Consider the following 54996-nt stretch of genomic DNA (forward strand, 5'->3'; position numbering starts at 1 on the left):
CTTCGAGCCATTCGGTCGTCTTTTCGCTGTCGATGACGACGCGTGTGCCCTCGTCGAGAACGGGGAAACCGGGATTGCAATGATATACGAACATCAGGGGTGAACGATCGACGGACTGGTTGTGTATACGGTCGTGGATATGAAGCGATTTTTCGCCCAGTACAGTCGAGATCTCCCGGGTGAGTTCCAAGTTGGTTCCGAAAACGACGGCTTCCCGGACCCTTCCGCGCACCTTGACGATGTAGTCGTCGCCGTCCCACAGGCCATCTGTGTGGACCTGCCGTGCCGGCAGGAACGAAAGGCGGCCGTGGAGACCGAGTTCTTCGTTTTCTTCTTCCGGATCGGTCTCCGGATGCCCAGTGAAGGTCATGCCGCAGCTCAGGACCAGCCCGCCGTAGAAACCGCGCATCCAGCCGTAGCCCTGCGGTTCGTAGAACGCCGGCCCTACGTCGCCCGTGTTGCCGCGGAAGCAGAGCGACATGCCCTTGTAGTGGGCCGAGGCCACGTCCAGCGCCCGCCCGGGCAGCAGGGAGAAGCACAGGCCCGAGGCGTTGAACACCTCGATGAGATCGGCGCCCCGGTCGCTGCCTTCGCGCAGTTCGCCGTACCGTGCGTGGGCCACCTGGCTCATGTCGCCGACGAGATCGAGCAGTTCCCTGCGTGTATACTCTTTACCGAATAGACGTGCCATAGTCACCTTCCTGGATGGAATCGTCTCTGTCAGTCGCGTAGACTCATTTTTTACTTCTGTTCTACTTCTGCTGGATCTTCGCCCAGGTATCGCGCAGGGTGATCGTCCGGTTGAACACCGGTCCGTTGGGCTGCGTTTCGACGGCATCAACACAGAAGTAGCCCAGCCGCTCGAACTGGTAGTTTACGCCGGGTTCGGCTTCCGCAAGACCGGGTTCGACCTTGCAGTCCGTGACGGTCTTGAGCGAATCAGGATTCAACAGCGACTTCTCTTCGTCGACCTCGCCCGGACGGGGATCCGGTTCGCTGAAGAGCCGGTCGTAGAGGCGCACGGTGGCGTCCAGGGCGTGCGCGGCCGATACCCAGTGAATGGTGCCGCGTACCTTTCTTCCGTCCGGCGTAGTCCCGCCCCTCGATTCGGGATCGTAGGTGCAGTGCAATTCGACCACTTGCCCGTCATCATCCTTGATCAAGTCCGTGCAGGTGATGTAGTAGCCGTAGCGCAGGCGGACTTCCCGGCCCGGCGCCAGCCGGAAGAACTTCCGCGGCGGATCCTCCATGAAGTCATTCCGCTCGATATAGATTTCACGGGTAAAAGGCACCTGCCGCGTCCCCATGCTCTCGTCTTCCGGGTTGTTCACGGCTTCCATCTGCTCGGTGCGGTCGGTGGGGTAATTGGTGATCACGACCTTCAGCGGGTCCAGCACGCCCATGACCCGGGGTGCCCGCTTGTTCAGGTCTTCCCGGATGATGAAATCCGCCAGGGCCATGTCGATGAGATTGTGGTGCTTGGCCACGCCGATGCGGTCGCAGAGGGTCCGGACGGCCTCGGGGGTGTATCCCCGGCGCCGCAGGCCGGACAGCGTGGGCATGCGGGGGTCGTCCCACCCGGACAGCACGCCTTCCTCGATAAGCGGACGGTAAAAACGTTTCGACAGTATGGTGTGAGCCAGCGACAGCGGCGCGAACTCGATCTGCTGGGGATGGTAGACGTCCAGCCGGTCCAGGATCCAGTCGTAGAGCGGGCGGTTGTTCTCGAACTCCAGGGTGCAGAGCGAATGGGTGATGCCTTCGATGGAATCCGACAGGCAGTGGGTGAAATCGTACATGGGATACACGCGCCACTTGTCCCCGGTGCGGTAATGATGAGCGTGCCGGATCCGGTAAAGCACGGGATCGCGCATCGTCAGGTTGGTATGGGCCATGTCGATCCGGGCCCGCAGGACGTGCGCGCCGTCCGGAAACTCACCGGCCTGCATGCGTTCGAAGAAGTCCCGGTTTTCCGCAGCCGTCCGGTCGCGGTACGGGCTGTTGCGGCCCGGTTCCGTGGGCGTGCCCCGGTGATCCCGCATTTCTTCCCAGGTCAGGCTGTCCACGTACGCGTCGCCCTGGTCCACGAGTTGTAGCGCATATGCGTACAGTTGATCGAAGTAATCCGAGGCGAAGTACAGGCGGTCTTCCCAGTCGAACCCCAGCCACCGGATGTCCCGCTTGATCCCTTCGACGAAATCCACGTTCTCCGTTTCCGGATTCGAGTCGTCGAATCGTAGGTTGCAAAGCCCGCCATACTCCTCCGCCACACCGAAATTCAGGCAGATCGACTTGGCGTGGCCGATATGGAGATAGCCGTTCGGTTCCGGGGGAAATCGAGTCATCACCTTGCCCCCGAACTTCCCGCTCTCCATGTCCGCGTCGATGATCTCGCGTATGAAATCCCGGTATGGTTTTTCTGTGCTCATAAGTTCCTGTTCAGGTTGTCATTGGAACGGATTCAAGGCCGTGTAATATAGGGTGTTAGGGACAAACAAGCAAGGTGAAGATGGGGTGACGGGAGGTAGGAAATCATGGTCAATTTCGTATGATTCTTATTGCATTCTGACTTCAATATAGAACTCAGTCGGCCCATTACTAAAGTCTGTGTTAAATACAGTTAAGGAACCATGCCTTATGCGAGCCTGACTTTAACAACGTTTCTGTCGTGATGTCGTAACAAACGGGATAATCGAAAGCGGAGCTATTGATTTTCACACTTTCGTCGCCCACGCCCCAATATGCGGCGGAATGACCACGGGACGTTTCGCCGCGACGATTTCCTCCCGGACCCGCTGGGGAATGGTGTCAATGTCCACCTCTTCGGCGGTTGCGATCCCGTAGTGTTCCAAGAGTGGTACGACGCTTCGGAAGGAATTCGCGACATACGAATACCCCGGCCAGTCCGCGGATCCGCCCAGCAACATGCCCGCGTCCAGGGTGGGTTCGGGCAGGCCGGCCTCGATGAATACTCGGTGGAGATCAAGTCCCATATTCGGGTTCGCCCCGGATCGCTCGAATACCTCCACGATCCAGTCAACCAACTGGCGCATGAGCGGAGTATCCTCGTTACTGTACGATCGGGTCATCGTGAAATCGATCTCCTGGAATACGACGAGACCGCGGGGACGCAATCGGGTTACGAGTTGTTTGAGTGTGGCCACGGGATCGGGCAGGTACATGAGCACCAGCCTTCCGATCAGGGCGTCGAAATCGCCGCCGATTTCCAGGGTATGCACGTCGCCGGCCTTGAACTCCACGTTCCGGTGCCCCGCCTGCCGGACCCGTTCCCGGGCGGTCTCCAGGATCTCCGGATTCATGTCCACGCCTACGACTTCTCCTTCCGGACCCACGAGCTCCGCCGCGACCAGCGCCACATCGCCCGCTCCGCTGCCGATATCGAGGGCCCGCATGCCCCGCGCCAGGCCGGCCGACCGCAGAAACCGCTCTGTGATCGGCCTGAGTAGCCGGGACTGCTCGATCAGGCGATCCGTCTCTTCGTCGCTGCGTCCCATCGTGTATTGCCGCTCGCGGTCTTGATCCGTCATGTTCGTGACAGCTCCTTTCCATGTTTTCTACTTGCACATACTTGCGCTGACTTGGAATCGAATTCCCGCAAATCGTTCAAATAGTAAACCATTACGCCACTCGTCAACGCTTTTGAGTAGCGCGTACCGTTCACGTTCCGCTCAAATCCGGAGAATAAACTGTTTGGCCACCGTTACGACTTCACACCTTCACACCCACACCACCTCTACTCCTTCACCGCCCCCAGCGTAATCCCCTGCACGAACTCCCGCTGCATCGCGAGGAACAAAGCCATGATGGGCAGGATGGACAGCAGCGTACCGGCCATGAGCATGCCGTATTCCTGCCGGTAGACGCCCACCAGGCTGGCCAGGCCAAGGGGCAGGGTGTACTTGGCGGCGTCCCGCAGCACGATCATGGGCCAGAGGAACTCGTTCCAGGCTCCCAGGAACCCGAAGATGCTCAGGGCGCCCATGGCCGGCTTCACGGCCGGGATGATGACGCGCCAGTAGATACCGAATTCGGAGGTGCCGTCGATCCGCGCCGCATCGAGCAGGTCCGAGGGCACGCCGAGGATGAACTGCCGCATGAGGAACACGCCGAAACCGCTGGACGCCAGGTAGGGAAGGATGACGCCCTGGTAGGTGTCTAGCCACCCGAATTTGTACAGCAAGGTAAACAGGGGCACCAGCACCAGGTGAAAGGGGATCATCATGGATGCGAGGACGATGGCGAAGAGGATCCCGCGGCCCTTGAACGAATACTTGGCGAAGGCGAATCCGCCCATGGTGGCGATGGCGAGGAGCAGCAGCGTGTGGGAGGTGGCCAGGAAGGTGCTGTTGACAACGTACTGGACGATCGGCATTTCCTGGAACAGCCGGGTGAAGTTCTCGAGGGTGGGGTCCTGGGGCAGAAAGGTGGGCGGGTAGGAGAAGATCTCGCCCGACGGCTTGAAGGAAGCCGATACCACCCAGAACAGCGGCGTCAGGACCAGGACGGTCAGCAGGATCAGGAGCACATAGGTGATCGTGGTGCGAACAGGGTTTCTCATGATGTCAGTTTTCTCTGAATACGCCGAATAACCGGACCTGGATGATGGAGATCACACCGATGATCACGGCCAGCGCCCAGCCAATGGTCGCCGCGTAGCCGAGGTTGATGAACTCGAATCCGTGCTTGTACAGGTACATCACCATGGTCATGCTCGCGTTGCCGGGACCGCCCTCCGTGAGCACGTAGGGCAGGTCGAAGAGCTGGAACGAGCCGATCATGGAGGTGATGACCACGAAGGCGATCACGGGTTTCAGCGCGGGGATCGTCACATGCACGAAGCTCTGCCAGGGTCCCGCGCCGTCCACCGCCGCAGCTTCGTAGAGCTCCTGGCGGATACTCTGAAGCCCGGCGAGGAAGTAGACCATGTTGAATCCCGCCCATCGCCATACGCCCGCCAGCACGAGGGCGGGCATGACCAGGTCCGGATCCTGAAGCCACTGGATCTCGGAACCGAGGGCCTGGTTCACCAGGCCGTAGCGCCGGTCGTACAGGAGGTAGAAGATCACGGCGATGAACACGCCGGAGATCAGCACCGGCGAGAAGAAGGAAAGGCGGAACAGGTTCCGGCCTTTCAGGCGGGCGTTGCTGAGGAGCAGGGCGAGGGCCAGGGCCACGGGCAATTGCAGGAGCAGGCTGCCCGCGGCGAAATAGGCCGTGTTCCAGAGGGCGGTCCAGAAGAGCGGGTCGGCGATCAGCCGCTCGATGTTCTCGAGGCCCACAAAGGTCTGGTTCTGCATGCCCCGGACGCTGTACGTGCTAAGACGGATCGAATCGAACAGGGGGTAGACCATGAAGACCCCGAAGAGCGCGAAGAAAGGCGCGAGGAAGAAGTAGGGGGCGTACCGGGGCTTCATTCGGTCTCTGCTGTGTTATCCCGCAGCGCGCGGACCTGCTCTGCCAGGTTGGACAGCGCATCGGCGGGCGTCCGAATCCCATTGGCGGCTTCGTACACAGCCAGCCGCAGCAGATCGTTGGCCTCGGCCCAATAGGGGTTCAGGTGGAATCCGGGGATGTCGGGCGCCAGTTCCGTAAGGCTTCTGCCCAGGACCTGCCCGTCCAGGTACGTCTCGGACTCGCCGTACACCGGGTTGGACCACGCCGAACGGATCGGCGGAATGATAAAGGTCTTGCGGTAACGGTTCGCGAGGGCCTCGTCGTCCATGTAGGCGAACTTGGCGAATTCCCAGGCGAGATCCGGGTTCTCGGCCTGTCTGGTGACCGCTATCATGGTGCCGCCCCAGGTCGAAGTGCGGCGCTCGCCATCCCGCCAGGCCGGCAGGGGCATGGCCCGCCATTTTCCCTCCAGTTCCGGGACGAACCTCCGTACGAAGCTGATGTACCAGTCCGGTGCCAGCACGCCCAGAATAACGCCTTCCTTCATGGCCGCGTAGCTGGCCGGGTCCTGGGAGAATTCGGGGATGGCCAGCTGCTCCTCGCTGAGCAGGCTGCAGTAGAATTCCAGGGTGGAAACGGCGATGTCGTTGTCGATGATGACCCCGCCGTCCGCATCAAACATGCCGCCGCCGTTCTGCAGGAGCAAAAGCCAGAAATGGCCGGGCTTGTGGGCGCTCAGCATGATCGGGTAGCGGTCGGGCCGCCCGTCTCCGTCATCGTCGCGGGCAAGGGGCCTGGTCTCGCGGACGAAATCATCCCAGGTTTCGATGGATGACGGATCGATCCCCGCTTCCTCGTAGACGTCGTGACGGTACAGGAGCATGACGGGATGGACATCGCGGGGCAGGCCGTATACCCGGCCGCCTAAGGACCAGGGTGCGAGGCGCGCCTGGACGAATTCATCCGTGATCCCTTCGCGCTCGATACGGTCGGTCAGGTCCACGAAGCCGATTTCCTCCTTCGTGCCTTTAAAGAACCTGCCTACCGATGAAATCTCGACTTCGGACAGGTCGGGTCCGCCGATGCCGGACAGGAAGGCGGCCAGGAGCTTGTCGTGCAGTTTCGAGATCAGCCGAAGTTCGACCTTGACGCCGGGATGCGCCGCCTCGAAGGCCGGAATCCTCGCGCTGAACTCATCGTAGTGCGTCTGCGCGAAGATCCAGAACTCCAGTGTGTCCGAGCGGTCATCGCCCCGGAACACGATGACGGGAAAGGCCAGCAGGAAGAGCAGGCCGAAGATCAGGGGTGCCTTGCCGAGGTGGTTCATACGCGGTCAACCATCTCCCATCGCCTGCCGGATCGGGGTCATCACGGGATCGGTAACCGATTCGGGCGGCGGGGACGTGAAGAGCGAAACCACAACGCCGACGATGGACGTAGCCATGAAACTCCAAGCGACGGGCATGAGACCCGGGTTGGGCAGCCACTCGTAGAACATGACGACGAGCACGACGTTCCCCGCGACGATGGCCGTGATGGCGCCCGGGGCCGTGAACCGTCGCCAGTGCAGGCCGAGCAGCCATATGGGGGTCAACGTGACGAAACCCGAGAAGGACAACTGGGCCAGGGCGAAGATGGAGGCCGGCCGGAGGATCACGATGTAATAGGCGATCCCACCGAGTATGACGAGGAACAGACGGCCCAGCACCACCTGCCTGCGCTGGGACAACCCGTACCACACGTCGCGGGTGAGCATGGACGACAGGGTGAGCATCTGGGCGTCCAGGGTGGACATGACCGCCGCCAGGATGCCGGCCAGGGCGAGTCCCTGGATCAGGGGACCGAAGTGGCTGCGGATCACCATGGGGAAGACCATGTCGGAATCCCTGCCCACGAAATCCGGGAATTCGATGCGTCCCCAGACGCCGTAGAGCGTGGCTACCAGCATCAATCCGATCATGATGATGGGGTAGTACCGGATGGAGTTCTTCAGTGATTTCACGTCTTTCGCGGCGAATACGCGCACCAGCAGGTGGGGAAAGGCGAGGACGACCAGTCCCATGGACATGCCCCATACGAACCAGTTGCCCGTCGTGAAAGGCGCCGTGTCTTTCGTGACCGTAAGCTCCGGGAACCGCCGGGCGACTTCCTGCATGACGCCCGAGACGCCGCCGAAATCCGCCGCGACGACGAAGATCGATATGTAGAGGAACATGCCGAAGACGAGGCCCTGGAACACGTTGGTCCACATGGTCGCCCGCATGCCGCCCGTGGTGGTGTAGAGCAGCGTGATGACCAGAATGCCGGCCGCCGCGACTTCGAAGGAGATGGCCTGCTGCGTGAACACGTCGACAGCCAGTCCCACGCCGGCGACGCCGGTGGACAGGTAGGGCAGCATGAAGACGAAGTACACGATGAAAAGCAGGCGGCCGAGGTTGGGGCTGTCGAGCCGCCGCGCAAGGAGTTCGGCCGGTGTCACGGCCTTCAGTTTCCGGGACGCGATCCAGGCGGGGTAGCCGATAACGTAGTAGGCGACGGGTATGATCAGGGCCGCCATGGCCGCCGTGTAGCCGAACACCCCGTAGCCGTGATGGTAGGCCAGGCCCGATATGCCCATGATCAGGAAGGGCGTGATGTTCGTGCCGAAGAGGGCCATGAACATGACGAGCGACCGGGCTAGGCGGCCTCCGAGAAAGTAGTCTTCGGCCGTCGGCTGGGACCGCCGGAACGCGGCGGCGCCAATGCCCAGCACCACGGTGAAATACACCACTACCACGACGAGAATGGTCGCTTCAGGACTCATCGTAGTCCCGCCAGACGTATCGGGTGAAGTAGAGGACGAATGCGGCGGCGGCGATCACCCAGACGATGTGGTAGGCCAGGTCTACGGGGAGCCACCCGAACAGCGGTGGGGGGGAGACGCCGTGATTGAAGAAATCGACGTGGAGCGCGGCCAGCACGACCACGAGTACCCAGAATATCCGTCTATGCTGTCTACGCGTCATGTCTGCCGATGTACCGCCGGGTTTCGGCGGCGACGATGGGAGAAAGGAAGAGCAGGGCAACCAGGTTGGGGAAGGCCATGAGGCCGTTCATGATATCGGAGACTCCCCAGACCAGTTCCAGTTCCGATACGGCGCCGACCCCGACGAAGAGGCAGAACAGCGTGCGATAGGGCAATGCGGAGCGTTCCCCGAGCAGGTATACGACGGATTTCTCGCCGTAGTAGCTCCAGCCCAGGATCGTCGAGTAGGCGAACAGTACCAGGCCCACAGCCACCAGGTAGCCCCCGAAGCCTCCCGGCAGGCCGCTGGTGAAGGCCGCCGCGGTGAGCGGCGCGCCTGTGTCGCCCGATAGCCAGACTCCCGTGCCGATGATGGTGAAACCTGTGATCGTGCAGACGACCAGGGTGTCTATGAAGGTCTGGGTCATGGACACCAGGGCCTGTGTGACCGGATCCTTCGTCTGGGCGGCCGCGGCGGCGATGCCCGCGCTGCCCAGGCCGGATTCGTTGGAGAAGATGCCCCTGGCCACGCCGAACTGGACCGCCTGACGGACCATCGCGCCCGCGAAGCCTCCGGCCGCGGCGGCGGGCGTGAAGGCGTGGGTGACCACGAGCTCGAAGATGCCCGGGATCGCCGAGGCGTTCATCAGGATGGCGGTAAGTCCGCCGAGGATGTACAGCACGATCATCGTGGGGACGATCAGGCTGGCCGCCCGGCCGATGCTCTTGATCCCACCGATCAGGACCAGGCCCGTGCCGATCATCAGGACGATGCCAGTGACCCACGGGTCCACGCCGAAGCTGCTCTGAAGCACGTCGGCCATGGAATTCGACTGGGTCATGTTGCCGATGCCGAAGGCCGCGAGCGCCGCGAACAGCGCGTAGGCGCCCCCCATCCACTTCCAGCCCATGGCGTTGGAGATGTAGTACATGGGGCCGCCCCTCATGAGCCCCTTCGAATCCGTCTCGCGGTACTTGACCGACAGGACCGCTTCCGAATATTTCGTGGCCATGCCCACCAGGCCCGTCATCCACATCCAGAAGAGCGCGCCGGGCCCCCCGGCCGCGATGGCCGTGGCCACACCCGCGATATTCCCCGTACCAACGGTCGCCGCCAGCGCGGTCATCAGGGCCTGGAAGTGGCTGATATCGCCTTCGGCGCTGGCTTCCCGGCGCCTGACGAAAGCCAGGTAGAGCGCATGCCAAAGGGAGCGGAACTGCACGCCTTTCAGCAGTATGGTAAGGTAGAGTCCCGTGCCGCCCAGCAGCACCAGCAGGGGCAATCCCCATACCAGGGCCTGTACGTTGCCGACGTATTCAAGCAGCGGGTTTTCCATGAGGTCTTCCAAACGAGGGTGATGAGGCAGACAACGAAGGCCAACCTAAGAGCCGGGCGGAACGCATGTCAAGCACTTTCCATTTTGTTGCTTGATCTTTAAACGCCCCGATTTTATAGTGAACCATCGCCGTTGACGGTCGGCATAGACCGGGTTCGGCGTTTTCATTTCACCATATCAGGAAGAACCAGGACTTCTCGAGGACAACGCGACATGGAAACTCTCCGTATCGGCATTGCGGGCGCCGGCGGCATGGGCGGTCATCACGCCCGGTTGCTGTCCGCTCGTGAGGACGTCCGGGTCGTGTCTCTGTTCGATACCGACCCGGTCGCCATGAACCGGATGGAAAAGACCCTGGGGCCGTCCGTGCAGGGGTTGAACCACTACGCTTCGCTCGAGTCGATGATCGACTCGGAGAGACTGGACGGGATCGTCATCGCGACCCCCCATACCCGGCACGCGGACCAGGTCCGGACCAGCCTCGAAGCGGGATTGCACGTGCTCGTTGAAAAACCCATGGCGACGACGACGCGGGACGCCCGGGACTTCATCGAATACACGGAACGGGCGGACAGGGTGCTTGCCGTTGCCTACCAGCGCCACGGTGAGGGGAAGTTCATCAAGGCCCGGGAGATGATCGGAGACGGCGTCATCGGCGATGTGCGCCTCGTCCACGTCATCATCGCCCAGGACTGCCTGGGGATCTTCAGCCCCGGCGCTTCGTGGCGCGCCGATCCCGCACTGTCCGGCGGCGGGCACTTCATGGACACGGGCAGCCACATCAATGACATCCTGTTGTGGACGACCAGCCTGGAACCAAAGAACGTCCATGCGTTCATCAACCCGGAAGGCACCCTCGTCGACGTGAATACGGCCATCTCGGTGGAGTTCACGAACGGCGCCGTCGGTAACCTGTCCTACACCTCCATGTCGCCCGAATGGCGGGAGGAATTCACCTTCTACGGCACCGAAGGCGTGATGCGTTTCGGCGCTTCCGAGCCGCTATTCGTCCACCGAAAGGGCGAGGATATCCGGCTGCCGCAGACTCCGGGCCGGGGGAAACCGCCGGCGGAGAACTTCATCGAGGCCATCCTGGGCGAAGCGGAAGTGCAGGCCCCGCCGATCTGCGGACTGCGCGTCGTGCAATTGACCGAGGCGGCCTACAAGTCGGCCGAGAGCGGCAAGCCCGAAGCCGTGGGTTGATCAATAACGCCAATCGATTTCGCAGGTGGGTGGCATCGCATTAAACATATTACTGAAACCAGTTTAGTTCTTACCTGGGGCAGACATCGAGGACTCATATGCATGATCAGGAATCAAACGGATGTCCACTGTTTATCGGCGGAAACTGGACCGGCGCGGTAGACGTGGCTACGGAACCGGTATTCAATCCATCGGACGGCAGCGTGATCGCGAGGACACCCATGTGCGGCGCTTCCGAAGTCGATGCCGCGGTTCGAGCCGCCCGGGAAGCCCTTCCCGGCTGGTCGACCACGCCGGTCGTGGACAGGGCCAGGATACTCTTCCGGTACGTGCATCTGCTCGAAACGCACTTCGAGGACCTTTCCCGGCTGGTCACGCGGGAGCACGGTAAGACCCTGGAGGAAGCCCGCGGCTCCGTACGGAGGGGTATCGAGGTCGTGGAGTTCGCCTGCGGAGCGCCGACGCTGCTCATGGGCGACGCACTGGAAGAGATCGCCAGCGGGATCGACTGCGACACTATCCGGCAGCCCGTGGGCGTCTGCGCGGGGATCACGCCCTTCAACTTCCCCGCGATGGTGCCCATGTGGATGTATCCCATCGCCATCGTGTGCGGAAACACCTTCGTGCTCAAGCCGTCGGAGAAGGTGCCGCTGACCGCTATCCGGCTCGTGGAGCTCCTGCAGAAAGCCGGACTGCCACCCGGCGTGATGAACCTCGTGCACGGCGGCGTGGACGTGGTCAATGCCCTCTGCACCCATCCGGGCATCGACGCGGTTTCCTTCGTCGGATCATCGCCCGTGGCCCGGCACGTCTACCAGACCGCAACGGCCCACGGCAAGCGCGTGCAGTCGGCCGGCGGCGCCAAGAACTACATGGTCATCCTGCCCGATGCGGATCCGGAATTCACGGTGGACGCCCTGATAGGATCGGTGTACGGCTGCGCCGGGGAGCGGTGCATGGCCGGCAGCGTGGCAGTGACGGTGGATGACGCGGCCCGGCGCGTGCTGCCTCCGTTGCGCGAAGCGCTGGACGGGATGAAAGTCGGCCCGACGGACCGGGATCCCGATGTGGACATGGGGCCGGTGGTTACCCGGCAGCACCTCGACAAGGTGCACGGATACATCGCCTCTGGGCTGTCGGACGGCGCTTCGCTCTACCGGGACGGCCGGGGGGTAAAAGTGCCGGAAACGCCGGATGGATTCTACCTGGGTCCCACGATATTCGACGGAGCGTCCACCGGCATGAAGATCGTCCGCGAGGAGATCTTCGGTCCGGTCCTCTCCGTGATCCGCACGGACAGCCTTGACAAAGGCATCGAAGCCTGCAACCAGAGCGGTTTCGGCAACGCCGCGGTCCTGTTCACGGGTGATGGAGGGGCCGCCCGGACGTTCAGGAATCGGGTCAGCGCCGGGATGGTGGGCATCAACGTGGGCGTGCCGGCCCCCATGGCGTTCTTCCCGTTCTCGGGCTGGAACGGCTCGTTCTTCGGCGACCTGCACATCCAGGGCAAGGAAGGGTTCGCCTTCTATACGCGGCAGAAGGTCACCATGAGCCGGTGGGCGTGATCGCGGCGACCCACAAGCCGTGATTGCGGCGGCCGGCCGGAAACGAAATGAGTGGTTCGCAGGGGATGAGTAAATGTCCCGACCTGATGTGTATATCATGAAAACCCGCCTGGACGGCGAAGACGCGTTAAGCGATGCGGCCTTCGCCGTACCGGCCCGCGAGATGCTGCGCGCGCTGGGCGTCGATCCCGGGAACCGCGCCGTGATGATGAAACCCAACGTCACGGCCGGAGCACCGCGGAACAGCGGTATCGTCACCCATCCGGCCTTCGTGGCCGGCCTGGTCGATTACTTCGCCGAAGACGCGGGCGTTTCAGCCGACGACATATACGTGGGTGAAGCGACCAGCAGGCTGACGTCGCAGGCCCAGCGCGACCTGGCCTGGGCCCGGAGCGGCTACACGGAGATGGCTCGCGAGAAACGCGTGCGGTTGCTCGAGCTGGCGGACTACGGCAACGTGCGCGTCGTCCCGGGGAACACGGTTCAGCTTCATAACATCGGGATCTCCCGCTGGGCGGCCGCGGAGAACGTGTTCTACATCAACGTACCCAAGCTGAAGACCCACAACCTGGGCGTGGTCACCCTGTGCGGCAAGAACCAGCAGGGCGTCATGATTCCAGTCACGGAACGGCACCTCTGCTCGGACGCGTGGCGCGCCACATTCGGACGCGACGACCGGCGCAAGCAGGGACGGGAATGGATGCGCGTCGAGGACCACGAGGCCTGGCAGCGGACCATCGCTCACATGCACTGGGACGTCTTCCTGGCCTGCCAGCCCGACTTCAACGTCGTGGAGGGCATCGTGGGACGGGACGGCAACGCCTTCTACCTGGGTCGCAACTTCCCTGCCGGCCTCGTCGTCGCCGGCGCATCCATGGCCGCGGTGGACCTCGTGGCGGCCCATCTCATGGGTTTCGAACCCGAAAACCTGGTCTATCTGCAGGTCGGGATCGAACGGGGACTGTGTCCGCCATCAATCAATGACGTGAACGTACATCTGGTCCGGGACGGCGAGGTGGCCGGACTGGCCGATCCAGATCGCTACAGGGCCAATCCGCCCTTTGAAGTGTATCGCGACATCCCCGCGGACTACGCCAAAAAAGACCTATTCGACGAGTACGATCCGAACGCCGAGGATTTTCAGATCACGGCCTGAAGAGGGCCGGACTTCCCGGTGGGGCACTTCCCGGCGGGACACATCCCGGCGGGACACATCCCGGCGGGACGCATCCCGGAGGGTCTCCCATGACCCAGGTGGAACCGGATCCCCTGTACGCCGCCTTGATGTCACCCGTATCACGTGACTTCACCCACGGTTTTCTTCCGCCTGAAGACCCCCTTTCACGCCTGCCAGAACCCTTCGAGGAATGGGAGCAGGCCGGCGGGGTGCTGCCCAAGCTGGCCCTGACGCGACATATCCGCCCCACGATAGAGGATCTTCCCCCCTTTCCGGGGAACAGGCTGGAAACCCTGGCCGAGCATGAACGGGCCATGAGCCTGTTGTCCTTCCTGGCCAACATGTACGTTTTCGCGCCTGATCACCCGGTGGCCACGGCCATCCCCCGGAACCTGGCCACGGCCTGGCACGGCGTGGCCTGCCGCCTTGGACGCCCTCCCATGCTGACCTACGCCTCGCAGGTCATGTACAACTGGCGCAGGTTCGACCGACAGGGCCCCGTTGAAGTCGGCAATCTCCACATGATGCTGAACTTCCTCGGCGGGATGGACGAGGAGTGGTTTGTCACGATCCACGTGCATATCGAGGCCGTCTCCGGACGCGCGCTCTCCGTGCTGATCCCCGGACAGGATGCGGTGTTGCGGGGCGATGCAGGCACTGTCGCCCGTTGCCTGGACGCCGTGACCGGGACGCTCCATGAAATGCGTTCGATCCTGGAGCGCATGACCGAACGGTGTGATCCCACTACCTACTATCACCGGGTCAGACCGTACATGTTCGGCTGGAAAAACAACCCCGAATTGCCCGAAGGCATGGTATATTCGGGCGTGGAGGCCTATGGAGGAAAGCCCCGGCAGTTCCGCGGTGAAACCGGTGCGCAGAGCGCGGTCATCTACGCCGTGGACGGTTTTCTCGGGATCGAGCACGGTTACGATGAGATGCGGGCCTACCTGATGGAAATGCGCGACTACATGCCGATGCAGGACCGGCACTACATCGAAACGGTGGAAGCGGGACCGTCCGTCCGCAAGTTCGTCCTTGAACGAGGGGACAGTGAACCGGACCTGAAGAACGCCTACAACGCCGCGGTGGAAGCACTGTACGAATTCCGGCGGCTGCATATCGAGTACGCCGCCATGTACGTGCTCAAACCCGGTCAGCGGGAGAATAAGGGCCACGTGGGCACGGGCGGCACGCCCTTTACGGTCTATTTGAAAAAGCACATCGACGAAACTCTCGCGCACCGTATCTAGCCGGTACGAAACCGAAAACCGTTGCCCTCAATGGCGCTTTCCGTTAAATTGGTATACCGGTAAAGGCCATATCCACAAGGGCTTAGCGATGGCGCGCCAGTTCGACATACCCAGTTACTACAAGAGTGAAATCACCTCCCGGATCAAGCAGGGCCGGCGGCTGGTTGATCCCAAGAAGAAGGACCTGTCGCCTTCCATCCTGGATTTCGGCGGCGTACGGTTCATTTTCGCACGGCATTTCGGCTTCTGCTACGGCGTGGAAAACGCCATCGAGATCGTGTACAAGACGCTGGAGGAAAACCCGGACAAGCGGATCTTCCTGCTCAGCGAGATGATCCACAATCCGAACGTCAATACCGACCTGCAGTCCAGGGGCATCCAGTTTATCCATACCACGCTCGGCGAACAGCTCATTCCCTGGGATGAACTGACCCGGGACGACCTGGTCGTCGTCCCCGCCTTCGGCACCACGGTGGAGATCAAGGAAATGCTGACCCGCCGCGGGATCGACTTCTGCACCTACGATACGACCTGCCCCTTCGTCGAGAAAGTCTGGACCCGGGGCGGCCAGATCGGCCAGCAGGGGTTCACGGTCGTCATTCACGGCAAGCCCCGGCACGAGGAGACGCGCGCGACTTTCTCTCACAGCGTCCAGCAGGCCCCGACCGTCGTGGTTCGGAACCGGGAGGAGACCCTCATCCTCGCCGATATCATCACGGGAAAGGTCGACCGGGCACGTTTTTTTGATGTATTCGGCGAAAACTGCTCGGAGGGGTTCGATCCGGAAATCCATCTGAACCGGGTCGGCGTGATCAACCAGACCACGATGCTCGCCAGCGAGACCCACGAGATCGCGCGGCTGATCAGGGAAGCGCTGGAGGAACGGTACGGCCCCGAGCGCATATCCGATCACTTCGCCGATACCTCCGACACCCTGTGCTACGCGAGTAACGAGAACCAGAACGCCACCTACGCCATGATCGAGAAGGGGGCGGACGTCGCCCTCGTGGTCGGCGGCTACAACTCTTCCAACACCTCCCATCTGGTGGAGCTTTGCGAGGAGACGATCAGCACCTTCTTCATCAACAGCAGCAAGGACATCCTGTCGGACCGGCAGATCCGCCACTTCGACCTGGAATCCAAGTCGATCGTCGCAACCATCGACTGGCTGCCGGACACCCGGCCCGTCGATATCATCCTGACCTGCGGCGCGTCCTGCCCCGATATCATGCTGGACAACGTATTGCTGCGCATCCTTTCTTTCTTCCCCGACGCGCCCCCGGTAGTGGAAGTCCTCGCCGAATACGAGCATTCGGTCCGCCAGCCCGTCGTTTCCGCCTCGTAAATCGCCCAGGAAGTGCCATGCAGATCGGAGTCAGTTCATACAGTTACAGCCGGCTGGTCCGTAACGGCGAGATGACGGAATTCGACGCCATCCGCAAGACGGCGGAACTCGGATTCGACGTGATCGAGTTCTCTTCGCTGCACCCGCCCGAAGGCGAATCGTTCGAACAGTACGCTCCCGACGTGCGCGCGGCCTGCGATAAGGCGGGTCTACCTATCGCCAACTACACGGTCGGAGCGGATTTCATCAATGGAAGCGGGGGGGACGTTCAACTCGAAGTGGAGCGGGTGAAGGACGAGGTGCGCATCGCTCATCTGCTTGGGGCGCCCGGCATGCGCCACGACGCCACGAGGGGGTTTCCCGAAAGCCGTCCCGGCGGGCGCTCATTCGATGATGCCCTGGCCGTCCTCGTCCCGGCGATCCGGGCGGTCACGGAGTTCGCGGCGGACCTGGGCGTCCGTACCATGGTGGAGAACCACGGGATGTTCTGCCAGGACAGCGAACGGGTGGAAAGACTGGTCAACGCCGTCAATCACGAAAACTTCGGCGTGCTCATCGACATCGGCAACTTCCTTTGCGTGGACGAACTGCCGGACGCCGCCGTGGGACGGTTGATCCCCTACGCCTTTCACGTCCACGCCAAGGACTTCCACACCCGGTCGGGAGCCGGCCCCGACCCCGGTGAGGGATGGTTCCGCACACGGGGCGGCAACTATCTCAGGGGGGCTATCGTCGGCCACGGGGAAGTCCCCCTGGCGTCCTGCCTGCACGTCCTCTCACGCCACGGTTACGATGGCGTGCTTTCCATCGAATTCGAAGGACTCGAGCATCCCGTCGACGGTTGTCGCATCGGGCTCGACAATCTCAGGCGCTACCTGGGCTGACCAGGCTGGCCAGGCTGACCAGGCTGGCCAGGCTGACCGCACGGTCTACGCGAGTTGGACGACCTCGCCCGATTCCATGGATTCATTCGCCGCGAGAGTGACGGCGAGGCTGTTGACGACGTCGCCGTAGGCCGATCGGACAAGGGACGGATTCTTCTCTTCGATGGCCTGCAGGAAAAGTTCGTTTTCGAGCTTGTACGGGTTGTTCCGGCCGGGATACCGCACCGTTTCTTCTTCGCGCACGACCTCCAGGTCTCCCCCTGTGATCTTCACCGTGAGACCGCGGGCAATGACCTCCAGGGCGGTCCCGTAGCCCTGTTCGGCGACACAGGAAGAGAGAATAGTGGCCACGGCGCCGCTTTCAAACACGAGCGACACCGTGCTGGCGTCCTCCACGTCGTAGTTCGGCAGATCCAGCATCCGCCCCTTCGTTCCCGCCGCGTATACGCTGACCACGTCTCCCATGAGGTACCGCGCGCAGTCGTACACGTGCGTGGTCTGCTCCACGATCTGTCCGCCCGACTTCGCCTTCACGCGCCACCAGGGGGATCCGGGCGTGTTCCCGATCCAGTATCCGATCGCCAGGGCCGGACGGACGCCTGTCAACAGGTTCCGTGCTTTTTCGGTCGCGTCCTGGTACCGCCAGTTGTATCCCACGCACGAGAGAACGCCGCTTTCTTCTACCTTCGCCGCGATGTCGCGCGCGGTATCCACGTCCAGCGCCTGGGGTTTCTCGACGAAGAGGTGAAGGTCGCGTTCCAGCACCGCCATTTCGGGATCACCGTGGGCGAAAGGCGGAAGGCATACGTACACGGCGTCCAGTTCTTCCCGGTCCAGCATCTCCCGGTAGTCGCCGTACGCGCGGCCTCCGCACCGGTCGGCAGCCGCCTGTGCACGCTCGACCTGGATGTCCGCGTACGCCACGAGTTCGGCCCGCTCGATATCCGGCAGGAGTCCCAGGTGCATGCCCGCAATGCCGCCGGTTCCGATAAAACCTATACGAACGCCCATGCGTAATCCTCCGCTGTTCCCTGCCCGTGAATCCCTCTTTGACCGGTCACGCCTGCCGCCGGTTCACCCTGAAATCATGGTTCTTTCTTTACGACGATCATCGTTGTGTCGTCGTCCTGTCCGCCGCCGCCCACGAAGGCGCGCCAAACTTCGATCACGTGGTCCCGGATCTCCTCGACCGGGCAGTCATGACAGTCCTTGATCGCCTGTTCCAGCCTTTCCATGCCGAAAATCTCGTCGTCCAGATTGGACTTCTCGATGAGGCCGTCCGAATACAGGACTACGACGTCTCCATCGTCCAGGTACACGCGGCCGTCCTCGAAACTCGCGTCCTCGAACGAACCCACGATCAGGCCCCCGGCGTGGAGATTGACCGTTTCACCGGATTTCCGGCACAGCAGTGGCGGTGGATGGCCGGCGTTGCAGTAGACGAAGGTGTTTTCCTGCAGGTTCACAATACCGTAGAACAGGGTGGCGAACCGATCCGCGGACGTCACCTCGTACAGTACCTCGTTGACGTGACCGATGACGTAACTCGGCAGGTAGACGTAGTAATTGGCGAATTCGTGGAACGACGTATAGAGCGAAGCCATGGTCAGCGCGGCGGGAATGCCCTTGCCGACCACGTCGCCCACGGCCACGCCCAGCTGCTTGTCGGAAAAGGGAATGAAGTCGTAGAAGTCGCCCCCGACCTCCCGGCTGGGTTCACTGAATGCGGCCAGGGAAAGGCCGCGCACTTCCGGCACGGCGCGTGGCAGCAAAGCACGCTGGATCTCTCCGGCGACCTCCAGCTCCCGGTCCAACAGCCGGCTCCGACGCGCGTCATCGAACAGGCGCGCGTTCTGTATGGCGATACTCGCCTGGGACGCAAAGGCCTCCAGCAAGGACTGGGCTTCCTCGTCGTAGGCGTTCGCCCGGTCGTTCTCGATGTTGAAGACCCCGATGACCTGAGTCCCGGAGAGCATGGGAACGGCCATTTCCGATTTCGTGCCCGGGCGATGCTGCACGTACCGGTCGTCCTGGGACACGTCCGGCACGATGATCGCCCGTCCCGTCTCGGCCGCGGACCCGCTGATGCCTTCGCCCATCTTCAAGTTGATCGCGTCCAGGTCCGGTGAATATCCCCGGATGGTCCGTTCGATCACTGCATCCTGGTCCTCGTCGAGCAGGAAGATGACCGCCGCGTCGTAGGGCACCACCGTCTGAAGCGCGTCGATGATCAGGTTCAACACCTCGCCCAGGTCCAGCGAACTGCTGATCCGCTTGCCCACCTCGTACAGAGCGGTCCGGTGGATCATTTCCTGTTGGGCCTGCTTGAAATGCAGCAGGCGCGTGACCGCGTAGCCGGCGTGGCGCGCCAGGGAGATGGTTACCTCGAGGCGTTCGGAGTCGAAGCCGGTCTCAGCGGATGCCATGGCCGCAAGCAGCACGCAGTGAAACCGATCGTCGATCTGATGATGAAACAGTACGGCCTGTCCGGTCAGTACATCGCGGCCGGCCACGGTCCGCAGGGGCCAGTCCAACTGTTGGAAGTCCTCGACCAACCGGGTACTCGGCTGCGACCGCAGCCAGGACAGCAACGCCTCAACCTCCTGCTCCGTATCGGGCAGGACCAGATAGCGGCCGGTGGTTTCGAAGACGATCCGGTTCGAGACACAGTCCACCATGAAGAACCGGCAGGCTTCTGCGCCGGACAGCTCCAGCGAGATCTCCTCGATGGCGGCAGACAGGTCGGCTTCTCCCGTTGCGGCGGTCATGCGGGTCAGTCCATCGACCACACGGTGCCACAGGATATCCGAACGTGATTCGACGACGGTTGAATCGAGCATGGCGGTATAGGTCAAAGTGCGCCCGTTTCCACGGGCAGTTCTGGGTCCCCGGTCGTTCCGGTCAGGATCCGGCCGAACTCGTACTGTCGGACAAAATAGCGACAGCCTGTTTCATGTCATCGGGCAGGATTGCCCGGAAGGAATGGGGCCTACCCGAGTAGGGATGGATAAACTCCAGTTCGGATGCATGCAGCGCTTGCCGCCGCAGGACATCCAGCATCTTTTTCAGCTTAGGGCGGCGCCGGGGCGCCGTGCCGGCCAACCGCTTGAGCCTTCCTCCGTAGACCGGATCGCCGATGACGGGATGCCCCAGATGGGCCAGGTGCACCCTGATCTGGTGGGTGCGGCCGGTTTCCAGCGCAAGGGCCAGCAACGTCCCGTCCTCCATGGATTCGCTCACGCGGTAATGAGTGACGGCCCGTCGGCCGCGGCTTTCCTCCACCACGGCCATCCGCTGCCTGAACCGCGGATGCCGTCCGACCGGCGCGTCGATCGTGCCCAAAGGTTCGGCGAAACGGCCCCAAGCCAGGCCGGTATAACCGCGCTTAATGCGGCGCTCGGCCAGCTGTCGGGAGAGAAACGCGTGGGCGTCTTCGCGTTTCGCCACGATCATCAGGCCCGACGTGTCCTTGTCCAGCCGATGCACGATACCCGGCCGGACCGGATCGTCGAACTGCTCCAGGCTTCCGCAGTGGTGCAACAGGGCGTTTACCAGCGTCGAACGCGCATGCCCGAAGGCCGGATGCACGACCATGCCCGCCGCCTTGTTCACCACCAGGAGCGCTTCGTCTTCGTAGACGATGTCCAGTGGGAGGGGCTCCGGTTCCGCGGTCGAGGGAGGAGTTTCAGGAACGGTCACGGCGACGACGTCGCCTTCGGAAACCCCGTGGCCGCACTTTTCCACGACGACCGAGTTGACCGAAACCGCACCGGCGCGGATCCAGCGCTGTATTCTCGACCTGGTTACCGGCAGGTCCGTTTCCGACAGGTACCGGTCCAGTCGCCACTGGGACTGGGAGGCGGGTACCACGGTCTCGACGAAGGATCCCTCCCAGTCATCCGGAAGGCGCTTCATCGTTCAATATCCGGTTGATGGCGGACAGTCGGGTAAACAGGAGGATGATCCCGATGGTAATGGCGGAGTCCGCCACGTTGAATACGGGCCATCGGTACGCACCCACCCCGATATCGATGAAATCCGTAACCGCGCCGTAGACCGCGCGATCGATCAGGTTGCCGACCGCTCCGCCCAGAATGCCCATCATGGCATACCGTCCCCACCGCTCGGCGGGGGGAAGCCTGAACAGGTAGTAGATCATGACCGCGCAGGCGATGACCGACAGCACCAGGTAGAACCAGCGGCCGCCGAGGGTGATGCCGAACGCGGCTCCGGGATTCCGAATGTACGTTAACTGGACCACTTCCCCCAGGAGAGGAATGGACTGGTGAAGCGCCATCCCCTGCTGAACGGCGATCTTGGTAATCTGGTCCAGGATCAGGATGCCGGCACAGACGACGGCCGGCTTTGCCAAAGCTTTCAGTCCGGAGATGTTAGATCAGACCTCGTTCTTCCTTGGATTTACATTCAATGCACATCCGGGCGTGGGGTACGGCCTCGAGCCGGGCCTTGCCGATCTCTCCATTGCACACGTAGCAAAGTCCGTAAGCGCCGTTTTTGATGCGCTCCAGGGCTTCGTCGATATGAAACAGGAAGCGTCCCTCGCGGGAAGCGAGGTCATAGGCCTGTTCCTGCTCCATCGATTCAGTGCCCTGGTCCGCCGGATGTTCAGAAAAGGGATAGCTGCCCGCGACATCTCGCGCCGCCGAGTTAATCGTCTTGTTTCCGAAATAGCCCAGCTCATGCAACAGCGTTTCGCGTTTTTCGAGCAGGAGCTTTTCGAACCGTTTCAGATCTTCACCCGTCATCCAGACCTCCACGACAAAGTAGACATTGATTGATGATAGCAGCCAACCTTCCGTAATCCTCACTTCGCGCGGGTATCGACGAACATAAGACTTTTCCGCCGACCGTCAAACTCTTTTCAACGACCCCCACCGCGGCGACCGGCAGACCACAGTGTACGGCCCCGATCACTTCATCCACCAGACCTTCGCCGACCACGTCGATTCCCGCCTCGATCCATGCGGCGAATTCATCAGCGGCCCCGTACTGTGCGACGCGTCCATACACGACGTCCTGCAGCTCAAGTCCCAGGGAAGCCGCGCCACGCTTCAGCGCGGTCGACCAGCGTGCGTCATAGGGCGCGCTCATGTCGGGATACCTCGAACCCAGCCGTTCGTCGTTCGGTCCCCTGAGCGGATTCTCGCCGGTCCAGTTTACATGATCGTCCACGATCACGAAAGTACCCGATTCATGCTCGTGTTTCAGCGGGGAACATCCGAATGCGCACAAAAGGCTTTCGGCCCGAAGCAACCGCAAGACCCGCACCGCATCGATGCGCCGTTCCACGTCCGTGGCGCTCCCAAGGCAGGGGAGCAGGACCGGCCCCGCGCGGTACACGGTTTCAAAGGGCGCACAGGATCCGGGCGCACTCACCGCGCTACACGGAAAGGCCTCCTGTGATCCATCGGGAAGCGACAGGCCGACAATCCTGTTTCCCCGCAGGTATTCGCCCATCCTTCCGGCCATCCGTGCGATTCGCTCGTAGGTCATTCGTTGGCGTGTGTGCCTCTGGAGATCGGGCGTGCCCCGTTAATCAACCTGGCCGGCGTTCAGCCTGGCCGGGGCTGCCTGGCCGGCGTTCAGCCTGGCCGGGGCTGCCGAGAGGGCCCGGTACCGGATGCTCGCCGCTTTCCCGGTCCGTGCTCTGCATCGCGTCGAGTTGTTCCTGGTGGGATTCGAGCAGAATCCTGAATTTGACTTCGTAGTCCTTCCTCAACGTGGTGAGCGTGCCCAGTTCCCGCTTGATTTCGGCCACCTGGTTGTTCGCATCGGAGATCCAACGGTCCGCCTTGTTTTCCGCGTCTTTCAATACGTTCTCCGCTTCTTTCATGGCATTGGCTTTCATGTCGTGAATGACCCGCTGCGCGGACACGAGCGCGTCCTCGAGCAGTTTCCGCCTGCGGCCCACATCGGTCAACTCGGCGTCCATCTCCGCCATCCGGGCCCGCAGCGATTCGTTTTCCTTGGCGAGGTTTTCGAGCGCGCTGGCGGTGCTGTTCATAAACGCTTCCACTTCATCCATATCGTAACCGCTGACCCAGCGCGTCTTGAACTTCTGTTCTCGAATTTCCTCCGGGCTGATGTCCATGTATTCACCTCTGTTTCCTGGTCGCGCTCCCGTCAGATCCGCAGCAACAGGGGCAGGAGGCTCACCTGGATGAACCTTAGTATCAGAATGGCGATCAGCGGCGAAAAATCGATGCCGTACGTAGACGGCAGGATCCTGCGGATCGGCGCCAGAATGGGATCGCTGAAAAGAATGAGTATCTGGAAAAGCGTGTTGCCCGTGTCCGGGTTGAAGAACGAAAGCACCGCGCGTACGAGGATCACGATGAAGAGCACGTCGAAAATGAAGTCGATCACGTAGACGATGCTCTCGAGGATCATTTCCACAGGGGTGCCGACGGCCTGTGTCACCATCGCTCCGGCCTGGTATAGTACGAGTCCATGCAAGACGCCCAGCAGTACGATGCCCAGCAGTGCGGATGCGTCCGGCCGCCCGATCCGGTAGCCGGTGAAGCGACGGATCGGGGCCAGGAAGAAGTGGGCGATGTTGTGCATCATATGCCCGGATTGACTGAAGGCGAACGGAGACTCGATGGATATGAAGAAAGCGCCGAGAAACAGGATGGCGAGTACCCGCACCACGAAATCGAACACGTCCAGCATTCCGGCGGCCAGGGAACTGGACAGGGGCACGCCCATGACGGTCGTGACCAGGAATCCCCGCACAATCACGAGAGCAATGATGGCAAAGACAGGCGACCAGTCGAAACGCGGTTCGCCGCGCATGATCACCTGGCGTATGGGCCGAAGCACCGGTTCGGTCGCCGTGTACAGTCCCCGCTGGATCGGGTTCTCGCTGAAGGGACTCGCGGCGGGCATGAACAGGCGGAGCCCGAAGGCCAGCATGTAGATGTTGATGATGAATTCGATCAGTCCCATGTCGGGTCCCGTTCAATACCGGGTCAACGGCGTGTCATGCCTGGCGTGCACCGAAAACGGCCGTGCCGATGCGGACCATGTCCGCGCCTTCCTCTATGGCTACCTCGAAGTCATGGGACATGCCCATGGAGAGTACATTCATATCTACGCCCGCGATCCCGGCGGAAGCGATGCGGTCACTCGTTTCCCGAAGCAGCCGGAAAGCGGGCCGGGCATCTTCGGGATCGGGTGTGAACGCGGGGATCGTCATCAGTCCCCTGACGGACAGTGCGGACAGGACGGACAACTGCTCCGCGAGTTCCAGCGCGCGGTCCGGCTCCACGCCGGTTTTCGTCTCCTCCGACGACGTATTGACCTGGATCAATACGGGCATGATCCTGCCCGCGGCCTGCAGCCGCCGGTCGAGTTCCTGTCCAAGGGAAAGGCGGTCGACGGAATGAATCATGTCGAAAATCCGCACGGCGAACCTGGCCTTGTTGCGCTGCAACGGACCGATCAGGTGCCAGGTCGCACCGTCGTCCTGCCGGATCTTCTCGAGCGCTTCCTGTACCCTGTTTTCACCGAAATCCGTGACACCGGCCCGCCTGGCCTCTTCGATCGTCGTAAGGGGCCTGGTCTTCGATACGGCGATGAGCTGAATGGACGAGGCCTCGCGGCCGGCTCGCGCAGCGGCCCTGGATATACGGTCGTATACCTGGACCAGATTGTCTTTGATCGTGGACAAAAGATCAACCTCACCGAAAAACCAGTCTGCTAATATATGCGAACAGGGGGTTCGTCGCAACAGAAATCAGTAAACTTCGAGGTCGCGTAAGGAAACGAGATTCCGCCCCGTCCCTCCGACTGATACGAATGTGTTTACGCCGATGGAATCCATCCCGGACCGGTCGGCATGCGACCCGTGACAGTACCAATATTCGAAGGAGGGAAAGCTTGCTATCACGTGTATCGAGCGGCGCCGTGCAGGGGATCGAAGCGATTCCCGTTGTGGTGGAAACCCACATCACCAACGGCCTCCCTCATTTCTCAACCGTGGGACTGCCGGACAGCGCCGTGCGGGAGAGCAAGGACCGCGTCGTGGCTGCCATCAAGCAGTCCGGATTTACCTATCCGTACCGACGTATCACCGTCAACCTGGCCCCCGCGGACGTGCGCAAGGCGGGTACTTCATTCGACCTGCCCATTGCCGTGGGCATTCTCGCCGCGTCGGCGCAGGTGCCGGTCCAGTCGCTCGAAGACACGATCCTGCTCGGCGAGTTGTCGCTGAACGGCGCGCTCAGGCCGATCCGCGGCGCGCTGCCCGTAGCGCTCGCCGCACGCCGCCTCGGCGCGCGCAGGCTGGTCGTTCCGAGCGAGAATGCGGAGGAAGCTGCCATGGGCGGCGGTATCGATGTTTTCGGCGTGCCGTCCCTGGAATCCGCAGTCCACTTGCTCCAGGGACGGAAGGGATTTGAACGGTCCCGGCACGATGTCGGGCCCATGCTTTCTTCCGGTGCGGATTACCCCTTCGATTTCTCCATCGTCAAAGGACAGGATCACGCCAAGCGCGCCATCGAAGTGGCCGCCGCCGGATCACACAATCTGCTGCTCATCGGTCCACCGGGTTCGGGCAAGACGCTGCTGGCCCGTTGCGTGCCGTCCATCCTGCCAGATTTCACCCTGGAGGAGGCACTGGAAACGACGCAGATTCACAGTGTAGCGGGGAAGATACCGCCCTTTACCCCCCTGGTCACCACCCGTCCCTTCCGGGCGCCTCACCACACCGTCACGGAAGCGGGCTTGATCGGCGGCGGGAGCATTCCGAAACCCGGAGAGGTGTCGCTCGCCCACAACGGCGTGCTCTTTCTGGACGAGTTGCCCGAATTCAGGAAGCATGTGCTCGAAATGCTCCGGCAGCCCCTGGAAGACGGCAAAGTCAACCTGTCCCGCGTATCCAGGTCCCTGTCCTATCCCGCGCGCTTTACGATGGTCGCCGCCATGAACCCGTGTCCATGCGGATACCTCGGCGACCCGGACCGGGAATGCACCTGCCCACCTGCCCGGATACACCAGTACATGTCCCGGATTTCGGGTCCGCTGCTCGACCGGATCGATCTACACGTCGAGGTACCGCCGGTACCTTACGGGGACCTCGGCGGCCGTTCCGACGGTGAACCCTCCCGTCGCGTCAGAGACCGGATCAACCGGGCCAGGGAACGACAGTTGCCCCGTTTCGCCAACCATCCCGGCGCTTTCGGAAACGCGCACATGACACCCCGCGAACTGCGCCGGTACTGTGGATTGGACAGCAGGGCCCACGACCTGTTGCGGAACGCCATTACCCGCCTGGGTCTTTCCGCCAGGGCCTACGATCGCGTCCTGAAAGTCGCCCGTACCATCAGCGACCTGGCCGGAGTGGAAGCGATAGGCGTCGAGCATGTGGCCGAAGCCATACAATACCGGTCCCTGGACCGCGGAAAATGGATGGATCACTGAGCGGGTTGCTACGTCTATAAACAACTTTGAATCCACCATGACCTGTGCTATAGTAGAAAAGATCAGCGAGACCTGCACAGCGCACCGACGATTCACCGAAACACCCGGGGCAGGAATCCATGTCCAGCACAGGAACGAGGTCGGCCAGCCTTGCCGTCATGCTCCTTCTGGTCGTGGGATGCGGCGGTACCGGTCAGGCGGAGCCCGCCGTGTCCTTTTCTCCGGAACGCTATGCGGCCCTTGTGGATACCCTTTCGGAGCCAGGCGGATTCTTCGACAGCGACAACCTCGTCTCCAACGAGGCCGGTTATCTCCACGTCAAGCATGCGCTGAAGCGGCTCGGTGTCAAGGGCGGCGTCTACATCGGCGTGGGGCCGGACCAGAATTTCACCTACATCGCGCAGGTACGCCCGCGGTACGCCTTCATCCTCGATATCCGGCGGGACAACCTCGTCGAACACCTGCTTTACAAGGCCATTTTCACCCTGGCGGAATCACCGGCGGAGTTTCTTTCCATCCTATTCAGTAAACCCCTGCCTCGTGCCGGATTCGCCGACGGCCAGCCCACGATCGATGGGTTGGTGACGTACTTCGACCGAACGGACGGCGACGAGGAACTTTTTCACCGCAATCTGGAGCGCATTCGGACCCAGATTAGCAATTACAAGGTCCTGTCGGGAGACCAGGAGACCCTGCGCGTGTCCGAACTGTACCGTTCCTTCCTGGAACAGCACCTGGACCTGAGGTGGGAATACCGGTCGGACGGTGACCGGGGCATATCCTTCATTACCTACAGGACGTTCCTGCTGGGACGGGACCTCGAGGGCGCTTACGGCAATTTCCTGGCTTCGGACGAAGACTACCGGTTCATCCGCGACATGCAGGCCAGAAATGCTATCATACCCGTCACCGGCGACTTCGCAGGCAGCCATGCCCTCCGGGCCATTGGGGATTTCGTTCGGGGAAGGGGGGACCGCATCTCCGCGTTCTATCTTTCGAACGTGGAGTACTACCTCCATCCCGATGGCCGCCTCGACGAGTTCGCGGATAACGTCCGGTATCTGCCGACGGACGCGAGCAGCGTGTTGATACGCGCCTTCGTCAACCTGAGACAGCGCGCCCATCCGTTGCGCGTGGAACGGGACCTGATGACCACGGTACTCCAGTACACGCGCTCGTTCAGCCAGCTTTTCGCAGACGGGGCCTACCGGTCCTATATGGACCTGGGCGTGAAGAACTACATGCAATAGGGTCAGAGCGTCCGTTCGACCGCTTCCACCGCATCGCCGAGCACCGTGGCGATCCGGGCTACCTCGTCTGTGTTGACGGTGTAGGGGGGACTGATCGCGACGTGATCGCCGTACACGCCGTCCACGGGTCCCGGCGCGCCCGGCATGATCAGCACACCGCGGTCGAAAGCTTCCCGGACCACACGTCCCGTCACGCCCAGCGACGGATCGAATGGCGTGTCCCGTTCCTTGTCCGCCGTAAATTCGACGCCGCAGAGCAGTCCCTTCCCGCGCACCTTGCTCACCATGGGCGACTCGGTCAGCGGCTGCAGCTGTTCCAGCATCACCTCGCCCATTTCGGCGCAACGCGCGACGAGATCATGGCGTTCGACATATTCCTGCACGGCCAGCGCGGTGGCGCAGGAAAGTGGGTTTCCTCCGTAGGTATGGCCATGCACGAAGGCCGGCGCGGTTTCATAGATGGTCTCGTATATCTCGTCCCGCGCGATCGTCGCGGCGATGGGCGTGTATCCGCTGCTCAAGCCTTTCCCGGTAGCCATAAGGTCCGGGACGACACCCCAGTGGTCGATCCCGAAGTCGACCCCGGTCCGGCCGTACCCGGTGACGACCTCGTCGACGATCAGGAGGATCCCGTAGTAATCGCAGAGTTCCCTGACCGTGCTGAAGTAATCGTCGGGCGGCGCCATTCCGGCGGATGAGGTGCCCAGGACGGGTTCGACAATAAAGGCGGAAATGTATTCCGCGCCGACCTGGCGGATCACGCGCTCCAGTTCGTCGACGCTGTGTTGCGAAATGTGAGGGAAATCCAGCAGGTACGGCGTGTAGTCTTTCCGCCAGGCCGACCGGCCCGACATGGACAGGGCGCCGATCGTGTTTCCGTGCCAGCTCTGCCAGCATGAAATGACCTGGTACTTGGACGGGTTGCCAGATTCCAGGTGGTATTTCCGTGCGATCTTCAGCGCTGCTTCCGTGGCCTCCGATCCTCCGGACACGAAAAACACCCGGCCCATTCCTTCCGGGGCCATGTCAGAAATTTTACGGGCCAGGTCGATCTGCGGCTGGCTGATGAACTGGCCGTAGGCAAAGGCGATCTGCCGGGCCTGATCGGCCATGGCCTCCGCGATTTCCTCGACTCCGTGGCCTATGCTGACCACGTGCACGCCGGCACAGGCGTCCAGGTAGGCCCTGCCTTCGGTATCATACAGGTAGCATCCCTTGCCGTGTGAAATCCGCGGCCAGTGTTCCTTCCGTGCACGGTGGAAGATTCGTTCCGACGGTTCATTAAGGCCGGTCATGTTTTCTCCAGGAATCGCTCATTCCGCCCGTAAACAGTGAAGCCGCCTACCGCAGGATGCGCTGATCGCTCAGGTCCTTGCCTCCGACCGTCTCCACGATACCAGCGCTCACGAAGGCGATTTGCTCCAGGCCCGCAATGGCGTTCACGATATGGTATTGCGTAGGCAGGTCCTGCCATTCCGCCCGGTGGAACCGCACCCTTCCCTGTCCTGAGCGCTGCGCTGTCACCCTTCGGTTCGGGGTATCGGACGGGGTCATTACGGCGTATTCCGCATCGGCCACGTCCCATTGCCCGGTCCGTGGTATGTATTTGTAGTGCAGGGTTCCGTTAAGCGCGGTGCCATCCGTCCCGGCAACGGCTTCATCGGTGCCATCGGTCTCTACCGCGGCTTCATCGGCCGGCGCCGCTGCTTCATCGGCCGGCGCTGCAGCTTCATCGGTGCCATCGGTCTCTACTGTGGTTTCATCGGCCGGCGACGCGGGCGGTGTTTCCATTTCCGACAGGTACATTTCCATGAAGCGGAAACCGAGCCAGTCGGCCGTGCACCGCGTCTCGCCGTTCTGCACGGACGGCGGCGGGATCGCGCAGTATATCTTCGAGAAACCGAGTTGTTCCCGCCCGGTAAGAATCGGATCGGCCAGGTTCTCCCACAACACCGCGAGGAAGGGACCGCGGGCACGGTCCCGTTTCCCCCTGTACTCGGCCGGGAAGCTCACGCCGAGGGTATTGTAACCCCTTCCGGCCAGCCACTCGATTCCGGTCATATAGGAAACCGTCACGGTCACCACGGGATCTCCGGCCAGTCGGAACCCCATCGGCAGCAGGACTTCTAGCTGTTCCGGCCGGGTCAGGAAACTCACGGAATACGAGGTAGTCCGCGGCGAGTGCTGACCGTCGAACCGGCGACCATCAGGTCCCTGGCGTGGACCCGCGGCAGGCCCGAAATGGGTCGGCATCATGTACATGCGGCCTGGATGAATCTTGTAGGGCATGGACGTTCTCTCGCTGAAACCGTCGGTCCGGCGGACGGTCGAGGTACATACCGGGACGCGTGCCCACAGGCAGGTCTATCGAATATGTGCTGGCGTTGCAATGGTCGGACTATATACAATCCATTCCAGGCCTGTCAAGTAGTGGACATCGGCACACGGAGGCAGTCATGCGGCACAGGATCCTCGGGAAAACCGGCATGCGGGTCAGCGAGATCGGCATGGGCGGGCTGTTCGTATCATCCCATGGCTCGGACCGGGCCGAGGGCATCCGGGCGGTACGGAGGGGACTGGAACTTGGCATAAACTACGTGGACACGGCACCTTCGTACCGCGATTCCGAGGAAGTGATGGGGTTGGCCCTGGATGGGATGACGCAGCCCTTCATCCTTTCGACCAAACTCGGCGGGCGGCCTCAACCCTTCGATCCCAGGGACCCGGACCAGTTGCGCCGGTCCGTGGAGACCAGCCTGGAGTTGTTGAAGAGAGACGCGATCGACATCCTCATGATCCACGAACCGGATCGCCCCGGCCAGTATGACTGGTTTGCGGACTGGGAACGGTTTCACGGTCCCGTATGCGACCTGCTCGAGGCGCTGAAGTCCGAAGGCGTGATCCGGTACACGGGGCTGGGCGGCACCACGGCGTATACGTTGCCCGCCATCATGGCGACCGGCGCGTACGACGTCGTGCTTACGGCATTCAACTACAGCCTGCTCTGGCAGGAAGCGGTCCACGCGGTGCTACCCGAGGCCGTGAAGCGGAACATGGGGATTGTCGTGGGATCCCCCCTGCAGCAGGGAGCACTTTCCGCGTGTTACACGGAACAGGTGGAGCGCGGGGCGCCCTGGTTGTCACCGCCCCGGCGCGAGCAGTTCAGACGGCTTTATGACCTGGTAGAGGAACTGCATATGCCGCTGCCGGAACTGGCGATTCGCTGGGTGTTGTCCAATCCCGGTGTCTCCACGGTCTTGTCGGGATCGAGATCGGTCGAGGAAGTCGAGCAGAACGTCGGCTACGTGGCATCGGGCCCGCTCCCCAGTGCGGTTATGGACCGGGTGCAGGAAATCGCGGACCTGGTACCCTTCCGACCCTTCGAGGAACCCTTCGGCCTGCCCTTCACACGCGACTACCGGGGGCCCGGCATGGCGCGGTAGACCGACCGCAATGGACCGGCTGCCCTACTGCTCATCCGATCGATCGTCCATCATGCCCAGGACATTCCGCAGATTCGCGGTGGCCGTGGCGTAATCGTACTTCGCCGTAACGTGATCGGTCTCGGCCTGCTTCAGGACGAACTGGGCGTCGATGAGCTCGAGCTGCGTGCTGACGCCGCCCTCGTACTGAACCTGCGCGATGGACAGGCCGCGGCTGGCCAGTTCGACGGCCTCCTCGCCCGCCCTTACGCGTTCCGAAGCCTCCACCACGTTAAGCACGGCCTCGGTGACGTCTACCTCGATCTGCTTCCCGAGCTGGCGCTCGACGTAACGTGACAGTTCATAGTCCGCCTGGGCCTGCATGATACGGCCCGAGTTCTGCCTGCCGTCGAAGACCGGAATCGATATATTGATGAGCGTGTTCCAGCTTCGGGAGAAGTCGTTGAACCCGATCGACTTGAAACCGGGGTCGTTCACCTGGGCCTGCATCAGGTATCCCGCGGAAAGCGATACGTCGAGTCCGTTTTCTCCCCGTGCCAACCGGATTGCCGCATCGTTCATCGTGGTCTGCAACCGGGCGGCTTTCAGGTCCGATCGGTTCGCCAACGCCTGGTCCACGGCAGTTTCGATGTCCTCCGGCAAGCCGGATGCGTCCACGTCGAGGCTGCCGGTACACCGTATATCCGCTTGCCGGGGCAGTCCGATCAGGCGCTTGAGATTCGCTTGCGCGATCGCGAGCCGGTTCCGGGCCTGGGTGACCGGCGGGAGGGCATTGGTCACTTCCACCCGGGCCCTGAGCACGTCATAGTCCGATACCGTCCCGGCTTCGTAAAACCGCTGTACGCCTTCGTACTGGGCGACGGCACGGTCGTAGGCCGCCGTGGTAACCTCCAGCGTGGCTTCGGCCAGAAGGACATCGTAATACCCGTCGTGGACCTGGTGCACGATGTCCCCCCGCATCCGTTCCGTGTTGGACGTCGAAATCTGCTGGTAGTACCGCGCGATTCTCAGGCCGACGCCGACCTGCCCGCCCCGATATATGGTCTGGGAGAGATCGAGTCCGAAGTTGATCACGTTGTCGGTGCCTACCTTGAAGGTCTGGCCGCCGAAATTGAACTCCGGAAGAGCCCAGTTCCTGGTGATGGAACTGCTGAAGTCGAGCTTGGGCAGTGCCTCTGAATACGCTTCCCGCACTTGCGCCCTGGCACGGTCTTCCTCCAGCCTGGTGCTCAGCAGGGATTCGTTGTTTCTGAGCGCAAGCTCGATGGCCCGGTCAAGCGTAAGCGCGATCTCGTCGGCCTGCTGGGCGGACAACGGAAGTGCGACGACGGCCGCTGTGGCGATCGACACCACCGCATTTGTTACGGTGCGAATCATACTTTCCTCCAGCTAAACGCTCCGGCTTTCGGTCATACCGCGGGTACGGGCTGCTCAACGGCCGCACCGCTGTCCCGCCCGCTTTCTTCCTCCGCTTTCGCCTCCGCGTCGCCCCGTTCGGTCCATCCCGACACGAAGTCGTACATGACGGGCACCACGATCAGGGTCAGCACCGTGGCTATGGCCAGTCCGAAAATCACGGCCACCCCCATGGGACCCCACCACTGCGAGCTTTCTCCACCGATCTCGAGCGAGAGCGTCATGAAATTGAAGCTGAACCCGGTGGTCAGGGGAATGAGGCCGAGGATGGTCGTGACCGCCGTCAAAAGGACCGGCCGCAGCCGGGTCACCCCGCCCTGGACGATCGCTTCCCTCCGCCGCAGGCCGCGGTTTCGGAGTTTTCTTATGTAATCGATCAGCACAATGGCGTTGTTGACGACCACCCCGGCCAGACTGATGACTCCGATTCCAGTCATGATGATGCCGAAGGGTGTGGCCGTCACGATCAGTCCCAACAGGACCCCGATCAGCGACAGCACCACGGACATCATGATGATGAAGGGCATGGTGACGGAATTGAACTGCGTGACGAGTACAAGCGTGATCATGATCAGGGCGATGAAAAAGGCCCTGGACAGAAAGTCGGTCGCTTCTTCCTGTTCGACGTTCTCACCGGCGTACCGAAGGGTGTATCCCTGGGGTAGTTCGAGTGCCGCCAGGGCGGCTTGCACGTCCGTTAGCACGTCGTTCGCGAGACGGCCCTCCACGTCGCCTTCGATGGTCAGCACACGTTCCTGGTCCTTCCGCTTGATAGATCCCACGCCGCCGTCAACCCGGGTCCGCGCCAGGGTGCTCAGCGAGACCAGCTCGTCCTCATGGATGATGTGGATGCGTTCCAGGTCGGCAAAAGTGGCCCGCTCGGGTTCGGCGAACCGGACCACGATGTCGTATTCTTCCTCACCGACCCGGTACTTGGAGGCTTCCGTGCCGTTGATGGCGGTGCGGACCGCCCGCGCGATCTCGGCGGTGTTCATTTCCAGCAGGGCGGCCTGTTCACGGTCGATTTCGACTTTCAGTTCAGGCTTGCCCGAATCGTAGTCGTCCTTGAGGTCCACCAGGCCCGGGATGTTCTCGATGCGCAACATCACCTGGTCGGCCAGCCGGCCGAGTACGGCGAAATCCTCCCCCACAATTTCAATGTTGACGGGCGCCGCGGTGGGTGGACCGGGCTGCGGGGTGATGATTTCCACGTCGGCGCCGATGAGACGTTCCATCCGACTCCGGATCATCTCCACCGTTTCAAAAGAGGACTGTTCCCTGTCCTGCCGTTCCAGCAGGTCGACGATGATCCGCGACCTGTGGGGCGTCCCGCCGCCGCCACCCGAGCCGGGATTCTGAGAGTCCGAGGCTGCCCCCACGCTGGCGACGTACTGGTTCATGTCGGGCACGTCCTGTATGAAGTCCTCCGCCTGCCGGACCACGCCGTCGGAGACGTCCAGCTGGGTGCCGATCGCCGTATTGACGTCGATGTATGCCTGGTTGGGCTCGGTCTCCGGGAAGAACTCCACACCCTTGCCGATTACCCCGTAAAGCGCAATCATCCCAATGAGCACGCCGCAGGTAACGAACATGACCGGCGCCCTGTGGGCCAGCGCCCACATGAGAAACCGGCTGTACCGCCGGCGCAGTGTCAATAGCCACTTCTGGTCCTTTTGGGCCGTGTTCACGGTGAGCAACACGGAGCAGACCGTGGGATTGATGATAAGGGCGACGAAAAGGGAGGCCGACAGGGTGATGATCAGCGTGGCCGGCAGGTAGCTCATGAAGTCGCCGATGATGCCCGGCCAGAACAGCATGGGGGCGAAGGCACACAGCGTAGTGAGGGTGGAAGTGCAGACCGGCACGGCCACCTCGCCCACGCCTTCGCGGGCGGCGCGGACCAGGGGCCTGCCTTCCTCGCGATGGCGGTAGATGTTCTCGACGATGACGATGGCGTTGTCCACCAGCATGCCGAGTGCCAGGATCAGGCTGAAAAGCACGATCATGTTCAGCGTGTAACCCAGGATATCGAGCACGATGAAGGAGATCAGCATGGACAGCGGAATCGCTATGGCCACGAAAAGGGCGTTGCGCACGCCCATGAACATGAACAGCACGCAGACGACGAGGATCAGGCCCGATATGATATTGTTTTCCAGGTCGCTGACCATGGAACGGATGTCCTTGGACTGGTCCGCCAGGACCGCCAGGTTTACCGTCGCCGGCAACCTTTCCCGTTCTTCGTCCAGCAGCTCCTTCACGGTGTCGGCGATCTGAATCAGGTTCTCTCCACTGCGCTTCTGTACGTTCAAAGTCACGCAGGGCAGGCCGTTCAGCCGGGCGAAGGAGGATTCTTCCTTGAATCCGAACCGGACCTCCGCCACGTCCGTGATGACGATGGGTTGCCGATTGCGGGTCTCGACCACCAGCGCTCCGATCTCCTCCGGCGTCGTGAATTCACCGGGTACCCGGACAGCGTACCGCAGGGTTCCGGTCTTGATCGAACCGCCAGGCATATTCAGATTTTCCTGTCGAATCGTTTCGATGATGTCATCGAGTTCCAGGCCGTAGTATACCAGCCGGTCCGGGTCGACGTTGACCTGTACTTCCCGCTCCAGTCCGCCCGCGACCGTTACGTCCAGCACGCCCGGGATCTGCTCGATGCGCTGCTCGAGGTCCTCCGCGATATCTTTCAGCGTTACGAGGCTGTGGGTCCCCGCGACGTTGATCACCAGGATGGGTATGTCGTCGAAGTTGATCTCCTGGACGGTGGATTCCTCCGCGTCATCGGGGATCTCGGTCCGCGCGAGGTCGACTTCTTCTCGAACCTTCTGGAGCGCATTGTTGATGTCGACGTCGGTTTCGAATTCGATGACCACCGTCGAGATGCCCTCGCTGGAGGTAGAGGTGATCACCTTCACGTTGGACAGATCTTCGAGATGCTTCTCGATCGGCTGTGTAACGAGGTTCTCGATATCCGCGGGAGACACGCCGAAATAGGGGGTGGCTACGAAAACAATCGGTATGGTGATCGAGGGGGTTGATTCGCGCGGCAGGGAAAGGTACGACATGAAACCGAGGAGAATGACGGCCCCGGTCAGGACGAAGATACTGATTTTGTTTGTGATAGCCAGGTCAGATACTTTCAAGTAGAAATACTCCCGTGGATGCCGTCGGCAATCGCTGTCACCGTGCTACATCCCTTCGTTTCTGACCTGAATGGCTTCGCCGTTTACCAGGTTTCGGTGGCCGACGACAATGAGGGTGTCGCCCGTCGCGAGCCCGTCGGTTACCAGCACCTGGTCGCCGGAAGTCGATCCCAGTGCGACCGGCACGGACCGGGCGACATTCTGGTCTGCAACGAATACGATACGGCCCTGATCAGTGTCGATTACGGCGTCCTGGGGGATGACGATGGCTTCCGGGATGTTGTCTTTGACGACGCGGATGGTGACGGCCATTTCGGGCTTGAGCCGGTGCGCCGGATTGTCCAGGGTGATTTCCACGGGTACGGTTCGGCTGTCCGGGTCCAGCGTTGTTCCGATGTAAGATATGTCCGCTTCCAGGGTGACGTCTGGATAGGCAGGAAACGTCAGGGTAGCCCGCGTGCCCTGAGTGACGTGTTTCAAATGCCGTTCAGGTACTCCGGCCACGATCTTGACCCGGTCGATATCTACCAGGTCCACAAACTCCCTACCGGGCGTTGCCAATTCGCCCACCTCGAGATTTCGGCTGTCCACCACGCCGGAGATCGGCGCCCGGATGACCGTCTTGCTCAAGTAGGTCTGGGCCTGCTGATGCCGCGCCAGGTCCATGTCATGGCGATACTTGGTGTCGAGGTAAACAGACTCCGCCAGGGCTTTCTGATCCAACAGGCGCTTCTGGTTGCGCAGGGTCAGGCCGCTGGCGTTTACGGCTGCTTCGGCCTCGTCGGCGGCAGCCTTGAGCAGTTCGTCGTCCAGACGGGCCAGCACAGCGTCCTGTCGCACAGACTCGCCCTTTTCGATCTCGATGCGCTCAACCAGACCGGTCGCTTCGATACTCACCACGACGCGACGGACCGGCTTGACCTCGCCCACCAGTCTGAGGTGGTTGATGAATTCCCGGGGCTCGACCACCCGGGTCACCACGTTTACAGACCGCGTCTCCTCCACGGCGGACGCTTCGTTGGCGGCGCTGCCGCTTTCACTGCAGCCCGCGGCCGTCAGTACGACCGCCATGCATGCGGTCGTACCCAACCAATGCCTGGCGCGGTTGATCATCGATGCCTACTCCTTCGCAATAGCTCGATATTCATGTGAAGTTCCCACGTACTGTCCGCCCGGTTAGACAGTGGGCGTGGTGCAATAGTTTCCGTAACCTCTCCATATCTTGCCATGCACCGTTTTCCGACGGCCAACCCCGCCTTGCCGGAACGGCCGAAATAACGTAATATCAGGACATCCTGTCAAGTACATCTATACAAAAGGGGACGGGACGTCATTCAATAAAACCGCGGTCTGAACCGAGGTCGAGTCCTTGGCCGAGGAACCACGCCGCGCACGCCGCCGACAGGTCATGTGGAAAACAATCAACAACATCGCGTACCGGCTTTACTTCGCGTACCGGAACCGGATGTCGCGCCGCGAAAACAGGCGGTGGGTAGTCCGGACTGCACTAACGCCGGGCCCGGAACCCAGGCCCGTGCTCTACGTGGCATGGGGACGGATCGGAGACGTGGTCCTGACCACCGGGCACCTCAAGCGGATGCGACGGTGGTTCCACCCCAGTCCGATCTGGTTCCTGGGAAGATCCCGCGTAAGGCCGCTCGTCGAACTGCACGTGGACGCCTTCCTGCCGTTCCCCGAACCAGCCGCACGCCGGACCGGGGCTGATGGCCGGGACACTGGCCGGACCGGGGCTGACGGCCGGAACACTGGCCGGACCGGGGCTGACGGTGCCCCGGCCGCAATGCTCGAAGGGATCGCGAACCGATCGTTCCGGTGCGTCATCGCGGACATCCACACGTTCTACGGCGGACTCTTCGCCCTGGATAGCGTGCTTTCCACCGTGCGGGCGGACCGCAAGTTCGTCTACGAAGGATACCGCCTCGGCGAGGACCTGGCGCCGGAACGGCCTTATCCGGCCGGGTACGAGATCGTGCCTAAATACGAGGAAAGAAAGGGGGTGGGCAAGGACGACGCCCCATGCCACTTACTTCATCACAACGCCCATTACCTCCGTAGCGTGCTGGAGCACTGTGGGGTCGAAACGGTTGGCGGGGAGGCGTGGCGGCCGGAACTGGATCACGTCGGATCGGGAACCGACGCTTGCCGCCAGTACGGGGTCGAACCCGGGGAGTACGTGGCGTGGCAACCCTTCAGCGACAATCGCAGGAAGGACTACCCGCTTGCACGATGGGCGGAGGCGATCCGCGCATTCCCAGAAATGCAGTTTGTCGCGCTGGTCGAGCCCGGCAGGGCCGACGAAGTGAGCCGGACGGCGCCGCCCGGCGTTCGCGTGGTCGCTACGTCGCTAACCGGGGTGATGAAGTTGATACGGGAAGCGCGCCTGTACGTCGGACTGGATTCGGGGCTAAGCCATATCTCGACAGTGATGGGAACACCCACGGTCTGTGTCTGTCCCGACAGCCACCTCGGATATTTCTTTCCCTATCCGGAGAGCTACGGTTTCAAGAATCTGCAAACGGTCTCTCATCCGGACTACCTGTCGTGCCGTGGCTGTTTCATGACCTGCCGGCACGAACCTCTCACGTCAACGGTCACCCGGGGCGCTCTCTGCCTTCGTACGTTGCCTTCCCAACTGGTCATCGAGGCTATCCGGTCCGCATTGTAGTCCGGCGCGCACTGTAGCTACATGCCGCGTCACAGTTCGGCGGTCGATCTGAGTTCGACCCGTGCGGGGCGGACCAGCGCGATGAGATCCTCGATATCGAACTCGGCCAGCAGTCCGAAGCAGAACAGGGACGAGAGGGATTCGTACCGTCCGGGTTCATCGATCAACCGGTGCAGACTGGCAAGGCCGCGATGCAGTATGACTTCATGGAACGGCCGGCTGCAAAGGGACGCCGCCATCAGGGCGATCACCGAGGACAGGGGACCTTGTGCCGCGACAACCAGACGGGCCGCGACGCCCGGACGGGCCGCGACACCTGGATCGGCCGCGACGTCCGGACCGGCCGCGACACCCGGACGGGCCGATCCCATGTGATGCATGACCGCCGCGAGCTGTGCGACCTGGAGCCCCAGCATCCGGCCTCCGTTCGATGCCAGCATCATCGTCCACTGATGGGGCGCTTTGCCCAGTCCGCAAGCCCCCTGCATGACCACTTCCACCGTCGTCGCCGTGGCCTTGTCCCGTATGGCTTCCTCTACCAGGGCTTTCGTTCCCTTCCGCCCTTCATCCGCCAGGATCAGGCGCATATTTCCGTTGCTTTGGTCCGTGGGAACGGTGGTCACGGCGGGTAGCTCCCACCCATCGCGCAAGTGGTAACAGGGCCATTCCAGCCGGCGGCCGTCCCTCGCGTGCGGCGCCTGGCCGGTCACACGCTCAACGGGTAAGGGCCGGTACCGCAGCAGGAACTTCAGCCGTTCCCTGCCCGCCGCCTGCCACCGGGAGAAAGCGGCGGGATCCTCCGGCGGCTTCCGGCGTTCCAGGCCACGGGCCAGGGACCGGGCCAGGGAGACGAAATCGGCGTTGCCCGTCGGTGTTCCAACCCACAGTGCTTCTTCGGTGCGGACTTCGTCTTCCGAGGGAATCTCTCCGTCGCGGGACGGCACGCCAGGCCGGCCGTCCAGGAAATGCCGGTTCAAAAACCCGTAAAATCGCTCCCGGTGTTCCCGTTCGTAGTTGTGGGTGCCGGGATCCAGGTTGTTGTGGAATGCAAAGGCGTCCGGACTTCCGAGTGCGGCGTACAGCGGTCGAACCGGTTCATAGACCGAGGGCCGAGCCCGGGCGGTCTGGAAGCAACAGTCGTCATACTCGTTATACATGAGCAGGGCAGGACGCGGTGCAAGCAGAGCCGTGAGCATGGGATAATCGGCCGTCGCGGCGAGGTCCGACGCGTTCTGTTCGATGTCACCCCGGTCGGCCCGGTGATTAACCCGGCTGTCCAGGCCGATGTAACCGGCGTTGGGCGCGGCGAGTCGCACCCTCGTGTCCAGGGCGGCGAGCACGATCGTCTGCCAGCCTCCGCCGGACAGTCCGGTCACGGCGATACGTTCCGGGTCGACCTGTCCCAGGTCCAGCAGCACCTCCAGCGCGCGGCACATGACCAGGTAGAACACGGCTATGCCGGCCACACCGCACAGATCCAGATAGCTCGCGTTGTTGTGCTGGTAGCCCGGGCCCTGCAGTTCCCCGAAGCTCAGCCACTCCGGATTCAGCGCGTAAACGCCCCGGCGGGCCAGGTTGACGCAACGTATCTGCTTGTAGTCCACCGCCTTGCCCGGCGGGCCCACATGCCCGTTCAGATTCAACACGCCCGGCGCCGGAACGGCTGGATCATCCGGTTCGTAAAGGAGGGCCGGGACGACCAGACCGGGATGATCCGACTCGTCCGGTTGACCCGACTGACCTGAATGACCCGGCTGACCCGGCTGACCGGGCAGCGCGCGGTAGGTCAGCTTGCGAATCCGGTATCCCTTGTCGGTTTCGATCACGTCGCCCCACTCGACCTCGGTCGCACCGTTTCTCCACGCATCGGGCACGCCTTTGAAAATCACCTCTTCCAGCACGGTCCGGCGCAACTTGCCGGCTTCTTCTTCCCAGGTAGCGGCGTCGGGGAGTTCAAATCGGGGGACGCGGCTCAGCAAGTAAGCCTTCAGCGTTTCCACCGTGTGCGATGACCGATCCAGGTCACTCAACATCGCAACTCCTCGCGCATCGAATAGGATAAACCCTCAGGCGTTTCCGGTATCGTTTCCATACTTACCTCCACTTCAAGCTGGATTTCGCCCCCTCCGAACAGTACGCCCCGCGTGGGGGACACGTCCTGGTAGTCCCGCCCCACCGCCACCCGTACATGGCGTTCGTCGGCCAGCGTCGCGTTCGTGGGATCGAATCCCGTCCAGCCGGGACCGGGCAGCCGGCACTCCACCCAGGCGTGCGAAGTCGTTCCCCCGCCTGCCCCGCCCGCCGCGGATTCGTCATGGAGATAGCCGGATACGTACCGGGCGGGAATACCCCAGGTCCGCGCGACGGCGATCATGACGTGGGCGTAATCCTGGCATACGCCGCGGCCGGTATCCAGGATGTGTTCGATCGTGGAAGAGATCGTGGTGCTCCCGGGCACGTACTCGAAGCGTTCGAAGAGTGCACCGGAAAGCCTCTTCAGCGCGGCCAGCGGGTCGCCCGCGGGTGTTATGCCGATCCTTTGCACGAAACTTTCCAGGGCGGGCGAAGGAAGGGCCAGGCCGCTGTGATCCATATAGTCCCACTTGTGAAACGAATCGCGCCAGCTCCGGACAGTCTCCCATGCGCCTTCTTCGCACCTTTCGGGCGGTGCGTCACTTGCCCTGACGTCAACCATGGAACGCGCAGTGATGTACAGCGACTGGTGTTCGTGGTTCAGGTGAAGCTGGTGACGCCTGTTGCCGAAGGCGTCCGTGACCGGAAAGATCGAGCCTTCAGGTTCCGTGCCGACCCGGAACGCGGAGACGTGCTGCCTGCGGTCTTCGATCGGTCTGAGCGCCAGGGACATCGCGCAGTTACGCACGGGTAAGCCATAACGGTACTTCGTGACATGCTCGATCCGGTATCGCACGGGTTTGTCCATTGCGTCATTGAACAGGCAGGGATTCCAGGGGATAGTCGATATAAGCGTCCATAATCTGCCGGTGGAGCTTCCGGCTGGCGCCGTTCACCTGTTCCAGCGTGGCGCTCCAGGCCGTAACGTCGTTCTTGCCGTCCCGGACGGCCGAGCAAAGGGAGGCGCTGATCGACGCCGCTTCCCTGCTCGCATCGGGCGATGGACCCGATCCAATGGCGTCCAGCACGGAGGCGATCGCGTCGAGGGACCGGCGCACCGAACCCGGAAGCAGTTCGTCCGTTACGATCAGGTCGAGCACCTGACCGGGCTGAACCACTACACTGTAGGCATGCACGTATGCGTCGAAGGCGTGGAACACGTGCAGCAGGTTCGCCCAGTCCGCGTCGAATGATTCGTCCTGCCTGTCCTGCGCCGCAGTATGCGACAACAGGATCGATGCGGAAAGTTGCACCCGTTCGATATACCTGCCCAGCTGGATGAAATGCCAGCCATCATCCCTGTACATGGTCGCTTCGGCCACGCCGGTGAAGGTGGCGATATCCTTTGCCGTCCCCGCGTAAAACGACTCCGGGGCCGTCTTCCAAATCTCCTGGATGGTCAATCCCTGCAGGCGCAGGAAGGTCATGTTCAGCGAAAGCCACATCTCGGCGCTGATGTAGTTGCGTACCTGCCGCGCGTTCTCCCTGGCATACGCGAAGCAGTTCCATATGGAATCCGGATTCGTGGGTTCAAAAGTAAGATGATCGGCCAGGGTATAGGAGTCGGCCAGCGCGTAGTCGTCGCTCCCGAAGGCTTCAAGTGTACCGGCGGGCGGAAACTGGTTCATACTGCTGTACACGCGGTTCCATCCGAAGTGGATCTCGCGCAACGGACGGTCCACCAGCGTCTCCACCTGCAGTTGCATCAGCCGGCTGAGGTGTGCGGCGCGCTCGAGATACCGGCCCATCCAGTACAGGCCCTGTGCGCTTCTGGACAGCATTCAGTCCCCCAGTACCCAGACGTCCTTGCCTCCGCCCCCCTGGCTGGAGTTTACGACCAGGCTGCCCTCCCGCAGCGCCACCCGGCAGAACGCGCCCGGCACGATACGGGTCTCGCGGCCATGGAGCACGAAGGGCCGCAGGTCCACGTGCCGCGCCGCGGCACGGCCCCCGATCAGGCAGGGCGCGCGCGAAAGGTCCAGTACGGGCTGCGAAATGAAGTCCGCGGGGTCTTCCCGCAATGCACGGGCGCAGGCTTCTCGTTCATCAGCCGTCGATTCCGGCCCGACCAGCATGCCGTATCCCCCCGAACCGCCCACCCGTTTCACGACGAGGTCCCGGAGGTTGTCCAGGGTGAATTCAAGATCCTCCGGCCGTCGGCAGATGTAGGTCTTCACGTTCCGCAGCAACGGTTCTTCGGCCAGGTAATAGCGGATCATGTCGGGGACGTATGCGTATACGCTCTTGTCGTCCGCTACGCCCGTACCCGGCGCATTCACCAGGGTGACGTTTCCTGCCCGGTAGACACCCATGAGGCCGGGGAGGCCCAGCAGGGAATCCGGCCGGAATACGAGCGGATCCAGGAAATCGTCGTCCACCCGGCGGTAGATGACGTCCACCCTCTGCAGCCCCGAAGTGGTGCGCATGTATACATAACCGCCATCGACCAGCAGGTCCCGGCCCTCGACGAGGGTCGCCCCGATCTCGTGCGCCAGGTAGATGTGCTCGTAAAACGCCGCGTTGTATACACCGGGCGTCAGCAGTACCACGCAAGGATCGTAATCCGTGCGCGGAGCGAGTTCCCTCAGCGTTTCGCGAAGCATGCGCCCGTAGTGCTCGACTTCCTGCACCCGGCAACTGCGGTAGAGCCGGCGCAGGTTGGCCTTGACCGCCTTCCGGTTGGCGACCATGTAGGAAACGCCGGAAGGCACGCGCAGGTTGTCCTCGAGCACATGGAATCCTTCGTTCGTGCGGACCAGGTCGGTGCCGCAGACCGCGACATACGTCCCGTGCGGCACGGGCACGCCCCGCATTTCGACGCGGTACTGGGGACAGCCGCGTACCAGGGCGACCGGGACGACTCCGTCTTCGACAATGCGGGCAGGACCGTACACATCGGCAAGGAATCGGTTCAGCGCCTTCAGCCGCTGGGTAAGTCCAGCTTCGAGCTGCCGCCATTCTTCGGCGGGCAGGATCCGGGGCAGGCAGTCGACGGGCATGATGCGCTCGCCGGCTTCGTCTCCGCCGTATACCGTAAACGTGATGCCTTCGCTGGAAAAGGAATGCGTGACCCGTTCCTGCATGCGAACAAGTTCTTCGACGGAAAGCCGGAGCAGAGATTCGTGCAGGCTGCGGCAATGAGCGCGCGGCGTACCGTCAGGCAGGAACATCTCGTCGTAGAAAGCGCTGTCCAGGTCGTATGCGTCAAAATCCATTACGAGGGTCTCCGATCGTCGGGCCAGCGAGATCCTTGTCCTGGAATCGCAAGGCTCGAAGCGGCCGGGGACTGGCCTTCACGCCTTGCTCGGGCATTGCTTATATCTGGCTCATGCTTTCCACCGGCTAACATGTTATATCGGGCAAAGCGGCAGATCAAGGGAAGTCTCCCCGCGCGATCAGGGCCCGGACAGCATGACTTCAGTATCCGGCCATACCGTATGCGAACCTGCCTTCCGATTCCAACATTTCTATTGCGCTTTCAGGTTCTCCAGGTATAATCACGCTTAGGTATCATCACTCGTCAGATGTACCGTCCGCGCGCGAATCCTGTCTTGCTGATTCCAGTTGCATCAGCCTGATCGTCCTTCTTACATAACCTGAGACATAAACAGAGGTTTCCGCGATAGTCATAACGGCGGGAGATGGATTGATGGGCGCTACGCTGACGAATACACTTACCGCGTATTTTGACTTCATCTGGATGTCCTTCCTGTTGCTGGGGCCGATGTTGATCCTGGGTCTGCTGCTCGCCGGCCTTATCCACGTGTTCATTTCCCGGGAAGCGATCCTCAAATGGCTTCGGGAAGACAGCCTCCGGTCGGTCTCCGTCAGCTCCGCGGTCGGCGTGCCGGTCCCGCTGTGCAGTTGTTCCGTTGTCCCCGTCGTGGCCGAAATGCGCCGGAAGGGCGCCTCACGTTCGTCCTGCATGGCCTTCCTGATCACCGCGCCGGAAACCGGAGCAGACTCCATTCTGGTCACCAACGCGTTTTTCGGGTTCGTCGCCGCCGTAGTTCGCCCTGTCATCAGCTTCATTACGGCCGTCGTAGCAGGCATTTTCTGCATTGGCCTGATCAAGGACGACAGCGGGGCGGTCAAGCCGGGCGAGGAAAGCCACGAACCCCCTGACCACGATCATGATCGTTGCCACGCGGCCCATGATCCGTTGATTTCGGACAAGAACGATTGCTACGTCAGACCCTCCGCCATGAAGATCCTGATGACGCGGTGGTTAAAGGGGTTAACCACCGTGGCTTCCACCTGGAAGATCGGATCGTGGATCAAACCACGTTTATACCACGAAATCGCCGGTGAACAGACTAGTAAGTCCGGCAAGGCTGCGGAGGCGAACCGCGTTGCAGCGCAATACCCCGGTCTCGATTTCAAGAAGATCGTCCGCCACATCATGCACTACGGCTTTGTAGAGATCGCCGACGATATTCTCTTCGCCCTGCTCGTCGGCATCGCACTGGGCGGCGTGCTCTATCTCGTCATTCCGGCCGACCTGATGTCGAACGATTACGCGCGCTGGCTGTCCTACCCCGTCATGGTCATCGTCGGCGTGCCCCTCTATATCTGTGCTTCGGCCAGCACACCGATAGCGGCCGCGCTGGTGGCCCGAGGCGTGAGCCCCGGCGCCGCGCTGATTTTCCTGATGACCGGACCGGCTACCAACACGAGTACCATCGCCATGATCATGAGTCGATTCGGCAAGCGCTTCGCGGCCGTTTACGTGACCTCCGTCATCGCGGTAACCGTCGTGACCGGCATCGCCATCGACTTCATGCTGCTGGCGACGGGCTTCACGATTTCCGTCAACCTGCTCCCTTCCGGTTCCCACGCGATCCAGTTCATACAGTGGGGCGGCGCGATGGCATTGATCGCGCTGATCATCTGGCGGTACCGCGCGGGCGCCATGCGAAAAGGATACCAGGAAATGATGTCCAATGTCAGGATGCGTCCATCAAGATGAACGATATCGTTTTGCTGCTTCTCGCATATTCGACGATGATCTTTGCCGTGTCCCTGCTCGGCGGGAAGCTTTCGGCCATCGTCACCCTGACGCACACCCGGACGCATCTGGTCATGAGTTTCGTGGCGGGATTTCTTCTTGGCGTCGCCATGTACCATCTGTTGTTGCACAGTCTCGAAGATATCCCAGGTCCGCATGCCGGTGAAATCGCCGTGGGTTGCGTGGTACTGGGCGTCATCATGATGATCGTACTGTTGCGGTTCTTCAGGTTCCATCAGCACGAATTCGGCCAGGATCCGGTCCAGGTATCGGATCATGATGGCCGGCACGACCACCCGGACTCGCACGACCACCCGGACCCGCACGACCACCCGGGCCATCAGGGCCAGCCGGACCAGCACGGCCATCAGGCTGCGACAGTCGTCAATCCCCGAAGCGTGTTCGGCGTCGCCACGGGCCTCGGCCTGCATACCATCACCGAGGGGATCGCCCTCGGCGCAAGCATGCGAATGGGACTGATTCACGACGAGGGAGCGGTCCTCGTCGGACTGGGCGTGTTGTTGGCGATCATGCTGCATAAACCATTGGACGCGTACTCCATCATCGGATTGATGCGGGTATCCGGTTACGCGAACCGGACCTGCACGCTGACCAATTTCGGTTTCGCCCTGCTCTGTCCGCTCATCACCGTATTGACCTTTTTCGGCGTCGGCCTGTTGAGCCATTTCAACGAACTGCACGTCGTGGGGTACGTCATGGCCTTCGCCGCCGGTGTTTTCCTGTGCATTGCTTTGAGCGACCTGCTTCCCGAGATTCAGTTTCACAGCCACGACCGCGGAATCCTCGCCCTGGTTTTTCTCATCGGGGTTGGACTCGCGTACGCCCTATTCCACTTCGAATCCGAGACCCTGCACGGGCTGGAGACGCTGGATAACCATAACCATTAGCATCCCCCCGCACCGCGAGCAGCGCCCATGTTGACCTCCACCCAGGGAACAGAGAACAGCGTGGATACCGAAACCCGTGTATTCCACGTCGACGGCATGACCTGCAGCGCGTGCTCGGTACGGGTAGAGAAGGTCCTCTCCCAGGTCCCCGGTGTCGCAGCAGCCCACGTGAACCTCGCTCTGGAACGAGCGACGTTGACGGTTGCGCCCGGCGTGGAAGAAGGCGCACTGTCCGGACCCGTAGCCGCCGCGGGGTACCGGCTGAGCGCCGTTCAGGACGATCGACGCGAGCCCGAAACGGAGCCCGGTCAGTCACGCAGGGACCGTGTCGCCATGGTCGTCTCGATTTGCCTGACGCTTCCCTTCCTGCTGCAGATGCTGGCCGGGCTGCTGCGGGGCTGGACCGGTTTCGACGGGCACATGCCGGTATACGTGGAAGCGATGCTCGCGACCGTACTGCAGATCGGGGTCGGCGCCCGATACTACCGGAGCGCTTTCCACGCGCTGCGCGGCGGTGGGGCGAATATGGACGTACTGGTGGCCCTCGGAACCACTTCGGCCTACGCGTACAGCGGCTACCTCGCCTTACGACTGGGTGCCGACGCGGCGGGCCTGCTCTACTTCGAAGCCTCCGCGATCATCATCACCCTGGTACTCATCGGCAAGTACATCGAGACCCGGGCGCGCCGCAGCGCGAGCCGGGCGATTCGGGAACTGCTGGCGATCCGGCCGGTCACCGCGCGGGTACGGACGGCGAACGGCACGGAGCGGGAGACGCCGGTGCATGCCTTGAAGCCCGGCGATGTCGTTATCTGCCGTCCAGGCGACCGGGTGGCCGCGGACGGCGTCGTGCTCCGGGGCGAAGCCGAGGTCGACGAAGCGCTGATCACCGGTGAGAGCGTCCCGGCGCCCAAAAACCCGGCCGACACCGTGATCGCCGGATCGATGAACATCAACGGCTTCCTGGAAATCGAGGCCCGGGCTGTAGGGAGCGATTCGACGCTGGGTCGGGTAATCCGCCTGGTCGAAAGCGCACAGGCCGCAAAGCCGGCCATACAGCGCATGGTGGATCGCGTAAGCGCCGTTTTCGTACCGGTGGTCGTCGGCCTGGCCGTGATCACCTTCACCGCGTGGGCTCTTTCGGGGGCCGGACTGGAATACGCGTTGATCAATGCCGTCTCCGTCCTCGTCATCGCCTGTCCCTGCGCGCTGGGACTGGCGACGCCGACGGCCATCGTGGCCGGTGCTGGCGTGGCGGCCCGAGCGGGCATCCTGGTCAGGGACATCGAATCCCTGGAACAGGCGAACGACCTGACGCACGTTGTATTCGACAAGACGGGCACCCTGACCGAAGGCCGGTCCGTCATCGCATCCATTACGCCCCTGGCCGATCAGGACGAAGGCGGTCTGCTTCGTATCGCCTCATCGCTGCAGCAGGGCAGCGAGCATCCCCTGGCCACCGCGTTTCTGCGCATGACCAAGGAAAGAAACATCGCCCTTTTCGACGTGAGAGGATTCAGGAGCGTGGTGGCTAAAGGGGTCCAGGGGGAAATAGAGGGCGCAATCTACCTGCTCGGCAACCGGAGGCTCTTCGATCAATACTGCCCGGGCATCGAGCCGCCCGAAGCACAGGACAGTGGAGGTTCAACACTGGTCTGGCTGGCGGTCCGAACCGATACCGGATGCGCTTTTCTGGCACGCTTCGAACTCATCGACGCGATGCGTCCCGATGCGGCCTTAGCGGTGGATGGACTCCGGAAGCTGGGAGTCAAGTCCCTGCTGGTTTCCGGCGACGCAGAGGCCGTCGTGGACCGTATCGGACGGCAGGCCGGCATTGAGGAGACCTACGGCGCCGCAACGCCGGAAGAAAAGGAACGAATCGTAAGCCGGCTTACAGAGAACGGCGCCAGGGTCTGCATGGTCGGTGACGGGATCAACGACGCGCCTGCCCTCGCCCGTTCCGCCGTGGGGATCGCCATGGGCTCCGGTACAGACGTGGCCATGGAAACGGCCGCGATTACGCTGATGAGACCCGATCCGACCCTGGTGGCCGGGGCCATCGACGTGAGCCGGAAGACGATCCGAAAAATCAAGCAGAATCTGTTCTGGGCGTTTATCTACAACGTGATCGGGCTGCCTCTCGCGGCGCTGGGGTTTCTCGTCCCCGCATTCGCCGCGGCCATGATGGCGGCCTCCAGCATAAGCGTCGTCCTGAACGCGCTGACACTTCGCTCGTGGCGTCCATGAAGCAGGCAGGTTTTTCAGGTCATCGATCCTGCTCAGGACGTCTGATCGGTATGGGAAGCGGCGGAGGTTTCCGGAGCGGCCTCGGTCGCGGACAGCGGTAACCTGATAGCCATTTCGGTGTACTGGCCCGGTTCCGAATCCACCTCGATCGAACCACCGTGTTCGCGAACGATGTCGTTAGACAGCGCCAGGCCGAGTCCGGTGCCTTCATCGGTCGGCTTGGTGGTGAAGAAGGGGTTGAAGATCTTGTCGATGACATGAGGAGGGATCCCCTTGCCGTTGTCCTTGATCCGGACGACGATCTGATCATCCTCGCGGCGGGTGGACAACCAGATGCCGGGTACGTAACCGGATTCCGTATCCGGATCTTCCCGCTTCTCGTTGGTGGCGTGACAGGCGTTGTTTACCATGTTCAGGAATACCCGTGCCATTTCCTGGGAAACAATTTCGATCTCGCTCAGATCTGATTCGAAATCTTCGTGGATTTCGAGTTGAAAGTCTGCGTTCGATGCCCGGGCGGCGTGGTAGGCGAGACGGGCGTGTTCTTCCAGCAGGGCATTGACGTCCGTCGACTGTTTGTCGCCCGATCCGCGGCCCATCTGGAGCATATCGCGCACGATGCGGTTGGCCCGTTCGCCATGCTCCCGGATCCGGCGCAGGTTTTCCGTGAGGTCACCGCCGATCTCCTGGATCAGTCCATCCTGCTCCTCGTCGATCGTACCGCCGGCTGAGGGCAGTTCTTCCTTCATTTCCTCGAGGAGCTCCTCCGAGGACTCCGCGAAGTTCTTGACGAAGTTCAACGGGTTCTGGATCTCGTGCGCCACACCCGCGGTGAGTTCGCCCAGGGCCGCCAGTTTCTCCCGCATGACGATCTGGTCCTGCGCCTTTTGCAACTCCGCCAGGGTGCTCTCCAACTCGTCGTTCTTTCCGCGCAGTTCCTCGGCCAGCTTCTCCACGAGATTCAACCTCTGTGCTTCGATCGAGTGAAGCCTGAAGACTTCCAGCGCGGCGGCCATGTCCGCCACTTCGTCGCGGCCGTCCAGTTCAACTTTCTGCTTCAGATCTCCCCCCGCCATGCGCCGCATGTGTTCCGAAAGAAACCCTAATCGGCGCAGTAGCACCTTGCCGACGAACAACCACGCGATCAGCAAAGCGCCGACCAGACTGACCGCGTTCAATGCGAGGAGTAGCTGTCTGCCCACCTGGATCGTCTGCGTCGAAGCAACCGTGGCGAGTTCGGTACTCTCCTGCGCCGAATTTACGAGGCTTTCCACCTCGGCCACCAGTTCAACGGACAGATCCCGGTTGTTTTCGATCAAGGCGCGTTGCTGGGCGATCAGGTCCAGGTCCTCACCGCGAATCTCGAAGATCATCCCCTGGCCGTTGCCCAGTTCGAAGAGCTGGGTGAATACCGGTTCGAGCCGCTGCCGCAGGGGCGCCGTACCCAGGCCCGCGAGGCTTCGCTCCACGCCGCCGTCGGCCGACTCGAAACGCTCCAGCAGGGGTTCCAGCCGATCGGCATCGGACAGGTTGAAGACGTTGGAAAGGATTCGGGTACTCACGGTCGCCTCGGCCTGCAGATCGGCCAGGTGCCGGTAACGTTGCAGTTCCTCTTCGGAGAGGTATTCCTCGCGGGGCGCCACCGGCTCATCGATATCCCGGTATCCGGTCACCGTGTAGAACAGTTGGTTGTCGATCGCCGGGATCAGAATGCCCGTCAGTTCGAACTGCAGCCGTTCCAGTTCGAGACGCAGCTGCCGGCTCTGGTCCTGGAGCACGAAGCGCCTGGCCACGGACTCCTCGATCATTTCGATATTCGACATCAGCGTGCTGCCGGCTTCCCGGATGCGTTGAAAGCGTTCGTCCTCCATGCCATAGCCGGCGATGGCTTCCAGCTGCACCGCGAAACTCTCTCGTTCTTCGGCGATGCTCGCGGTTACGGCTTCAAAGGTTTCGGGAGTTTCCGCGGCCGTCAGGCGCGGCGCCGCCGCCGCCAGCGTCCCGCTCCGCTGCGCCACGCCGAAGGCCGCGGCGATCTCGGGTACGGCGACCTCGTTTACTTCTCGCTGGGCCTCGCCAACCTCGTTGAAGGCGAACCACGCCACCATACTGGCTAACATGGTAAGCGCAACCGCTGCACCAATGCCCAGATAGAGCTGCCCCGATATGCGGGATGGGCCCTTGTCGTATAGCCACAACAGCCACTGCTTGATCATGGCATCACGTCCCGGAGGGTACGGATGGGATGGTAGCGGCCATCCTGACCGATCACTGTGAGGAAAACCGCGTCCGAACCCTGGTTGTCCCCTTCGCCAAACTCGAGACGAAGTCCGCCCAGGTCGATCATTCCCGCACGATTCAGGCTCTCCATGAGGCAGGATCGTCTTACGTCGGGACCGCAGCCCTCGAGGGCGGTGATGGTCAGCTTGCCGGCGAGGTATCCTTCGAAGGAAACGAATCCGGGGTTCGTGCCCGGCGCGTACGCGGAGAGCGCTCTGCGGTACTGGACGGCGATGGCGATGTTTCCGGCCGCAGGAAAGGGCACCACCTGGGAGACCAGGACACCGCGTCCGTCGGGACCCAGTTCACCAGCCAGCGCATTGCTCCCGACGAATGAAATCGTTGCGAAAACGGGATTGAATCCCACGTGCCGCGCCCACGAAATGAGCGTGGCAACCGGCTGGTAGGCCCCGATCACCACGACTGCGTCCGGTTTTCCCTGTTGCAGATCGAGCAGGCCGGCCTTGATCGCGGTGGTGTTCCTGGGATACACACCGATGGCTACGGGATCGAGCTGCCGGCGCTCCAGCGCGCGTCGTACGCCTCGGTATCCGACCCGGCCAAAGGAGTCGTTCTGGTACATCACGCCGATGCGCGTGATGCCGAGGTCGCGCGAAAGGCGGTCGACGATTTCCTCGGTCTCCTGGAAATAGGAGGCGCGCAGGTTTATGACGCCCGTATCCGTGTTATCACGTAAAAAAATCGCGCCGGTGAATGGCGCGATATAGGGTACGCCGGCCTCCGAGGTAATGGGAACGGCCGAGCGGGAGGTGGGTGTGCCAACGGCGCCGATCAGCGCGAAAACCCCCTCCTCCTCGATCAGTTTCCGGGTGTTCGCGATAGCGGCTTCAGGTTCATAGGCGTCATCGAGCGTGATCAGCTCGAGCCGTCTTCCGTGTACGCCGCCCCGGCGGTTCGCTTCCTGAAAGGCCGCCTCGATCCCGACATTCATGTTCCGCCCGAGTTCACGGGCCGGTCCGCTGAAGGCCGCGGACTGACCGAAGAGAATGCGTTCGGCCGTCACACCGGGTTCGGTCGTCGCTTCGGACTCGGTCGTGGCTTCGGACTCAGTCGTGGCACCGAGCTCGGTTGTGGCACCGGGCTCTTCGACCTGGAAGGCGTTCGCACCGCTGTTTTCAGGGGATAAAGCGGGAGAGAACGCCGTCGCACAAAGGGCGAGCAGTACGACCGCCCAATGGCCGCGCGTTCGTCTCATCCGTTTTCCTTCCGCTTGACGATCGTGAGTATGTTCTGGTTGTCTTCCCGGCGGTAGCTCAGTTCATCCATCATGGTCCGGACGAGGTAGATGCCCAGGCCGCCCACGGGTCGATCATCCAGTCCGGAGTCGATATCCGGTTCCGGCGAATCGGTCAGGGGGTTAAAGGCCCGCCCCTGGTCCCGCAACTCGATCGTCAGCGCGTCGGCATCCGAGTCCAGTACGATTTCAAACAAGTGGTCGGGATCGCTGTCGTGGCCGTGCTTGACGATGTTCACGCCCAGTTCCTCGAGGACCAGCTTGACCTGGTAGACCATAGCCGGCGGCCACTCTTCGGACTCGCCGAGATCATCCACGGCCTCGTAGATGCGCTCCAGCTGGTCGAGCTTCGTGGACAGGCTAAGGGACAGTCTTCTGCTCATGATCAGACCTGGCGTTGAAGCACAGTAACACAGGTAATGTCATCCGATTGCGGCGTTTCTCCGGCGAATTCATGGACCGCCTTGAACACCGCTTTGTTGGCGTCTTCCGTACTGCCGGGAGGGGAACCCGCGAAAACCGCCTGCAGGCGATCCATGCCGAATTCCTCCCCATCGGCGTCCATGGCTTCGGTCACGCCGTCGGTATAAAGCAACAGGAGATCGCCCGGGGAGAGCACAACGGCGGACTGGCCGAAATTGACACCCGGAAAAACACCGAGTGCCAGACCGTCCGTACCGGGCAGCAGCGTCGATGAGCCGTCGGAGTGCACCACCAGCGGAGGATTGTGCCCTCCGTTGGAATAGTCCACCTGTCCTGTTTTGGGATTATATACCGCGTAGAACGTTGTGACGAACATGGCCGCTTCGTTTTCCTCGGTAAGCAGGTCGTTGACCTCCTTGAGCACGGCACCCGGTTCGATGGCGCCGATCGCCGAGCCCTTCAGCAGCGTCCTGCTGGACATCATGAACAGGGCGGCGGGAACGCCCTTATCGGATACATCGGCGATGGCCAGGCCGATTTTACCACCGGGCAGGCCGAAAACATCGAAAAAGTCGCCGCCGACCTCCCTGGCCGGTTCCATGTTCGCGTAAATCTCGCAGTGATCGGATTCCGGGAACTCGGTGGGCAGAATCGACTGCTGCATCTTGCTTGCAACGTTCAGTTCGTTCTGCAGCCGTACAAGCTTGTCCCTCGATTCCAGGGCTTCGCGCCACTCCTCCATGTTCTTCAGCGTGCGCTCAATCGTCACACGAAGGTCCTGGAAATCGATCGGCTTGGTTATGAAATCGAAGGCGCCCCGGTTCATGGCCGTGCGGATGTTCTTCATGTCCCCGTAGGCGGATACTACCACGGCGCGGATGTCGGGGGCAATGTTCGGTATCTGCGCCAGCAGCGTAAGACCGTCCATCCGGGGCATGTTGATATCGGAGAGGACCATGTCTATATCGGGCACTTCGTTCAGGCGTTCCAGGGCTTCCACGCCGTTCTGGGCGAAATAAAGCGTATACAGGCCGGAACGCACGTCACGGCGCATGCGCTGCCGCATCAGGTGTTCGAGATCCGGCTCGTCGTCCACTACAAGGATTTTGTACGGTGTCTGCGTCATTTCACCCCCGGAAACCGCCGCGGCCGTATCCCGTTTCAAGTCTCGCCATGACGCCTGGACGCTGCGACGCGAATAGTAAACGGGAAGAGGCGTTTACCGGCCGATCTTATCCACCGCTTCGGCCTGGGAATCGTGAATGGATATGATCTTGTCAAAACCGCTGATTTCGAAGACTTCCCGGATCGGATCAGAAAGCGAGCACAACGCGAACGCGGCATTCCGCTTCTGAAGCAGTCGAGCGATCAGCAGGATGACCCTGAGGCCCGCACTGCTTATGTAGGACAAGGTACTGAAATCCAGCAGCACCTTGCTGTCGTCTTCACCGATGGCGCCATTGAGCGCGTCTTCGAACTCCCGCGCGTTGGCACCGTCGATTCGACCTTCAACCTTCGCAATTAGTACTTCGTTTGCTCGGTCGACACTGATCTCCATGAAACCAACCCCCTTTACAGGTTTATAAAAATGCCATGTTCGGCAAAATCAGCAATCGGTACTCCATAGGTTATCCCTGGTTTTCACGATTCCGTACCCACCTGGCCGGCCTTGACCGGTCAGCGAATCGAACGGCCTGGCCTGGCCTGGTCCGTACACGCAACTGCTCAACCCGATGCCAGGATGGGATGCAGCGGTCCTCCGAACGGTTCGCCCGGTTTCATGGTCTGGTCGCCGCCCGCGTCCCACCGGCCGTTGTAGTTCACATACTCCGGAATGTATATGATCGCCAGCGCTCTCCGGGGCGATGCGGTGCGATTCGGCGTAGCGTAATGGAATGTGCATCCATGGTGAAAAGTCACGCCGCCCGCTTCCATGTCCATCACGACGGGTTCGACATCGACATCGACGTCGGTACTTTCGATATCTTTCAGCACGCTTGCGCCTTCCGTGCTCAGCGGAACGGGCGCCAGCCGGCCGTACTTGTGCGATCCGGGTATGAACTGCATGCAACCGTTGTCCACCGTTACATTGTCCACGGCGATCCATGCCGATAGCGCACCGACTTGTTCCATAGGCCAGTACGGTGCGTCCTGGTGCCAGTTGGTTGCCT

46 protein-coding genes are annotated in these 54996 nt (G+C 61.9%); 13 read left to right on the plus strand and 33 right to left on the minus strand.

Translation table 11 applies throughout. From position 1 onward, the window contains the following. The 9 genes from OXH56_03255 to OXH56_03295 form a co-directional block, all read right to left on the minus strand. The coding region (locus tag OXH56_03255; GenBank protein ID MCY3554318.1) for a DUF4432 family protein at positions 1 to 691 on the minus strand (691 nt) is incomplete at its 3' end. 61 nt (positions 692 to 752) lie between these two features. Next, positions 753 to 2429: a glutamine--tRNA ligase/YqeY domain fusion protein gene (locus tag OXH56_03260; protein MCY3554319.1), complete on the minus strand. Its 1677-nt coding sequence runs from the start codon at positions 2427 to 2429 to the stop codon at positions 753 to 755. Between the two features lie 285 nt (positions 2430 to 2714). Beyond that, the gene (locus OXH56_03265; GenBank protein ID MCY3554320.1) at positions 2715 to 3548 is read right to left on the minus strand and encodes a class I SAM-dependent methyltransferase; all 834 of its coding nucleotides are present in this window, start codon (positions 3546 to 3548) and stop codon (positions 2715 to 2717) included. A gap of 206 nt (positions 3549 to 3754) precedes the next feature. Continuing rightward, positions 3755 to 4579 carry a carbohydrate ABC transporter permease gene (locus OXH56_03270; protein ID MCY3554321.1) on the minus strand — a complete coding sequence of 275 codons (825 nt, stop codon included), beginning with the start codon at positions 4577 to 4579 and terminating at the stop codon, positions 3755 to 3757. A gap of 4 nt (positions 4580 to 4583) precedes the next feature. Then, the gene (locus OXH56_03275; GenBank protein MCY3554322.1) at positions 4584 to 5435 is read right to left on the minus strand and encodes a sugar ABC transporter permease; all 852 of its coding nucleotides are present in this window, start codon (positions 5433 to 5435) and stop codon (positions 4584 to 4586) included. Continuing rightward, positions 5432 to 6742 (minus strand): sugar ABC transporter substrate-binding protein, encoded by a 1311-nt coding sequence (locus OXH56_03280; protein MCY3554323.1) that lies wholly within the window; start codon positions 6740 to 6742, stop codon positions 5432 to 5434. The genes OXH56_03275 and OXH56_03280 overlap by 4 nt, the downstream gene beginning before the upstream one ends. Positions 6743 to 6748: 6 nt before the next feature. Further along, complete coding sequence (locus OXH56_03285; protein MCY3554324.1) at positions 6749 to 8218, minus strand: sodium:solute symporter family protein; 1470 nt, start codon at positions 8216 to 8218, stop codon at positions 6749 to 6751. Beyond that, on the minus strand, positions 8208 to 8420 hold the full coding sequence (locus OXH56_03290) for a hypothetical protein (GenBank protein MCY3554325.1): 213 nt from the start codon (positions 8418 to 8420) through the stop codon (positions 8208 to 8210). The genes OXH56_03285 and OXH56_03290 overlap by 11 nt, the downstream gene beginning before the upstream one ends. Further along, entirely contained in the window at positions 8410 to 9756 is a 1347-nt protein-coding gene (locus OXH56_03295) for a sodium:alanine symporter family protein (GenBank protein ID MCY3554326.1), read from the minus strand. The genes OXH56_03290 and OXH56_03295 overlap by 11 nt, the downstream gene beginning before the upstream one ends. A 213-nt stretch (positions 9757 to 9969) precedes the next feature. On the opposite strand from OXH56_03295, the gene OXH56_03300 reads away from it, so the two are divergent. The 6 genes from OXH56_03300 to OXH56_03325 all read left to right on the plus strand — a co-directional run bounded on the left by OXH56_03300 (position 9970) and on the right by OXH56_03325 (position 17183). Further along, entirely contained in the window at positions 9970 to 10959 is a 990-nt protein-coding gene (locus OXH56_03300) for a Gfo/Idh/MocA family oxidoreductase (GenBank protein ID MCY3554327.1), read from the plus strand. A 98-nt stretch (positions 10960 to 11057) separates the two neighbouring features. Beyond that, entirely contained in the window at positions 11058 to 12524 is a 1467-nt protein-coding gene (locus OXH56_03305) for a CoA-acylating methylmalonate-semialdehyde dehydrogenase (protein ID MCY3554328.1), read from the plus strand. Between the two features lie 73 nt (positions 12525 to 12597). Continuing rightward, positions 12598 to 13680: a DUF362 domain-containing protein gene (locus tag OXH56_03310; protein ID MCY3554329.1), complete on the plus strand. Its 1083-nt coding sequence runs from the start codon at positions 12598 to 12600 to the stop codon at positions 13678 to 13680. 89 nt (positions 13681 to 13769) lie between these two features. Continuing rightward, positions 13770 to 14954 carry a hypothetical protein gene (locus OXH56_03315; GenBank protein MCY3554330.1) on the plus strand — a complete coding sequence of 395 codons (1185 nt, stop codon included), beginning with the start codon at positions 13770 to 13772 and terminating at the stop codon, positions 14952 to 14954. Positions 14955 to 15042: 88 nt separating this feature from the next. Continuing rightward, positions 15043 to 16299, plus strand: a complete 1257-nt coding sequence (locus OXH56_03320) for a 4-hydroxy-3-methylbut-2-enyl diphosphate reductase (protein MCY3554331.1) — start codon at positions 15043 to 15045, stop codon at positions 16297 to 16299. Between the two features lie 17 nt (positions 16300 to 16316). Continuing rightward, positions 16317 to 17183, plus strand: coding sequence for a sugar phosphate isomerase/epimerase (locus tag OXH56_03325; GenBank protein ID MCY3554332.1), 867 nt, complete (start codon positions 16317 to 16319; stop codon positions 17181 to 17183). 45 nt (positions 17184 to 17228) lie between these two features. On the opposite strand, the gene OXH56_03330 is transcribed toward OXH56_03325, so the two are convergent. From OXH56_03330 to OXH56_03370, 9 genes are all read right to left on the minus strand, one after another. Continuing rightward, complete coding sequence (locus OXH56_03330; protein ID MCY3554333.1) at positions 17229 to 18194, minus strand: Gfo/Idh/MocA family oxidoreductase; 966 nt, start codon at positions 18192 to 18194, stop codon at positions 17229 to 17231. A gap of 74 nt (positions 18195 to 18268) precedes the next feature. Further along, on the minus strand, positions 18269 to 20038 hold the full coding sequence (locus OXH56_03335) for a SpoIIE family protein phosphatase (GenBank protein MCY3554334.1): 1770 nt from the start codon (positions 20036 to 20038) through the stop codon (positions 18269 to 18271). A gap of 46 nt (positions 20039 to 20084) precedes the next feature. After that, a complete protein-coding gene (locus tag OXH56_03340) occupies positions 20085 to 21098 on the minus strand; it encodes an RluA family pseudouridine synthase (protein MCY3554335.1) in 1014 nt (337 codons plus the stop codon). Next, the gene (gene lspA / locus OXH56_03345) at positions 21079 to 21555 is read right to left on the minus strand and encodes a signal peptidase II (protein ID MCY3554336.1); all 477 of its coding nucleotides are present in this window, start codon (positions 21553 to 21555) and stop codon (positions 21079 to 21081) included. The genes OXH56_03340 and lspA overlap by 20 nt, the downstream gene beginning before the upstream one ends. Before the next feature lie 19 nt (positions 21556 to 21574). Then, the gene (locus OXH56_03350) at positions 21575 to 21949 is read right to left on the minus strand and encodes a TraR/DksA family transcriptional regulator (GenBank protein ID MCY3554337.1); all 375 of its coding nucleotides are present in this window, start codon (positions 21947 to 21949) and stop codon (positions 21575 to 21577) included. Then, a complete protein-coding gene (locus OXH56_03355) occupies positions 21939 to 22697 on the minus strand; it encodes a hypothetical protein (GenBank protein ID MCY3554338.1) in 759 nt (252 codons plus the stop codon). Before OXH56_03355 ends, OXH56_03350 begins: the two co-directional genes overlap by 11 nt. A gap of 43 nt (positions 22698 to 22740) precedes the next feature. Beyond that, the gene (locus tag OXH56_03360; protein ID MCY3554339.1) at positions 22741 to 23295 is read right to left on the minus strand and encodes a DivIVA domain-containing protein; all 555 of its coding nucleotides are present in this window, start codon (positions 23293 to 23295) and stop codon (positions 22741 to 22743) included. Between the two features lie 32 nt (positions 23296 to 23327). After that, positions 23328 to 24152 carry a YggT family protein gene (locus OXH56_03365; GenBank protein ID MCY3554340.1) on the minus strand — a complete coding sequence of 275 codons (825 nt, stop codon included), beginning with the start codon at positions 24150 to 24152 and terminating at the stop codon, positions 23328 to 23330. Positions 24153 to 24186: 34 nt separating this feature from the next. After that, the gene (locus OXH56_03370; protein MCY3554341.1) at positions 24187 to 24876 is read right to left on the minus strand and encodes a YggS family pyridoxal phosphate-dependent enzyme; all 690 of its coding nucleotides are present in this window, start codon (positions 24874 to 24876) and stop codon (positions 24187 to 24189) included. Between the two features lie 209 nt (positions 24877 to 25085). Here OXH56_03370 and OXH56_03375 point away from each other — a divergent pair, with 209 nt between their 5' ends. Beyond that, positions 25086 to 26627: a YifB family Mg chelatase-like AAA ATPase gene (locus tag OXH56_03375; protein MCY3554342.1), complete on the plus strand. Its 1542-nt coding sequence runs from the start codon at positions 25086 to 25088 to the stop codon at positions 26625 to 26627. 119 nt (positions 26628 to 26746) lie between these two features. Further along, complete coding sequence (locus OXH56_03380; protein ID MCY3554343.1) at positions 26747 to 27877, plus strand: hypothetical protein; 1131 nt, start codon at positions 26747 to 26749, stop codon at positions 27875 to 27877. 2 nt (positions 27878 to 27879) lie between these two features. On the opposite strand, the gene OXH56_03385 is transcribed toward OXH56_03380, so the two are convergent. Both OXH56_03385 and OXH56_03390 read right to left on the minus strand, forming a co-directional pair. Next, the gene (locus OXH56_03385; GenBank protein MCY3554344.1) at positions 27880 to 29172 is read right to left on the minus strand and encodes an aminotransferase class III-fold pyridoxal phosphate-dependent enzyme; all 1293 of its coding nucleotides are present in this window, start codon (positions 29170 to 29172) and stop codon (positions 27880 to 27882) included. Between the two features lie 46 nt (positions 29173 to 29218). Further along, positions 29219 to 30166, minus strand: coding sequence for an acetoacetate decarboxylase family protein (locus OXH56_03390; protein MCY3554345.1), 948 nt, complete (start codon positions 30164 to 30166; stop codon positions 29219 to 29221). 167 nt (positions 30167 to 30333) lie between these two features. Between OXH56_03390 and OXH56_03395 the strand changes: the two genes are divergently transcribed. Continuing rightward, positions 30334 to 31320, plus strand: coding sequence for an aldo/keto reductase (locus OXH56_03395; protein ID MCY3554346.1), 987 nt, complete (start codon positions 30334 to 30336; stop codon positions 31318 to 31320). A 24-nt stretch (positions 31321 to 31344) separates the two neighbouring features. Here OXH56_03395 and OXH56_03400 read toward each other — a convergent pair whose 3' ends face one another. Genes OXH56_03400 through OXH56_03410 form a run of 3 tightly spaced genes read right to left on the minus strand, consistent with a single transcriptional unit; the run spans position 31345 to position 36956 of the window. Beyond that, complete coding sequence (locus OXH56_03400) at positions 31345 to 32697, minus strand: TolC family protein (GenBank protein MCY3554347.1); 1353 nt, start codon at positions 32695 to 32697, stop codon at positions 31345 to 31347. A gap of 32 nt (positions 32698 to 32729) precedes the next feature. Continuing rightward, positions 32730 to 35885 carry an efflux RND transporter permease subunit gene (locus OXH56_03405; GenBank protein MCY3554348.1) on the minus strand — a complete coding sequence of 1052 codons (3156 nt, stop codon included), beginning with the start codon at positions 35883 to 35885 and terminating at the stop codon, positions 32730 to 32732. A gap of 45 nt (positions 35886 to 35930) precedes the next feature. Beyond that, entirely contained in the window at positions 35931 to 36956 is a 1026-nt protein-coding gene (locus OXH56_03410; protein ID MCY3554349.1) for an efflux RND transporter periplasmic adaptor subunit, read from the minus strand. 337 nt (positions 36957 to 37293) lie between these two features. Between OXH56_03410 and OXH56_03415 the strand changes: the two genes are divergently transcribed. Next, positions 37294 to 38571, plus strand: coding sequence for a hypothetical protein (locus tag OXH56_03415; protein ID MCY3554350.1), 1278 nt, complete (start codon positions 37294 to 37296; stop codon positions 38569 to 38571). Positions 38572 to 38600: 29 nt separating this feature from the next. Here the strand turns inward: OXH56_03415 and OXH56_03420 are convergent, their stop codons facing one another. Genes OXH56_03420 through OXH56_03435 form a run of 4 tightly spaced genes read right to left on the minus strand, consistent with a single transcriptional unit; the run spans position 38601 to position 43919 of the window. After that, positions 38601 to 40604, minus strand: a complete 2004-nt coding sequence (locus tag OXH56_03420; GenBank protein ID MCY3554351.1) for an acetylxylan esterase — start codon at positions 40602 to 40604, stop codon at positions 38601 to 38603. Further along, a complete protein-coding gene (locus OXH56_03425) occupies positions 40598 to 41500 on the minus strand; it encodes a transglutaminase family protein (GenBank protein ID MCY3554352.1) in 903 nt (300 codons plus the stop codon). The genes OXH56_03420 and OXH56_03425 overlap by 7 nt, the downstream gene beginning before the upstream one ends. 16 nt (positions 41501 to 41516) lie before the next feature. Beyond that, positions 41517 to 42485, minus strand: coding sequence for an alpha-E domain-containing protein (locus tag OXH56_03430; protein MCY3554353.1), 969 nt, complete (start codon positions 42483 to 42485; stop codon positions 41517 to 41519). Next, positions 42486 to 43919 (minus strand): circularly permuted type 2 ATP-grasp protein, encoded by a 1434-nt coding sequence (locus tag OXH56_03435; protein ID MCY3554354.1) that lies wholly within the window; start codon positions 43917 to 43919, stop codon positions 42486 to 42488. A gap of 434 nt (positions 43920 to 44353) precedes the next feature. Here OXH56_03435 and OXH56_03440 point away from each other — a divergent pair, with 434 nt between their 5' ends. Genes OXH56_03440 through OXH56_03450 form a run of 3 tightly spaced genes read left to right on the plus strand, consistent with a single transcriptional unit; the run spans position 44354 to position 48867 of the window. Next, on the plus strand, positions 44354 to 45673 hold the full coding sequence (locus OXH56_03440) for an SO_0444 family Cu/Zn efflux transporter (protein ID MCY3554355.1): 1320 nt from the start codon (positions 44354 to 44356) through the stop codon (positions 45671 to 45673). After that, a complete protein-coding gene (locus OXH56_03445; protein MCY3554356.1) occupies positions 45670 to 46620 on the plus strand; it encodes a ZIP family metal transporter in 951 nt (316 codons plus the stop codon). The genes OXH56_03440 and OXH56_03445 overlap by 4 nt, the downstream gene beginning before the upstream one ends. Before the next feature lie 27 nt (positions 46621 to 46647). Next, positions 46648 to 48867: a heavy metal translocating P-type ATPase gene (locus tag OXH56_03450; protein ID MCY3554357.1), complete on the plus strand. Its 2220-nt coding sequence runs from the start codon at positions 46648 to 46650 to the stop codon at positions 48865 to 48867. Between the two features lie 32 nt (positions 48868 to 48899). Here the strand turns inward: OXH56_03450 and OXH56_03455 are convergent, their stop codons facing one another. From OXH56_03455 to OXH56_03480, 6 genes are all read right to left on the minus strand, one after another. Next, positions 48900 to 51083 carry an ATP-binding protein gene (locus OXH56_03455; GenBank protein ID MCY3554358.1) on the minus strand — a complete coding sequence of 728 codons (2184 nt, stop codon included), beginning with the start codon at positions 51081 to 51083 and terminating at the stop codon, positions 48900 to 48902. Then, a complete protein-coding gene (locus OXH56_03460) occupies positions 51080 to 52363 on the minus strand; it encodes an ABC transporter substrate-binding protein (GenBank protein MCY3554359.1) in 1284 nt (427 codons plus the stop codon). Before OXH56_03460 ends, OXH56_03455 begins: the two co-directional genes overlap by 4 nt. Continuing rightward, entirely contained in the window at positions 52360 to 52785 is a 426-nt protein-coding gene (locus OXH56_03465; protein ID MCY3554360.1) for an ATP-binding protein, read from the minus strand. The genes OXH56_03460 and OXH56_03465 overlap by 4 nt, the downstream gene beginning before the upstream one ends. Before the next feature lie 2 nt (positions 52786 to 52787). Beyond that, positions 52788 to 53951: a SpoIIE family protein phosphatase gene (locus tag OXH56_03470; GenBank protein MCY3554361.1), complete on the minus strand. Its 1164-nt coding sequence runs from the start codon at positions 53949 to 53951 to the stop codon at positions 52788 to 52790. Positions 53952 to 54044: 93 nt separating this feature from the next. Continuing rightward, positions 54045 to 54383 (minus strand): STAS domain-containing protein, encoded by a 339-nt coding sequence (locus OXH56_03475; GenBank protein MCY3554362.1) that lies wholly within the window; start codon positions 54381 to 54383, stop codon positions 54045 to 54047. A gap of 167 nt (positions 54384 to 54550) precedes the next feature. Continuing rightward, a partial coding sequence (locus OXH56_03480) for a phytanoyl-CoA dioxygenase family protein (protein MCY3554363.1) occupies positions 54551 to 54996 on the minus strand: 446 nt, incomplete at its 5' end.

The sequence above is a fragment of the Gemmatimonadota bacterium genome (assembly GCA_026702745.1).
Taxonomy (GTDB): Bacteria; JAAXHH01; JAAXHH01; order JAAXHH01; family JAAXHH01; genus JAAXHH01.

What these genes read in the sequence shown, in the direction of transcription:
- OXH56_03260 (MCY3554319.1), bottom strand. Translation starts at nt 2,429, where the DNA reads ATGAGCACAGAAAAACCATACCGGGATTTCATACGCGAGATCATCGAC.
- OXH56_03265 (MCY3554320.1), bottom strand. Translation starts at nt 3,548, where the DNA reads ATGACGGATCAAGACCGCGAGCGGCAATACACGATGGGACGCAGCGAC.
- OXH56_03270 (MCY3554321.1), bottom strand. Translation starts at nt 4,579, where the DNA reads ATGAGAAACCCTGTTCGCACCACGATCACCTATGTGCTCCTGATCCTG.
- OXH56_03275 (MCY3554322.1), bottom strand. Translation starts at nt 5,435, where the DNA reads ATGAAGCCCCGGTACGCCCCCTACTTCTTCCTCGCGCCTTTCTTCGCG.
- OXH56_03280 (MCY3554323.1), bottom strand. Translation starts at nt 6,742, where the DNA reads ATGAACCACCTCGGCAAGGCACCCCTGATCTTCGGCCTGCTCTTCCTG.
- OXH56_03285 (MCY3554324.1), bottom strand. Translation starts at nt 8,218, where the DNA reads ATGAGTCCTGAAGCGACCATTCTCGTCGTGGTAGTGGTGTATTTCACC.
- OXH56_03290 (MCY3554325.1), bottom strand. Translation starts at nt 8,420, where the DNA reads ATGACGCGTAGACAGCATAGACGGATATTCTGGGTACTCGTGGTCGTG.
- OXH56_03295 (MCY3554326.1), bottom strand. Translation starts at nt 9,756, where the DNA reads ATGGAAAACCCGCTGCTTGAATACGTCGGCAACGTACAGGCCCTGGTA.
- OXH56_03300 (MCY3554327.1), top strand. Translation starts at nt 9,970, where the DNA reads ATGGAAACTCTCCGTATCGGCATTGCGGGCGCCGGCGGCATGGGCGGT.
- OXH56_03305 (MCY3554328.1), top strand. Translation starts at nt 11,058, where the DNA reads ATGCATGATCAGGAATCAAACGGATGTCCACTGTTTATCGGCGGAAAC.
- OXH56_03310 (MCY3554329.1), top strand. Translation starts at nt 12,598, where the DNA reads ATGTCCCGACCTGATGTGTATATCATGAAAACCCGCCTGGACGGCGAA.
- OXH56_03315 (MCY3554330.1), top strand. Translation starts at nt 13,770, where the DNA reads ATGACCCAGGTGGAACCGGATCCCCTGTACGCCGCCTTGATGTCACCC.
- OXH56_03320 (MCY3554331.1), top strand. Translation starts at nt 15,043, where the DNA reads ATGGCGCGCCAGTTCGACATACCCAGTTACTACAAGAGTGAAATCACC.
- OXH56_03325 (MCY3554332.1), top strand. Translation starts at nt 16,317, where the DNA reads ATGCAGATCGGAGTCAGTTCATACAGTTACAGCCGGCTGGTCCGTAAC.
- OXH56_03330 (MCY3554333.1), bottom strand. Translation starts at nt 18,194, where the DNA reads ATGGGCGTTCGTATAGGTTTTATCGGAACCGGCGGCATTGCGGGCATG.
- OXH56_03340 (MCY3554335.1), bottom strand. Translation starts at nt 21,098, where the DNA reads ATGAAGCGCCTTCCGGATGACTGGGAGGGATCCTTCGTCGAGACCGTG.
- OXH56_03350 (MCY3554337.1), bottom strand. Translation starts at nt 21,949, where the DNA reads ATGACGGGTGAAGATCTGAAACGGTTCGAAAAGCTCCTGCTCGAAAAA.
- OXH56_03355 (MCY3554338.1), bottom strand. Translation starts at nt 22,697, where the DNA reads ATGACCTACGAGCGAATCGCACGGATGGCCGGAAGGATGGGCGAATAC.
- OXH56_03360 (MCY3554339.1), bottom strand. Translation starts at nt 23,295, where the DNA reads ATGGACATCAGCCCGGAGGAAATTCGAGAACAGAAGTTCAAGACGCGC.
- OXH56_03365 (MCY3554340.1), bottom strand. Translation starts at nt 24,152, where the DNA reads ATGGGACTGATCGAATTCATCATCAACATCTACATGCTGGCCTTCGGG.
- OXH56_03380 (MCY3554343.1), top strand. Translation starts at nt 26,747, where the DNA reads ATGTCCAGCACAGGAACGAGGTCGGCCAGCCTTGCCGTCATGCTCCTT.
- OXH56_03385 (MCY3554344.1), bottom strand. Translation starts at nt 29,172, where the DNA reads ATGACCGGCCTTAATGAACCGTCGGAACGAATCTTCCACCGTGCACGG.
- OXH56_03390 (MCY3554345.1), bottom strand. Translation starts at nt 30,166, where the DNA reads ATGCCCTACAAGATTCATCCAGGCCGCATGTACATGATGCCGACCCAT.
- OXH56_03395 (MCY3554346.1), top strand. Translation starts at nt 30,334, where the DNA reads ATGCGGCACAGGATCCTCGGGAAAACCGGCATGCGGGTCAGCGAGATC.
- OXH56_03400 (MCY3554347.1), bottom strand. Translation starts at nt 32,697, where the DNA reads ATGATTCGCACCGTAACAAATGCGGTGGTGTCGATCGCCACAGCGGCC.
- OXH56_03410 (MCY3554349.1), bottom strand. Translation starts at nt 36,956, where the DNA reads ATGGCGGTCGTACTGACGGCCGCGGGCTGCAGTGAAAGCGGCAGCGCC.
- OXH56_03415 (MCY3554350.1), top strand. Translation starts at nt 37,294, where the DNA reads ATGTGGAAAACAATCAACAACATCGCGTACCGGCTTTACTTCGCGTAC.
- OXH56_03420 (MCY3554351.1), bottom strand. Translation starts at nt 40,604, where the DNA reads ATGTTGAGTGACCTGGATCGGTCATCGCACACGGTGGAAACGCTGAAG.
- OXH56_03430 (MCY3554353.1), bottom strand. Translation starts at nt 42,485, where the DNA reads ATGCTGTCCAGAAGCGCACAGGGCCTGTACTGGATGGGCCGGTATCTC.
- OXH56_03435 (MCY3554354.1), bottom strand. Translation starts at nt 43,919, where the DNA reads ATGGATTTTGACGCATACGACCTGGACAGCGCTTTCTACGACGAGATG.
- OXH56_03440 (MCY3554355.1), top strand. Translation starts at nt 44,354, where the DNA reads ATGGGCGCTACGCTGACGAATACACTTACCGCGTATTTTGACTTCATC.
- OXH56_03445 (MCY3554356.1), top strand. Translation starts at nt 45,670, where the DNA reads ATGAACGATATCGTTTTGCTGCTTCTCGCATATTCGACGATGATCTTT.
- OXH56_03450 (MCY3554357.1), top strand. Translation starts at nt 46,648, where the DNA reads ATGTTGACCTCCACCCAGGGAACAGAGAACAGCGTGGATACCGAAACC.
- OXH56_03455 (MCY3554358.1), bottom strand. Translation starts at nt 51,083, where the DNA reads ATGATCAAGCAGTGGCTGTTGTGGCTATACGACAAGGGCCCATCCCGC.
- OXH56_03460 (MCY3554359.1), bottom strand. Translation starts at nt 52,363, where the DNA reads ATGAGACGAACGCGCGGCCATTGGGCGGTCGTACTGCTCGCCCTTTGT.
- OXH56_03465 (MCY3554360.1), bottom strand. Translation starts at nt 52,785, where the DNA reads ATGAGCAGAAGACTGTCCCTTAGCCTGTCCACGAAGCTCGACCAGCTG.
- OXH56_03470 (MCY3554361.1), bottom strand. Translation starts at nt 53,951, where the DNA reads ATGACGCAGACACCGTACAAAATCCTTGTAGTGGACGACGAGCCGGAT.
- OXH56_03475 (MCY3554362.1), bottom strand. Translation starts at nt 54,383, where the DNA reads ATGGAGATCAGTGTCGACCGAGCAAACGAAGTACTAATTGCGAAGGTT.